56 protein-coding genes, 1 tRNA gene, 1 pseudogene and 1 riboswitch (2 of these 59 only partly in view) are annotated in these 57,671 nt (G+C 28.6%); of the genes and pseudogenes, 42 read left to right on the top strand and 16 right to left on the bottom strand.

What is annotated here, in order from left to right; translation table 11 throughout:
• A pseudogene (locus F1564_RS06960) lies at positions 1-113 on the bottom strand (TraX family protein); it reaches 497 nt to the left of the window's first position.
• A gap of 247 nt (positions 114-360) precedes the next feature.
• Positions 361-618 carry a SemiSWEET family transporter gene (locus tag F1564_RS06955; RefSeq protein WP_018449618.1) on the bottom strand — a complete coding sequence of 86 codons (258 nt, stop codon included), beginning with the start codon at positions 616-618 and terminating at the stop codon, positions 361-363.
• Between the two features lie 230 nt (positions 619-848).
• On the opposite strand from F1564_RS06955, the gene F1564_RS06950 reads away from it, so the two are divergent.
• A tRNA-Thr gene (locus tag F1564_RS06950) sits at positions 849-924 on the top strand.
• 218 nt (positions 925-1,142) lie between these two features.
• Here F1564_RS06950 and F1564_RS06945 read toward each other — a convergent pair.
• Positions 1,143-2,153 (bottom strand): YiiG family protein, encoded by a 1,011-nt coding sequence (locus F1564_RS06945; protein ID WP_018449619.1) that lies wholly within the window; start codon positions 2,151-2,153, stop codon positions 1,143-1,145.
• A 349-nt stretch (positions 2,154-2,502) separates the two neighbouring features.
• Between F1564_RS06945 and F1564_RS06940 the strand changes: the two genes are divergently transcribed.
• A complete protein-coding gene (locus tag F1564_RS06940) occupies positions 2,503-3,003 on the top strand; it encodes a TlpA family protein disulfide reductase (RefSeq protein ID WP_018449620.1) in 501 nt (166 codons plus the stop codon).
• 198 nt (positions 3,004-3,201) lie between these two features.
• Here F1564_RS06940 and F1564_RS06935 read toward each other — a convergent pair whose 3' ends face one another.
• Both F1564_RS06935 and F1564_RS06930 read right to left on the bottom strand, forming a co-directional pair.
• On the bottom strand, positions 3,202-3,534 hold the full coding sequence (locus tag F1564_RS06935) for a hypothetical protein (protein ID WP_018449621.1): 333 nt from the start codon (positions 3,532-3,534) through the stop codon (positions 3,202-3,204).
• 30 nt (positions 3,535-3,564) lie between these two features.
• Positions 3,565-4,170: a lysozyme inhibitor LprI family protein gene (locus F1564_RS06930; protein ID WP_018449622.1), complete on the bottom strand. Its 606-nt coding sequence runs from the start codon at positions 4,168-4,170 to the stop codon at positions 3,565-3,567.
• Positions 4,171-4,621: 451 nt separating this feature from the next.
• Here F1564_RS06930 and F1564_RS06925 point away from each other — a divergent pair, with 451 nt between their 5' ends.
• The 12 genes from F1564_RS06925 (at position 4,622) to secA (ending at position 18,782) form a co-directional block, all read left to right on the top strand.
• Positions 4,622-5,599, top strand: a complete 978-nt coding sequence (locus tag F1564_RS06925) for a tRNA dihydrouridine synthase (protein ID WP_018449623.1) — start codon at positions 4,622-4,624, stop codon at positions 5,597-5,599.
• Positions 5,600-5,879: 280 nt separating this feature from the next.
• The gene (locus F1564_RS06920; protein WP_018449624.1) at positions 5,880-7,211 is read left to right on the top strand and encodes a hypothetical protein; all 1,332 of its coding nucleotides are present in this window, start codon (positions 5,880-5,882) and stop codon (positions 7,209-7,211) included.
• 205 nt (positions 7,212-7,416) lie between these two features.
• A complete protein-coding gene (locus tag F1564_RS06915) occupies positions 7,417-7,902 on the top strand; it encodes a YhcH/YjgK/YiaL family protein (RefSeq protein WP_018449625.1) in 486 nt (161 codons plus the stop codon).
• A gap of 243 nt (positions 7,903-8,145) precedes the next feature.
• Entirely contained in the window at positions 8,146-8,919 is a 774-nt protein-coding gene (locus F1564_RS06910) for a S66 peptidase family protein (RefSeq protein WP_149201926.1), read from the top strand.
• Positions 8,920-9,294: 375 nt separating this feature from the next.
• Complete coding sequence (locus tag F1564_RS06905) at positions 9,295-10,563, top strand: TolC family protein (RefSeq protein ID WP_018449627.1); 1,269 nt, start codon at positions 9,295-9,297, stop codon at positions 10,561-10,563.
• Positions 10,564-10,716: 153 nt separating this feature from the next.
• Positions 10,717-12,045 carry an efflux RND transporter periplasmic adaptor subunit gene (locus F1564_RS06900; protein ID WP_018449628.1) on the top strand — a complete coding sequence of 443 codons (1,329 nt, stop codon included), beginning with the start codon at positions 10,717-10,719 and terminating at the stop codon, positions 12,043-12,045.
• 45 nt (positions 12,046-12,090) lie between these two features.
• Positions 12,091-12,783 (top strand): ABC transporter ATP-binding protein, encoded by a 693-nt coding sequence (locus F1564_RS06895; protein ID WP_018449629.1) that lies wholly within the window; start codon positions 12,091-12,093, stop codon positions 12,781-12,783.
• Positions 12,784-13,998 (top strand): ABC transporter permease, encoded by a 1,215-nt coding sequence (locus F1564_RS06890; RefSeq protein ID WP_018449630.1) that lies wholly within the window; start codon positions 12,784-12,786, stop codon positions 13,996-13,998.
• A gap of 309 nt (positions 13,999-14,307) precedes the next feature.
• On the top strand, positions 14,308-15,378 hold the full coding sequence (gene nspC / locus F1564_RS06885; RefSeq protein ID WP_232053359.1) for a carboxynorspermidine decarboxylase: 1,071 nt from the start codon (positions 14,308-14,310) through the stop codon (positions 15,376-15,378).
• Positions 15,372-15,494 (top strand): hypothetical protein, encoded by a 123-nt coding sequence (locus tag F1564_RS10515; protein WP_269473386.1) that lies wholly within the window; start codon positions 15,372-15,374, stop codon positions 15,492-15,494. Before nspC ends, F1564_RS10515 begins: the two co-directional genes overlap by 7 nt.
• A gap of 136 nt (positions 15,495-15,630) precedes the next feature.
• A complete protein-coding gene (locus F1564_RS06880; protein WP_018449632.1) occupies positions 15,631-16,044 on the top strand; it encodes a hypothetical protein in 414 nt (137 codons plus the stop codon).
• Positions 16,045-16,121: 77 nt separating this feature from the next.
• Complete coding sequence (gene secA, locus F1564_RS06875; protein ID WP_018449633.1) at positions 16,122-18,782, top strand: preprotein translocase subunit SecA; 2,661 nt, start codon at positions 16,122-16,124, stop codon at positions 18,780-18,782.
• A 194-nt stretch (positions 18,783-18,976) separates the two neighbouring features.
• On the opposite strand, the gene F1564_RS06870 is transcribed toward secA, so the two are convergent.
• Together F1564_RS06870 and F1564_RS06865 are read right to left on the bottom strand one after the other, a co-directional pair.
• Positions 18,977-20,281, bottom strand: coding sequence for a thymidine phosphorylase (locus tag F1564_RS06870; protein WP_018449634.1), 1,305 nt, complete (start codon positions 20,279-20,281; stop codon positions 18,977-18,979).
• Positions 20,282-20,433: 152 nt separating this feature from the next.
• Positions 20,434-21,474 (bottom strand): BMP family lipoprotein, encoded by a 1,041-nt coding sequence (locus tag F1564_RS06865; protein ID WP_018449635.1) that lies wholly within the window; start codon positions 21,472-21,474, stop codon positions 20,434-20,436.
• 253 nt (positions 21,475-21,727) lie between these two features.
• Here F1564_RS06865 and F1564_RS06860 point away from each other — a divergent pair, with 253 nt between their 5' ends.
• The 7 genes from F1564_RS06860 to F1564_RS06830 all read left to right on the top strand — a co-directional run bounded on the left by F1564_RS06860 (position 21,728) and on the right by F1564_RS06830 (position 29,077).
• Complete coding sequence (locus tag F1564_RS06860) at positions 21,728-24,013, top strand: peptidase U32 family protein (protein WP_026231167.1); 2,286 nt, start codon at positions 21,728-21,730, stop codon at positions 24,011-24,013.
• A gap of 24 nt (positions 24,014-24,037) precedes the next feature.
• The gene (locus tag F1564_RS06855; RefSeq protein WP_018449637.1) at positions 24,038-25,126 is read left to right on the top strand and encodes an O-antigen ligase family protein; all 1,089 of its coding nucleotides are present in this window, start codon (positions 24,038-24,040) and stop codon (positions 25,124-25,126) included.
• Positions 25,127-25,155: 29 nt separating this feature from the next.
• Complete coding sequence (locus F1564_RS06850; RefSeq protein ID WP_018449638.1) at positions 25,156-25,719, top strand: RNA methyltransferase; 564 nt, start codon at positions 25,156-25,158, stop codon at positions 25,717-25,719.
• 37 nt (positions 25,720-25,756) lie between these two features.
• Positions 25,757-26,188, top strand: coding sequence for a PTS-dependent dihydroxyacetone kinase phosphotransferase subunit DhaM (locus F1564_RS06845; RefSeq protein WP_018449639.1), 432 nt, complete (start codon positions 25,757-25,759; stop codon positions 26,186-26,188).
• An 80-nt stretch (positions 26,189-26,268) separates the two neighbouring features.
• Positions 26,269-26,778 (top strand): ribosome maturation factor RimM, encoded by a 510-nt coding sequence (gene rimM, locus F1564_RS06840; protein WP_018449640.1) that lies wholly within the window; start codon positions 26,269-26,271, stop codon positions 26,776-26,778.
• A gap of 304 nt (positions 26,779-27,082) precedes the next feature.
• Complete coding sequence (trmD, locus tag F1564_RS06835) at positions 27,083-27,838, top strand: tRNA (guanosine(37)-N1)-methyltransferase TrmD (RefSeq protein WP_018449641.1); 756 nt, start codon at positions 27,083-27,085, stop codon at positions 27,836-27,838.
• Positions 27,839-28,033: 195 nt separating this feature from the next.
• Positions 28,034-29,077 (top strand): hypothetical protein, encoded by a 1,044-nt coding sequence (locus tag F1564_RS06830; RefSeq protein WP_018449642.1) that lies wholly within the window; start codon positions 28,034-28,036, stop codon positions 29,075-29,077.
• Between the two features lie 248 nt (positions 29,078-29,325).
• On the opposite strand, the gene F1564_RS06825 is transcribed toward F1564_RS06830, so the two are convergent.
• From F1564_RS06825 to trpS, 4 genes are read right to left on the bottom strand one after another with little or no spacing between them, the layout of a single operon-like run.
• The gene (locus F1564_RS06825) at positions 29,326-30,192 is read right to left on the bottom strand and encodes a DUF4431 domain-containing protein (RefSeq protein ID WP_018449643.1); all 867 of its coding nucleotides are present in this window, start codon (positions 30,190-30,192) and stop codon (positions 29,326-29,328) included.
• A gap of 22 nt (positions 30,193-30,214) precedes the next feature.
• Positions 30,215-30,490: a helix-turn-helix domain-containing protein gene (locus F1564_RS06820; RefSeq protein ID WP_018449644.1), complete on the bottom strand. Its 276-nt coding sequence runs from the start codon at positions 30,488-30,490 to the stop codon at positions 30,215-30,217.
• Positions 30,483-30,842 carry a type II toxin-antitoxin system RelE/ParE family toxin gene (locus F1564_RS06815; protein WP_018449645.1) on the bottom strand — a complete coding sequence of 120 codons (360 nt, stop codon included), beginning with the start codon at positions 30,840-30,842 and terminating at the stop codon, positions 30,483-30,485. Before F1564_RS06815 ends, F1564_RS06820 begins: the two co-directional genes overlap by 8 nt.
• 55 nt (positions 30,843-30,897) lie before the next feature.
• Positions 30,898-31,872 (bottom strand): tryptophan--tRNA ligase, encoded by a 975-nt coding sequence (gene trpS / locus F1564_RS06810; RefSeq protein ID WP_018449646.1) that lies wholly within the window; start codon positions 31,870-31,872, stop codon positions 30,898-30,900.
• Positions 31,873-32,240: 368 nt separating this feature from the next.
• Here trpS and F1564_RS06805 point away from each other — a divergent pair, with 368 nt between their 5' ends.
• Positions 32,241-32,852, top strand: coding sequence for an EndoU domain-containing protein (locus tag F1564_RS06805; protein ID WP_018449647.1), 612 nt, complete (start codon positions 32,241-32,243; stop codon positions 32,850-32,852).
• 27 nt (positions 32,853-32,879) lie between these two features.
• Positions 32,880-33,317, top strand: a complete 438-nt coding sequence (locus tag F1564_RS06800; RefSeq protein WP_018449648.1) for a hypothetical protein — start codon at positions 32,880-32,882, stop codon at positions 33,315-33,317.
• A gap of 382 nt (positions 33,318-33,699) precedes the next feature.
• On the opposite strand, the gene fabV is transcribed toward F1564_RS06800, so the two are convergent.
• Positions 33,700-34,893: an enoyl-ACP reductase FabV gene (gene fabV / locus F1564_RS06795; RefSeq protein WP_018449649.1), complete on the bottom strand. Its 1,194-nt coding sequence runs from the start codon at positions 34,891-34,893 to the stop codon at positions 33,700-33,702.
• A 230-nt stretch (positions 34,894-35,123) separates the two neighbouring features.
• Between fabV and F1564_RS06790 the strand changes: the two genes are divergently transcribed.
• The 9 genes from F1564_RS06790 to F1564_RS06750 all read left to right on the top strand — a co-directional run bounded on the left by F1564_RS06790 (position 35,124) and on the right by F1564_RS06750 (position 47,103).
• The gene (locus tag F1564_RS06790) at positions 35,124-36,659 is read left to right on the top strand and encodes a flotillin family protein (RefSeq protein WP_018449650.1); all 1,536 of its coding nucleotides are present in this window, start codon (positions 35,124-35,126) and stop codon (positions 36,657-36,659) included.
• Positions 36,660-36,879: 220 nt separating this feature from the next.
• On the top strand, positions 36,880-37,644 hold the full coding sequence (locus F1564_RS06785; RefSeq protein ID WP_018449651.1) for an SIMPL domain-containing protein: 765 nt from the start codon (positions 36,880-36,882) through the stop codon (positions 37,642-37,644).
• A gap of 89 nt (positions 37,645-37,733) precedes the next feature.
• Positions 37,734-38,306, top strand: a complete 573-nt coding sequence (gene efp, locus F1564_RS06780; protein WP_018449652.1) for an elongation factor P — start codon at positions 37,734-37,736, stop codon at positions 38,304-38,306.
• 265 nt (positions 38,307-38,571) lie between these two features.
• On the top strand, positions 38,572-39,456 hold the full coding sequence (locus tag F1564_RS06775; RefSeq protein WP_018449653.1) for an endonuclease/exonuclease/phosphatase family protein: 885 nt from the start codon (positions 38,572-38,574) through the stop codon (positions 39,454-39,456).
• A 67-nt stretch (positions 39,457-39,523) separates the two neighbouring features.
• Entirely contained in the window at positions 39,524-40,891 is a 1,368-nt protein-coding gene (locus tag F1564_RS06770; protein ID WP_018449654.1) for an MATE family efflux transporter, read from the top strand.
• Between the two features lie 41 nt (positions 40,892-40,932).
• Positions 40,933-42,612, top strand: coding sequence for a phospholipase D family protein (locus tag F1564_RS06765; protein WP_018449655.1), 1,680 nt, complete (start codon positions 40,933-40,935; stop codon positions 42,610-42,612).
• 79 nt (positions 42,613-42,691) lie between these two features.
• On the top strand, positions 42,692-43,897 hold the full coding sequence (locus F1564_RS06760) for a tetratricopeptide repeat protein (protein ID WP_018449656.1): 1,206 nt from the start codon (positions 42,692-42,694) through the stop codon (positions 43,895-43,897).
• A gap of 132 nt (positions 43,898-44,029) precedes the next feature.
• A riboswitch (SAM riboswitch) is annotated at positions 44,030-44,129 on the top strand.
• A gap of 125 nt (positions 44,130-44,254) precedes the next feature.
• Positions 44,255-45,406, top strand: coding sequence for a methionine adenosyltransferase (gene metK / locus F1564_RS06755; RefSeq protein ID WP_018449657.1), 1,152 nt, complete (start codon positions 44,255-44,257; stop codon positions 45,404-45,406).
• Positions 45,407-45,522: 116 nt separating this feature from the next.
• The gene (locus F1564_RS06750; protein WP_018449658.1) at positions 45,523-47,103 is read left to right on the top strand and encodes a peptide ABC transporter substrate-binding protein; all 1,581 of its coding nucleotides are present in this window, start codon (positions 45,523-45,525) and stop codon (positions 47,101-47,103) included.
• Positions 47,104-47,220: 117 nt separating this feature from the next.
• Here the strand turns inward: F1564_RS06750 and F1564_RS06745 are convergent, their stop codons facing one another.
• From F1564_RS06745 to F1564_RS06730, 4 genes are all read right to left on the bottom strand, one after another.
• Positions 47,221-47,853 (bottom strand): GyrI-like domain-containing protein, encoded by a 633-nt coding sequence (locus tag F1564_RS06745; protein ID WP_018449659.1) that lies wholly within the window; start codon positions 47,851-47,853, stop codon positions 47,221-47,223.
• Between the two features lie 19 nt (positions 47,854-47,872).
• Positions 47,873-48,346: a GyrI-like domain-containing protein gene (locus F1564_RS06740; protein WP_018449660.1), complete on the bottom strand. Its 474-nt coding sequence runs from the start codon at positions 48,344-48,346 to the stop codon at positions 47,873-47,875.
• A 368-nt stretch (positions 48,347-48,714) separates the two neighbouring features.
• A complete protein-coding gene (locus F1564_RS06735; protein ID WP_018449662.1) occupies positions 48,715-49,608 on the bottom strand; it encodes a helix-turn-helix transcriptional regulator in 894 nt (297 codons plus the stop codon).
• Between the two features lie 306 nt (positions 49,609-49,914).
• The gene (locus F1564_RS06730; protein ID WP_018449663.1) at positions 49,915-50,457 is read right to left on the bottom strand and encodes a C40 family peptidase; all 543 of its coding nucleotides are present in this window, start codon (positions 50,455-50,457) and stop codon (positions 49,915-49,917) included.
• Between the two features lie 179 nt (positions 50,458-50,636).
• Here F1564_RS06730 and F1564_RS06725 point away from each other — a divergent pair, with 179 nt between their 5' ends.
• From F1564_RS06725 to F1564_RS06680, 10 genes are all read left to right on the top strand, one after another.
• A complete protein-coding gene (locus F1564_RS06725; protein WP_018449664.1) occupies positions 50,637-50,987 on the top strand; it encodes a hypothetical protein in 351 nt (116 codons plus the stop codon).
• Positions 50,988-51,403: 416 nt separating this feature from the next.
• The gene (mreC, locus tag F1564_RS06720; protein ID WP_018449665.1) at positions 51,404-52,318 is read left to right on the top strand and encodes a rod shape-determining protein MreC; all 915 of its coding nucleotides are present in this window, start codon (positions 51,404-51,406) and stop codon (positions 52,316-52,318) included.
• Between the two features lie 78 nt (positions 52,319-52,396).
• The gene (locus tag F1564_RS06715) at positions 52,397-52,936 is read left to right on the top strand and encodes a hypothetical protein (protein WP_018449666.1); all 540 of its coding nucleotides are present in this window, start codon (positions 52,397-52,399) and stop codon (positions 52,934-52,936) included.
• Positions 52,937-53,096: 160 nt separating this feature from the next.
• Positions 53,097-53,792 carry a DNA repair protein RecO gene (gene recO, locus F1564_RS06710; protein ID WP_018449667.1) on the top strand — a complete coding sequence of 232 codons (696 nt, stop codon included), beginning with the start codon at positions 53,097-53,099 and terminating at the stop codon, positions 53,790-53,792.
• Entirely contained in the window at positions 53,782-54,252 is a 471-nt protein-coding gene (locus tag F1564_RS06705; protein ID WP_018449668.1) for a PTS sugar transporter subunit IIA, read from the top strand. Before recO ends, F1564_RS06705 begins: the two co-directional genes overlap by 11 nt.
• A 123-nt stretch (positions 54,253-54,375) precedes the next feature.
• Positions 54,376-54,864 carry a transcriptional regulator NrdR gene (nrdR, locus tag F1564_RS06700; RefSeq protein ID WP_018449669.1) on the top strand — a complete coding sequence of 163 codons (489 nt, stop codon included), beginning with the start codon at positions 54,376-54,378 and terminating at the stop codon, positions 54,862-54,864.
• Between the two features lie 21 nt (positions 54,865-54,885).
• Complete coding sequence (locus F1564_RS06695; protein WP_018449670.1) at positions 54,886-55,155, top strand: FtsB family cell division protein; 270 nt, start codon at positions 54,886-54,888, stop codon at positions 55,153-55,155.
• A 41-nt stretch (positions 55,156-55,196) separates the two neighbouring features.
• Entirely contained in the window at positions 55,197-55,694 is a 498-nt protein-coding gene (locus tag F1564_RS06690) for a hypothetical protein (RefSeq protein ID WP_232053358.1), read from the top strand.
• Between the two features lie 23 nt (positions 55,695-55,717).
• On the top strand, positions 55,718-57,169 hold the full coding sequence (locus F1564_RS06685; protein WP_018449672.1) for a S1C family serine protease: 1,452 nt from the start codon (positions 55,718-55,720) through the stop codon (positions 57,167-57,169).
• A 48-nt stretch (positions 57,170-57,217) separates the two neighbouring features.
• Positions 57,218-57,671, top strand: partial view of an ABC transporter permease gene (locus tag F1564_RS06680; protein ID WP_018449673.1) — the 5' end (the start) only. It continues 710 nt past the right edge of the window; only the first 454 of its 1,164 coding nucleotides appear in the window; its start codon is at positions 57,218-57,220; its stop codon lies off the right edge, out of view.

The following is a 57,671-nucleotide window of genomic DNA, read 5'->3' as shown; positions in this document are numbered from 1 at the left end:
GTATGCACATACCCTTCACTAAGTGTAAATGCAAATATCGGAAATGCAATCCTTCCAACAACATTTAAAATTTTACTTCCACCAATTATATAATGATAATGATCTAAAAACATTGTTACTATCCCAATTATCTTTAAAATAAATAAACTCAACTCATCTCCTAAAATTCATAATTAAAAACTGTGATGACATATCTAAAAAAACTATAATTTTTCTAATAAATATATCATATTTAATAATATCATTTTTTTAGTTTAATTTCAAGATTTTTTTAGAAAAAAAAAGCAATCCATATTTGTTATATACAAAAGCCAAAGATGGATTACTATTTTTTTAATTACTAAATTTAAATTTTTATATTTAAAATGCTGTTACTGTTGCTAAAAAACCAAAAATTACCCCTGGTAAATTTGCTGCTGATAATGGATAATCTTTTTGTTCTTTTAGAAGTCCATAACTTGTCCATATCGCACAGTTAATAGTAGCTGCTAAAGGTTGTAGAAAAAATGTTTTATGTCCGTGCAAGTTTCCCATAATTTGAGGAACATAAGATACATACATTATTACAGAAAGTAATGTTCCAAGCCACCCTAAAATTTTTAAATTTTTTTCACTCATTTTTTTCCTCCCGTCTTTATACTTCAATTATGCTAATTTAGTATTTCCCAACTGAAAATATAACATCTCAATTTTTTGAATATTTTATTATTATAGCATTTTTTATTCATAAAGTCAAATAAATAATTTTTATTTTTTTTAAATAGCATCTATTATGCCGATTTTATAACTTTTTTAAATTTTTCCTTGACATTAAGTAAGAAATTCGATATAATATTTTTGTTAGTTTTGCCGCTTTAGCTCATCTGGTAGAGCAACTGACTTGTAATCAGTAGGTGGTTGGTTCGAGTCCGACAAGCGGCACCACTTTAAAAATATCACTCATATTATAAGTTTAGAACTATTTTATTTCGGTAAAATAGTTTTTTTTATTTATTTTATAAATTTTTAAATTTTACATCAGTAAAAATTATTTTAACTCTTCTGTTATTTCCTCCTTTACCTTTTATTTTTTCAAAAGAAAAAAAGAAAAATCTGATAAATTCAAATCTTTCTTTTCTAAATTAATTTAAATATTCTTTATATTATTTTTTAGTTTTTTTAGCCAATAATTTATTATGTTCCTTTATTACTTCATTAAAATTTGCAAGTATATTTTCTGGTATTCCATTTTCTGTTTGTGCAAAGAAACTGTCACTTACTGAAGAATGCGAGGCTTTTTCCTTTTTCTCTATTCTTTGAATAAATACGTTTACAGATTGATTAAATTTGTTGGCCTTTTGAACAAATTCGCTGTGATCTCCAGGCATATATCCTTCTTTTTCAAGCTGTTTTGTATTTTTCAAGGATTTTTCAAATTTTATAAGAGCCTTGTCCATTTTTTCTTCAATTTTCTTAAATTGTTTAGCATTTCCCTTTTCAATAAAGTCACTTGCATCTAATTCCTGCCTATGTATTTCCTTTATAATTTTTTCACCTTCAGTAATAAACATAAATTGATTATATGTAATAAACTGTTTTCGTTTATCATAATCTTTTATCATTAATTTTTTTATTTCATCAGATTTTTTTTCAAACATATTTTTATAACTTTTAGTAACTTGATTATATTTATCCAATGTTGCAAGTAATTGTGTGTGCAAAACCTGTGCCTTTTCATAATTATCTTTCAGATATTCTTTATTTTTATAATATGTTCTCATTTCATCTGTAATTGGCATCATTTTTTCAAGTATTGGAATCATCGCAATTGCCTTTTTATCCAGTTCATCTTTTTTTTCCTTATTAGTTTCCAATTCCTTTAGTTTATCAATGAAGTTTTTGTCAATCGCAATATCAGCTGTAATATCCTCATTTTGAATAGTTCTAAATTTTTTATCTGTCCCAGCATCTTCAAAATAGTACAAAAGACCTTTGTCAATATTAAGTATTCTATTATAAAAACGTATGTGCTTACTGTATTTATCCTTATTTCTGTTTAATATAGCTTGCTCTTTAGAAACACCGTTTAATGATTTTTTTTCTACTTTCCCCGATATCATTGATAAAAATACTATCCCTAACATAACTAGTACTATTATCCCTATTTTTTTCATATAATACTTTCAATCCTCCTCTATATTTATAGTAAAATTATTTTAAAACTCAATCTAAAAAGTTATGATTATTTTCCAATTTCTAGCATTTGACTTGATTTCCAGACAATCCATCGTCTAAATTTTTTGAATTTTATTTCAAACTTATTTTATTTCCTTTGTACAATTATAATAATTTTTATACATAATGTCAAATAAAAAAATATATTTTTGAAAAATTTTCAAATATGTGTTATACTAAATTCATCAATTAAAGATGTTAAATATTTATCATTCAAAATTGGTTACATAATTATTAAGTAAAAATTTATGAATTTAACATCAAATTAAAAAAGGAGAATGATTTGAGATGAAAAAAATATTGCTTATTGTTTCTATGTTTATGATATTTATGATTGGTTATGGAAAAGGAAAACCTCTCGATGTAAATATGGAAAATGGATCTAAGATTCCTAGTTTTCAATTAAGGGATTTCAATGGAAAATATACAAATAGTAAAAAAATATTTAATAATGGAAAACCTACATTATTAATTTTTGCAGCCGAATGGTGTCCACATTGTCGTTCAGAATTACCTGACATTCAAAAATTTTATGAAGAAAATAAAGAAAATGTAAATGTAGTAGTTGTCTTTACAAGAAGAAAAACAAATTTATCATCAACTAAAAAATATGTAGAAGAAAGCAAATTTACTTTTCCAGTTTACTTTGATGCCGATGATTCATTAATGACAGGATTCAAAGTAAAAACTGTTCCGTATAACATAAAAATTGAAAATTCAAAAATTCAGGAAATTTTAGGTGGAACAATGCAATATGATGCTATAAAATCTGCATTTTATGTTGAATAGATATACTAATTAAATTTTAGTTTTCACATTTATCAGGATTTAAAGTTTTTATCTTTAAGTCCTTTTTTTTAAAATTCATACAACTTTTGATTCACTTCAAAACTGCATATCGCATTGCCTAACTAATTTTTTATAAAAAAGTGAGCATTTTTGTGCCGCTTCATAAATCTTTTCTGTTCAAAATAAAATTAAGTCGTCCTAGTCTTCATCATCATATTCATAATAGTAATAATAATCTCCATTATCATCATCATAATAATCACTATCATCGTCGCCGTCATAGTAATAATAGTAGTAGTTATCGTCGTCATAGTCATCATAATCATCATAATCTTCGTCATAGCTATCATAGTAATTGTCAACATAATTTGGGGTATAATCATTATTGCTGTCATAATTATTTTGAGAACTGCTTTCTTTTAGGGAATTTTTTACTCCGCTTACAATTTTATCTCTGTATTTTGCCCATCCAGCATTTGCATTTGCTGATATTAGTGCTAACATTGCTAGTATAAAAATTTTGTTTTTCATTTTATTATTTTTCCTTTCTTAAAAAGATTATTAATCCATATTGTCATACATTCTTGCAAATTCAAATAATCTATCTTTTGTAATTTCTTGATAAGTCATTATTTCAATATTTGCAGCCGCTCTTCCACCCATCATAGGATTTCCATCTTCATCATTGTTTGAATTTTCTACTTTTCTTTTTCTTACTTTTAGCCATTGCCTTTGTTCATTTCTAAGTTTTATTTTTTTTCCTTCTGGCAATCTTTCCATAATTAAATTGTAAACTTTAGTAAGTTCATCATCTAATTTTTCGTTAAGAGCTTTATTCGCTTGAGTTTCTTCAACGCTCCATCCATTTTCATCGCTCACTTTATCTCTTCTTGCTTCGTAATTTGCCACCCTGTTTTCCAATTTTTCTTCATAATTTGAAATTTTTTTAGATTTTGAAGGCACTTCATTCTTTTCTTCTTTTTTTATTTCGCTTGTCTTGATAATTGCTAAATTTTGCTGTTCCTGCTGCTTTGTAGTTAATTCAGCATTCTGTTTTTCTAAATTTGCTATTTTCTTTTCCAGTTCAGTATTTTTGTTTTTACAAGAAATGCTTCCAAATAACAGTAGAATAATTCCCAATTTGATAATTAATTTTTTTATTTTCATACTTTTCTCCTTTTAGAATAGATTTTAGTTATTTGTAAAAGGTTAAAAATTCCAATAGACACAGTATTTTTAAATTTTTAGCTTTATTATTTTCCTCTGCTCTTAAACAAGAGATATTACCCTTTGTAATAAATACTGTTCTTAGTTCGTTTGCTTCTGTAATTGTTCATAATAAGTTGAGAAGGTTTTGATTATATTAAAAAATAATTTTATTTTGTTATAAGTATACTATAAATTTTTTCAAAGTCAATAATCAGTATTGTAAAATTAATTTGATTTTTGAAGGATTTGAATATATAATAGAAAGCGAATGAATAATTGTAAAAGTAAAAAGTAATGGAAATGGGATTTTATAAAAAATAAGAATTTTAGACAAAATCAAATTAATTAGATTTTATAGACTTTTACAAATGGATAAATGACTGGAAGAGAATAAAATTTAGGAGAGATTATGAAAATATATACTGCTCCGATGGCGGGCATTACTGATTATTCTTTTAGAAAGATACTTAAAAAATTTGAACCTGATTTTTTATTTACTGAAATGGTGAATGCTAATTTATTGAATCGAGAAGACGGAACTACTGTAAATGAGCTTTTGAAATGTGATGAGAAGGAAAAAACAGGAACTCAAATTTTTGGTGGGGATAGAAATGAGCTGGTTTCTGGAATTTTTAAATTAAAAGATTTTGGATTTAGGAAAATTAATATAAATATGGGGTGTCCACAGCCTAAGATTACGAAAAATGGGGCAGGATCAGCACTTTTGGAAAATTTTGAACTGGTTGAGGAGGTACTCTTGGAAACAAAGGATATTGAGGCTGATATTTCTTTAAAAATCCGTGTTGGATATAGGGAGTTTCAAAATCCTGAGATTTTTTTGAAATTAGCAAATAAATATAATCTTGATTTTATCTGTGTTCACGGACGGACTCAAGAACAGATGTATTCTGGAACTGCAAATTGGGAAATTGTAGAAAGATTAAGCAAGATGCCAAGAAATATAGAGTTTTTTGGAAACGGAGATTTATTTGATCCTTTTGAAATAAAACAGAAAATATCTTTTTGCAATCTCGATGGAATAATACTTTCACGTGGAATAATTGGAAATCCTTGGCTAATCTTACAAACAAGGGAATTTCTAAAATTTGGGAAAATAAATACAATTCAGACTTTTGATGAAACAAAATCAATTGTTTTGGAACATTTGGAAAATATTGAGGAAAATAAGGGTAAAATAAAGGCTGTACTAGAAATAAATAAGTTTTTGCGACCATATTTTAAGAAATTTTGGGAGAAAAATTTGAATAAAAATAGCGAAATTGTTACAGTTGAGGATTTTTATGATGAAAATTTGAAAGGTAAAATTGATAAAATTATTTTGGAAAAAGAGATTCTGGAAAAGATAAAAATGATAAAACAGCTGTAATTTTAAAAATACTGAATTAATTAGACTTGTTCGATAACTATACAAACTCAGAATACAATAAATAAAATATTCTAAAGCAAAGGGTCTTGATGCCTTGTAGAGAGATTATCAAACATATCTATTGAGTTTTATTGACTTTTACAAATATATTCAAACCCATTCAAAATCAAACTATTAAAAGTCATATAAATTTAGGGTTTTAGTAAATATAGTTATAGCTTTGAGTTCAGTTTTAAATCAGTTTTGCTAGAGTTAAAAGTAATTGAAGAAAGGAATAAAAATGGCAAGAAATAATGAAAAAATTTCATTACTGATAAAAAAATTGAAGTCTATAAATGAAAATATTTTTTTTGATTTATTAGTTGATAATCTCAATAATGAGGTGTTGGAAAAGAAATTTGGAAAACCATTTAATAAGAATTCGATTTTTTTTGAAAGGGAAATTGGAATTGTTAAAAAAATTGATGAATCAAATAAAGAATTTTTGAGAAAATTAATAGATATAAATAATTCTTATATTGAGAAGAAATATTTAAATGCAAAGAAAAATCTGAATTTGGTAAAAGAAGACTGCTTAAAAGAGTTTAAGAGAGATAAAATTTTAAGAGTAAATGGAAGAGGCTTGAATCCAGAGCAAATGATAATGTATGTTTTGAGTACAGATAATCTAGTTGAACTTTTGGATTTTTTTAAGGAAGAATATTTTAAATATATTGAGAAATTGGAAGAGAATAAGCGAAAAATACTGGAAAAAGAATTATTTTTGAAAGAAGTTGTGGAAGAATTGGAAAATGAGGATTTAGAGAAGGAATTTCAAGAGTGTTTAGATACGAAATATAAAAATGTTAAAAAGAGAAATTTGGAAAAATTATCGGAAAAATATAATTTGGAATTTAATGAAAAACAGAGAAATTTTAATGTTTCAGCAGAGTTTATTAGTTTTTTTGATGAGAAAATGAAGGAATATTTTTTAATGCGAGAAAATTTTAAAAGGGGATTTGAATTTTTTAATATAAATTCGTATAAGGTTAGTGAGAAAGAAAGAGATTTGGAAGAGATTATTACTGAAATTGAGGGAATTGAGCAGGAAAATAAATTTTTAAATTTTGGTTATGACAAACTCGAGAAAGAAAATAAAAAGTTGAAGGAAGATTTGAGAAAACATAGGAATAAAGAGGCTGAAAAAACAATTGAAAAGCAGAAAAAAGAAATTGAAAAGTTGAATATTCAAATAAAAGAACTTCAAAAAGAAATTGAAAATATGGAACAAGATGAAAATGCCAAAGTAGTAGAAAATGTGAATATAAAAGAATTACCAGAAGGAAAAGCAATAGATTTGACAAATCAGAATGTGAAAGTAGTAGGTGGAAGATGGAGTCAGAAAGTTATTGAAAAGGCTGAAAAATATGCAAAGGAAAAAGGCTTTAAGATAGAATTTATCCATGCCACCTCCGTTTTTAGAAACTCAGATAAATTAAAAAATTCAGATATTATAATTTTCGATACATCATATAATTCTCACTCGGCATACTACAAATTAAAAAGCTATGGATTGAAAATATACAGAATTTCAACTTCAAATTTAGATAGAATTAAAAATCTTTCTAAATAATTTTTTATAATTTTATTGTTTTACAGGAAAATAGTGCCATGTTTATTGGAATTTACAAATACCTGTTCGATAATTATAAGAACTTAGAATTTAATAAAATAAATATTTTAAAGCAAGGTTTTTTTGCTCCCTTGTAAAGATAAAAAATCTTAGGTTATTGAAAATATCTAATGACTAAAAAAATGAAGAAAAAGGAGAAGATAAAATGATTTTTACAAATATAAATGATAAACTGCAAAATAGCAGTCTAACAAAGGATATTCAATTTTGTATTGATTATGCTGTAAAAAATAGAAATAAGATTTTATTGCTTGAAAATGGAAGCTATGATGTTGATTACAATGGAATTAAGATGAATGTAGGGAAATATTTTACGAAAAGGGAAGAAGAAAAATTTTGGGAAAGTCATAAAAAATATTTGGATGTACAAATTATGATTGATGGAAGTGAAAGAGTTGCGATTAATGATATTCGGAATATGAGGGAAAAAAGTTTTGATTCTGAAAGAGATTTGGTTATTTTAGATGGAGATAAGATGTTTGATGTAATTATTGAAAATGGAGATGTGCTTGTATTTTTTCCAAATGATGTTCATAAGCCTGAACTTGATATTTTGGATTTTGGAAATGAAAAAGAATATGAAAATGAAAAGAAAATTGTTACAAAAGTTGTTTTTAAAATTGAACTATAATTTTAGGAAATTGTAAAAGTAAAAGATATAAAGATTGACTACCAGAAGTATTTATAATCACAAGGGGTCAAGATCCCTTTTCAGGGATTAGATAAAATTAAGAAATTAAGCATTAAGAAATACAGTATTTATTTAAAATTGAACTATTAAAAATTATATAAACTTAGGGGTTGAGTAAAATAGTCATAGCTTTTGAGTTCGGTTCTAAATTAGTTTTACTATAATTTAATAAGGAGTGTGAAGATGAATTTTCCAGAACCATTAAAACAAGGAGATAAAGTATTTTTAGTCTGTACTTCTTCGCCTATTTTGGAAGAAGATATTGAGAAATGTAAGGAAGTTGTGAAAAAACTGGGATTTGAACCTGTGCTGGGGGAGAGTCTTTTTGAGAATATTGGCGGATATATGGCGGGAATGCCTGAAATTAGAGTAAAGGATTTGCACAGGGCTTTTTCTGACAATGAAGTTAAGGGAATTTTTTGTGTGAAAGGTGGATTTAGTGCTTCACAGCTTTTGGATAAGTTGGATTATGAATTGATAAGGAATAATCCGAAGGTTTTTGTGGGATATAGTGATGTCACTAATTTGAACATTGTTTTTAATCAGAAGTGTAATTTGGGAACTTTTCATGGTCCAATGGTAAAATCGAATATGTTTGATGATTTTAATGATTTCACAAAAAAATCTTTTTTGGATGTATTGGATAAGAAAAAAGGTGAAAGATGGAAATTTAAAAATCCGATGGATGAGGAAAGTGGAGTGGAAAAGGAAATTTCACTTTTGTATAAAAAGAATTTTGAAAATAAAAAAATAAGTGGTGAAATAATTGGAGGGAATTTATCAATAATTGTTACAACTTTGGGAACTGATTATGAAATTGATACAAAAGGGAAAATACTTTTTATTGAAGAAATTGAGGAGGAAATAAGTAGAATCGACAGAATGATGGTTCCGCTTGGGGCAAAATGTAGTGTGGAAATTATGGAAGATGGGACTGAGATTTATTTTGAAAAATAATTTTTAGAATAGTTGCTATCGTGAAGGATAGCGATTATTTTTTTGTTTTTATGACATAATTCTTTATATTCATTAAAAATAAAGTAAATTATTAAATATATCCAGAGCAATCCTGAATTTTATTTAAAAAATAGAAATTATACTTTAGTTATTGGGAACAAAAGAATTCATAAGAGATTTACTACCTAAATGCAGAATAGTATAAAATAGAGATTAAATAAAGTTATAATTTTGTTAAAAAAAATGATATTCTATGAAACAAATGTTATAATTTGCTTTAGTATTGTATATTGTTTCCTATTTAAATATAGATTTACTTTAAATTATAAATAATTAAAAAAATTTAAATAGGAGGATTTTAAGAAAGGAGATTGAATGATTAAAAGTTTTGAAAGTAAAAAAATAATGGCTTTACCAATGATGATGATATTTGGAATACTTAGTTATGGAACTAATGTGGATGACTTGATTTTGCAGTATGAAAAAAATTCTTATACAACTAAGATTAATGAGAAAAGTATGAAAAAGTTTGATATAAAGGATAAAGCTCTAAAAAATGGAGATTGGAATGAGATTACTGTAAATTCGGACAATAATTATACATTGCATAGCGAAGCGAATGGACTTACTATGGAAAATAATGTGAAATATGGGATTTTTTATTATCGAAATGGATATAATTTTAGAAGTAAAGAAGTTACACAAAATAAAATTGGAATTTCAAAAACTTTGAATGATTATTTTGGATATAGCGATAATAATTATAATAAAAAAACAAATCAAATTTCACGAAATATACAGAAAATTACTAATGAAGCTACTAAAAATTCAGAAATTAGGGATTTAATTGATTTATATAAAAATTATAAAAATAAAGAAAAGGAAATTGAACAGGAAGCACTTACAATGGAAGATACAAAAAAGGATTATGCAATTCAGGCAAAAAAATATGAGGTTGGAACAGCATCAAAATATGATTATGAATTGGCAAAAAATGAATATGAAAATTCTCAATTAAAATATGAAAATCTTGGAAGGGAATTACAGATTTTAGGAGAACAGTTTACGATTTACAATGTAAAATTGCCTGAAAAAGGGAAACTTGATGATTTGAAAAAGATTGAGCTGAAAAAGGATGATTTTTATGGACTTAGATTGTCGGAAGCTGAAACAATTGAATTGAATACGCAGCTAAATGCAGAACAGTTAAAGAAAGAAATGATTGATTACAAGTATCCCAAATTGACAGGAGATATTGGTTATTCACTAAAAGATCATTCGGTTGTTGCAGGGCTTTCTGTTTCAAAATCTTTTAAGAGATATAATGACACAGTGGAGGATTTGAAAAATGAAGCGGATAAGTTAAAATTACAATACGAGCAGAAAAAGAATGAACTGATGTCAAATGTTGGACAGCAGATGATAACCTATACTACTTATCAGACAAATGAATTAACAGCTGAAAATACGATGAATATAAAAAAAAGAGAATATGAAATTTATTCAAAAAAATATGAACTAGGAGTCGATACATATTCAAATTATGTTGAAAAACGGAATAATTATAAAAAGGCTGTAATGGATTACGAAACTGCTAAAAATGAATTGGCGGCATTTACTAAAAAAATAAAATATTATAAGTAATGTTCTTAAATTTTATAAAAAAACTAAAAATTATATTTCAGTTATTTTGTAACCGGGATTCTAGATATTTTATGAAAAAGAATTCATAACAAATTTACTTTTAAATAGGGAGTAGTGTAAAAATAGAAAAAATAAAGAAAAAAAGGTGATTTTATGAAGAAAAATTATATTTTAAAAGATAAAAAGGATAAAAAAAATATTGCAAAAATATTTTCAATTTTTAGTATTTTATTATTTTGTTTAATTAGCTGTGGAAAAAAAGATGAAGGGGCAGAATATGAAGTGACAAGAGTTGGGATGGGAGATATTTCACTCTCAGTTTCAAAGACAGGACAAGTTGTGTCGGATAATGTAGTGTCGGTTTATACGAGTTCTAGCCAAAGGGTAAAAGATGTATTTTTTAAAACGGGTGATAATGTAAAAAAGGGAGATGTAGTTGTTACATTTTATCCAGCAGATAAAAATGAAACTTTAAGAAAAATACAGATGAAAAATTTGGAAATTCAAAAATATGAGCGAAATTTGGCTAGTGCTCAAAGTTCACTTAGAAGAAAAAAAGAAACTAAAAATTTAGAAATTCAGCAAAAGTCACGAGATTTGCATAATGCTGAAGAGCTTTATAAAGTTGGAGGGGAAACGAGGGTTAATGTGGATGATGCGAGAAAAGCATTAAGAACTTCTAGGCTAGAATCTGATACCGTTGACAGTGAAGAAAGAACTAATATAGAAGATGCAAGAACTGCACTAAAGACTGCAAAATTGGAATTGGCGACATTGCAGGAAGATATGACGCTTATAAAAAATGAGATAACAAGTCCAGTAGACGGAGTTATCACAGAAATGACAGCTGATGAAAACTATAAAGTAAATACGGAATCGACTTTGTTCAAGGTATCGGATTCTAAAAATATGAAAGTAGAAGTAAGCCTTTCAGATACGCAAGTAAAAGACATAGAGGTAGGACAAAGAGTGGAAATTACATCAGATGCACTACCTAAGGGGGAAAAAGTAGAAGGATATGTATCGCAAATTGCTGGAGTGGCGAAAAAAAGTGAAAATTTGGATGAAAGTAACACAACCGTCACTATAAAAATGAATGATACAAAAAATTTAAGACCTGGAACTACGATAAACGCCACAATTTTTTATGAAGAAAGAAAAAATGTTGTAAAAATTCCATATAGTGCAGTAATAAACGAGAATGAAAAATATTTTGTATTTACGGTTGGAAAAGATAAAAAAATTACAAAAAGAGAAGTAAAAGTAGGAGTCAGTGATGAAAGCAACTATGAAATAATTTCAGGTTTAAATATGGGAGAAAGCATAATTTCTGTTGTCGATGAAACCTTAAAAGATGGTCAGAAAATAAAAATTGCCGATCCGAAAAAACCTAAAAAAGACAATAAAAAAATAATAAAATCACAAGATGTAGAGAGTGTGCCAGCAGGTGAGGCAGCACCAGGAGGTCCTGGGCCTATGTAAAATTATGTAAAAAAATTTAAAATTTGATAAAGGAATTGTAAATTTATGATAGACGTAAAAGATATTGTAAAGACGTATAAAAATGGAAATTTAGAATTGACCGTATTAAAAGGACTTAATCTATCGGTCAAAAAAGGAGAGTTCGTCGCATTTATGGGACCAAGTGGAAGTGGAAAATCCACACTTATGAACATTTTGGGCTGTCTTGACAGTCTGACTTCGGGAACATATATTTTGGATGGTCAAGATGTTTCTAGAATAAAAGGCGATGCACTAGCAAAAGTGAGAAATGAAAAAATTGGATTCGTGTTTCAGACTTTTAATTTGCTTCCTAAAATGAATGCTGTTGAAAATGTCGCACTTCCAGCACTTTATGCAGGAGTGAAAAAGTCAGAAAGAATAAAAAGAGCAATAGAAGCACTTGAAAGTGTAGGGCTTGGAGATAGGATTCATCATAAGCCAAATGAAATGTCTGGAGGACAAAGGCAAAGAGTTGCAATTGCGAGAGCCATTATTAATAATCCAAATATACTTTTAGCGGATGAACCAACTGGAAATTTAGATTCCAAATCAACTGAAGAAATTTTGGAAATCTTTAGAAAATTAAACGATAAAGGAACAACGATTGTTATGGTAACTCACGAGGAAGATGTCGCCGAACATTGTAAAAGAATTATTAGATTAAAAGACGGCGTAATTGAAAAAGATGAGATTGTTGTAAATCGGAGAGGAGTGTAAATGGATTTTTTAGAATCACTAAAGTTGTCTTTATCCAATTTGCTTAGTTACAAAGTGAGATCATTTTTGACGATGTTAGGTATAATAATTGGGATAGGAGCAGTTATTATGATGTCGTCATTGGGAGCTGGAATGAAGCAAAATATAACAGGGGATTTAAATAAGCTAGGAGTGGGAAATTTTAATATTTCAATTGACACTTCTCCTGGACAGACTTATAAAACTGAGGATCTGATGACAGAAAAGGATATTGAAAACATAAAAAAAATAGAAGAAGTTGAAGCAGTTAGTCCAACTTCTAGTGCCTTTGCCAGAATTGAAATTGATGGAAATACAAAAATGTTTATGGGTACAGGAGTCACAGAAGATTACTTTAAAATATCAAATTTTACTATAGTGAAGGGAAGAAAATTTTTACCCAGTGAATATAAAAAAGACGGAAGATTTATAATAATCGACAGTTCCACAGCAGAACAGTTATATCCAGATGAAAACCCGATAGGAAAGAAAGTAACTCTAAATTTTAAAAAGAACAGATATGAGTTAGTTATTGTTGGAGTGTATAAAGATCCTTATTCTAGTTTAAATTTTGGAGGTGGAGGAGGTGCCCCGTCGAGCGGGCTTATACCAAATCAGTTTTTAGTATTTATTAATGGAGGGGAGCAGAATAAGTTTGAAGAGCTGCAAGTAAAGGCAACTTCTGCAAATTCGTTAAATATTGCAATGGCGGAAGTTAAAGATTTAATGTCAAGAAGAGGAAGCTCTTTTGACAAATATAACGTGAGATCAGAAAGTTCTGGACTAGATCAATTTAATAATATTTTGAATATGGTAACTTTATTTATCAGCGGAGTTGCTGGAATTTCATTATTTGTTGGTGGAATTGGAGTTATGAATATTATGCTTGTCAGTGTTACAGAAAGAATAAGGGAAGTTGGTCTAAGGAAAGCGTTGGGGGCTAGAACAAAGGACATTCTTGTGCAGTTTTTGATTGAAGCGGTAATTTTAACATTTTTTGGAGGTATAATTGGAGTTGCAATTGGATATTCTTTGGCACTTCTAATCGGTATATTTATTAAGACATCTCCAATATTAAGCCCAGGTGTAGTACTTGTATGTATATTTGTTTCTACAATTATTGGACTTGTATTTGGAGTTTATCCAGCTAAAAAGGCAGCGGCATTAGAACCAATGGAGGCGTTAAGGACTGATTAATGCTTGATTACAGTTTAAAATTTAAATAATTATTAAATAAATTTAGTAAAAATAAAAATTGATTATTCTAAAAGTTAATTAGGATAATCTTTTTTTTAATTTTTGAAGAAAATATGATATAATGTATTTGGATTTTTTTAAGTAAATTGATAGTTTTATTTTTTTTACTGTATTAATATTGTTTATACTAAATCCTATTAAAAAAATAGTATTATTTTAAAAGATTATAAAAAATAAAAATTGAGAAATATTGTAATAAAATTTTATAGAATTTAAAAAAAGTTAAAAATATAAAAGGAGATGATAAAAATGCCAAAAAATAAATATATTGATATGGATATAACAAATTTGCCAACGCCAGCATTTATAGTGGATGAGAGATTACTTAGAAAAAATCTTGAAATTCTAAAAAGTGTAATTGACAGGACAGGATGTAAAATATTACTTGCACAAAAGGGATTTTCGATGTTTTACTTTTATCCACTAATTGGGAAATATTTGAATGGAACTACGGCAAGTTCGCTGTTTGAAGCAAGGCTTGGGTATGAGGAAATGGAATTAAAAAATACAGAAAGAAAACTGGAAACCCATATTTTTAATCCGTCTTACAGGGAAGATGAATTTGATGAAATAATGGAAATTACAAATCATATTGTATTTAATTCATTTAATCAATGGAATAAATTTAAAGATAAAGTAAGAGAATTTGAAGAAAAAAATGGTAAAAAAATTAGTTGTGGACTCAGGTTGAATCCAGAATTTTCTGAAGTTGAAACAGAAATTTATAATCCAGCGGGAAGATTTTCTAGATTTGGAGTGACACTTGAAAATTTTAGGGAAGATGAGCTTGAAGGATTAGATGGATTTCATTTTCATGCACTTTGTGAGCAAAATTCGGATGCCTTGGAAAATGTTCTAAAGATTTTTGAAAAAAAATTCGGGAAATATTTGTATGATATGAAATGGTTGAATTTTGGAGGAGGACATCATATTACGAGGGCGGATTACGATATTGAAAAACTTATAAAATGGATAAATTATATTAAAGAAAAGTATGATGTTGAGGTTTATTTGGAGCCTGGTGAAGCTGTTGCACTAAATACAGGATTTTTAGTTTCAGAAGTTTTGGATATTACAAAAAATGAAATGGATATTTTATTGATGGATACTTCGGCTTCTTGTCACATGCCAGATGTAATTGAAATGCCATATCGTCCATTTATTTTTGGTTCAGGAATGCCAGATGAAAAAAAATATACCTATAAATTGGGAGGGCCTACTTGCCTAGCTGGAGATATAATTGGTGATTATTCCTTTGATGAGGCAGTAAAAGTGGGAGATAAGTTGATTTTACTGATATGGCACATTATAGTATGGTAAAGACAAATACTTTTAATGGGATAAATTTACCTGCGATTGTGGTTTATACTGAAAAAGGCGGAGTTAAGGTTATTAGAAGATTTACGTATGAGGATTTTAGAAATAGATTGTCGTAATTTTTAAGTTAGATAATTAAAATTAAATACAAAAAAAATTAAATATAAGTATAATAGACAAAAGATATAATAAATGATATAATAAATAAATTTTGACTAAAATACATAACTTAATTTAGAGGAATAAAAAATAATAATGAAAAAGATGATTATAGACAGAAGAAAAAGTATAATGCTTGTGATGACATGTATTATTTTTATGATGACTTATTCAAGTTTAATAGGGACGCCTAGTTTTAGCCATAAACTAAGTGTTTTTGTAAATGAGAATAATTTAAGCCATGAAGATATTAGGGATCTGATTGTGAAGATTAATCAGTTTAAGAGCAGAGATAATAGGCGATTTGCACAGGAACTGGAAAAGATTGGAAAAAGGAAGGAAAAGGAAAAGAATAATAATAACTTGTTTTTTTTGTTTAGAGGGAATCAGGATATTATTTATTTTGTGAATAAAAATTATCAGAGAGATAATAAAATTTCTGGAGATTCTCAAGATATTTATGCTTTTTTTAGTAAAAAGAGTGAGAATAATTTGAGGGTACGTGAATAGAAACTAAATATTTTATAATAAAATGGATTAAATCTGTGAATAAAAAAATTAATATGCGAAAGGAAAAATTATAAAATATGTTAAAAAAAATAGGAGAAAAAATATTTGGTACATCAGATGACAGAGAAATAAAAAAAATGCAGAAATTAGTAAACAAAATTAACGAAATTGAACCGATTTTTGAAAAATTGACAGATGAGCAGCTGCAGCATAAAACAGTAGAATTTAAAGAAAGATTAGCAAAGGAGTCGCTTGATGACATATTAGTGGAAGCATTTGCGACAGTGAGAGAAACTGCTAAAAGACTATTAGGAATGCGTCATTATGATGTTCAGCTTATTGGTGGAATGATTTTGCATAAGGGAAGCATTGCCGAAATGAAGACAGGGGAAGGGAAAACTCTGATGTCGACACTTTCAATCTATTTGAATGCGTTGACAGGGAAAGGTGTGCACGTTGTAACGGTTAATGATTATCTTGCAAAGCGGGATAGAGATATTATGGCGGGACTTTTTGAATTTTTAGGACTAACTTCGGGAGTTGTTGTTGGGAATATTACTCCAGAACAAAGAAAAAATGCGTATAACTGTGATATTACTTATGGAACTAACAATGAATTTGGATTTGACTATTTGAGAGATAATATGGTTGGAGAACTTGATGAGAAGGTTCAACGTGGGCATAATTATGTTATTGTCGATGAAATAGATTCGATTTTAATTGATGAAGCGAGAACGCCGCTTATTATTTCAGGAGCTGCTGAAGAAACTACAGAATGGTATAATACTTTTGCAGAAGTTGCTAAAAGACTTAAAAGAAGTTACAAAACTGAAGAAATCAAAGATAAGAAAAATACAGTTATCCCTGATGAAGACTGGGAAGATTATGAAGTTGATGAAAAGTCGCATACGGTTACGATTACTGATAAGGGAATTAAAAGTGTTGAAAGAATACTGAAAATTGATAATTTATACTCGCCAGAATATGTTGAACTGACACATTTTTTGACACAGGCATTAAAGGCAAAGGAATTGTTCAAGTTAGATAGGGATTATATTATTAATGATGATAATGAAGTTATTATAGTTGATGAATTTACTGGGCGTCTTATGGAAGGAAGACGTTATTCAGATGGGCTGCATCAGGCTATAGAAGCTAAGGAAAAACTGGAAGTTGCAGGGGAAAATCAAACACTTGCGACAATTACGCTGCAAAATTATTTTAGAATGTATGAAAAACTTTCTGGAATGACGGGGACTGCAAAAACAGAGGAAGATGAATTTAAACAAATTTATAAATTAAAAGTTATTGTAGTGCCTACAAATAAACCTGTAGCGAGAGTCGACCTGCCAGATGTAATTTATATGAATAAAAATGCTAAATATAAAGCGATTGCAAGAAAAATAGAGGAGCTTTATGAAAAAGGACAGCCAGTTCTTGTTGGTACAGCTTCAATACAACATTCTGAAGAAGTATCAGCACTTCTTAAAAAGGCAAAAATTCCGCATGAAATATTAAATGCAAAGCATCACGAAAGAGAAGCAGAAATCATAGCGCAGGCTGGACGTTTTAAAACAGTAACAATTGCAACAAATATGGCAGGACGTGGAACAGATATAAAACTTGGTGGAGATGCAGAATCTTTTGCTACAAAAGTTGCAGTTAAAGGGACACCAGAATATGAAGATGTTTATAAAACTTATGCGAAGGAATGTGAAGAGGATAAAAAACGGGTTATTGAAGCTGGAGGACTGTTCATTTTAGGAACTGAAAGGCACGAAAGCAGACGTATTGACAATCAGTTAAGAGGACGGGCTGGACGTCAAGGAGATCCAGGAACTTCTGAATTTTATTTGTCGCTAGATGATGACTTGATGAGATTGTTTGGTGGAGATAAGCTAAAAGCAATGATGAAAATGTTAAAAATTGATGAAGATGAGGAAATTCGTCATAAACAAATCAGTAAATCTGTAGAAAATGCACAAAAACGTATTGAAAGCAGAAACTTTTCATCGAGAAAAAGTCTTATTGAATATGATGATGTAAATAATGCCCAAAGGGAAGTTGTTTATGAACAAAGAGATGCTATCTTGAAAAATGAGAATCTTAAAGAGTTGATAACAGGAATGATTTCAGATACAGTTGATGATATTGTAAATTCAGCTTATGTTGGTGAAGGTAATGGAGAAAAAGACTTTAATCTGTTGTCAGATAAACTTCAAGAAATATTTGAATATGAAATTTCAGAAAATTTACAGAATGCAGGTGCGGAAGAAATTTCTGACAAAGTTTATGATGACTTAATAAAAGTTTATGATGAAAAGGAAGAAGCTATTGGAAGTGAAGTATTTAGAAGAATTGAAAGATATATTATGCTTGAAGTACTAGATTCTAAATGGCGACAACATTTGAAGGATTTGACAGAATTGCGTGAAGGAATAAGATTACGTTCTTATGGACAAAGAAACCCAATTCACGATTATAAAATCGTAGCTTATGATATTTATAATGAAATGATAGATGCAATAAAACGTGAAACAAGTTCATTTATCCTTAAATTAAGAGTTCGTAGTGAAGAAGATACAAACAATTTAACGCATGAAGAAGTTTCAAATGTAAAATATGAACATAATGAAAATGAAATGATTGGCGACGATGTTTCAAATGATGCGACAAATGAATCACGACGTCCACTTTCACGAAGAGAAAGAAGAGAACGTGAAAGAAGAAATGTGTAAAAATAAAAGTATTTGATTAATATTAAAACTACACTTAATACTAAACCCATTTAAAAAATATAAATTATATTTTATATTATTTGCTAACAAGGGGTCTTGACCCCTTACAAAAAATTCACAATTAATTTGCTATTAAAATGGGAAATAGTGTAAAATCTTTGAAAAAATAAGATAGGAAGTGTAGTTTTTTTATTTTATTCGATAATTTCTAAAACAGCTCTAGGCTTTTCAATTTTTTCTTTAGTTAACTCAAAAGCATCTAAAACCATATCTTTGGATTCATTTATATTTTTGTCGTCATTATAATAAATCTCAGCAATTTTTTCATTTTTTGAAATTTTTTCTCCTACTTTCTTAAAAATATTTATTCCCGCCGAATGATCAATTTCATCTCCTTTTTTAGCACGTCCAGCCCCAATAATCATTGCAGCCTTCCCAATTTTTTCTGTTTTTATTCTTTTTATATATCCTGCATTTTCAGAAAAAATTTCCATTTTATATTTAGCTTTTGGAAGCAAATCGTAATTATTTACAAGTTCCTTATTTCCACCGCTTTCTCCAATAAATTCAGCTAATATTTGTAATGCACTTCCATTTTTTATAACTTTGTCAATTTTTTCATAAGCCTCGCAAAGTTCTGATATTTCCCCTTTTTCCTTTAATGCAAGACCTGCGATTGTATAGACAACTTCTTTCACATCATCAGCACAATTTCCTTTTAGAAATTCTATTGCCTCAATAATTTCATTCCCATTTCCAATTGCATGACCTAATGGCTCATCCATATTGCTAAGCACAACTTTAATCTTTCTGCCTGCTCCCTTTCCGATTTCCATCATTCGTTCTGCTAATTTTTTAGCTTGATCCAAATTTTTCATAAAAGCTCCATCCCCAACTTTTACATCAAGAATTATGATATCTGAGTAAATTGCCAATTTTTTACTCATAATGCTGCTTGCAATTAGAGGAATACTTGGAACAGTTGCTGTAACATCACGTAAAGAGTATAATTTTTTGTCAAGCGGGACAATTTTATTACTGTAGCCCATAAGACCGATTCCAGTTTTATTGGCAATTTTCACGAGCTCTTCTTTTGTTGTTGAAAATTTGAAGCCTTGAATTGATTCAAATTTATCAATTGTTCCGCCAGTATGTCCAAGACCTTTTCCAGAAAGTTTTACATTTCCCATTCCAAGTGCTGATAAAATGGGAGAAAGGATAACTGTAACTTTGTCACCAACTCCGCCAGTGCTGTGCTTATCAACGAGAAATCTATTTATTTCATCAAATTTTATAGTATCTCCAGAATCTCGCATTAACATTGTAAATTTTAATAATTCGTTTTTTGTCATATTGTTAAAATAAACAGCCATAAGAAATGCCGCCATCTGATAGTCAGGTATATTTCCTGATAAATACCCATTTAATAAAAATTCAATTTCCGTTTCTGAAAGTTCGTTATTATCACGTTTTTTTTGAATTATATCCACAGCTCTCATAAAATCATCTCCTATTTAATTCTAAATTTTCTAATAAAGAAAAGGCTGTAAAAGAATGATATTTAATTTTTATATCAATTCCAAAACAGCCGTTGGTAATTTTTTGAATTTAAAGACATTATTAATTTTAATACATACTTATTATTAAACAACTATATTGAAGATTTTACTACAATTTTTCCGTCTTTAATATCCTGTTTGATTTGTTCAAGACGTTTGATGTTTTCTTCACCAATTTTATCTTTTGTAAATCCAAAGTCTGTAGTTCCTACTCCATTCTCCTTGATTCCAAAAGTTTGTACTTTTGCTTCAAATTTTCCTTCAGCAGTAGTCTTTATAACATCAAATACCGCATTGTCAACATATTTCATCATAGAAGTTAAGATTGTTCCAGGATATAGGGAATCTTGATTAGAATCCACACCAATCCCATAAACATTTTTTTCTTTAACTGCTTGGAATACTCCAAGTCCACTTGCTCCAGCTGCGTGATAAATTACATCTGCACCTTGCTGAATTAAAGTTTCTGTTTTTGCTTTAGCTGATGCTTGATCGTTGAAAGAATTGCTTCCTCCGATGTAAACAGGTAAAACTTTAATGCTAGGTTTTACATATCTTGCTCCTTGTGCATATCCAGCATAAAATCTGTTAATTAGTTCAGATTCATTTGCTCCAACAAATCCAATAGTTCCTGTTTTATCCATCATTCCAGCTAATGCACCTACAAGGAATGACCCTTCATGCTCTTTAAACAAGATAGAAGCAACATTTGGAAGTCCAGTTACAGTTTCATCAATTATTGCAAATTTTTGATCTGGGAAGGCTTTGGCTACTGCAACTAGCGAATCTTTCATTGTATAACCAACTGCGATAATTAAGTCAAATTCACCAGTTTCTGCAAATTGTGTCAAAGCATTTTTTGCTTCTGTCGCTGGGTCCTTTGGCTCATATTCTTTAAAAGAAATCCCAAGTTCCTTCTGAGCTTTTTGTAATCCTCTAAAAGTTGCATCATTAAACGATTTGTCACCTTTTCCACCTGTAGAGTAAACTACTGCAACAGATTTTTTAGAATTTGTTGAGTCAGTAAAAGTTTTTCCATCTTTTACCTGCTCTCCAGTAGCTGGCTTATTTCCACAAGCTACAATTAACATTAGTGCAAAAATTACACTAAAAATTGTTAAAATTCTTTTCATTTTCTCCTCCTAAAAATTTTATATTTTTTCCATAATCAATTATACCCTATTTTTCTAAATTTTTAAATAATTTTTTTGAAAAATTTTTTTAGTAGTAAATTGAAAGTGTAAATGTCACTTTTTATGAAATATATAAGAAAAATAAATTGGAAAAAAATAGCAAATTTGCTATAATATAAAAAATGAAAAAATTTGAAAAAATGGAGAGAAATTAAAGTTGAAACAGGAAATAGATTTTGATAAAAAGAAAAAAATGAATATTCTGGCACCAGCAGGAAATTATGAAAAACTGGTTGCGGCGGTGAAGGCTGGGGCTAACGAGGTATTTTTTGGTCTGAAGGGATTTGGGGCTAGAAGGAATAATGAAAATCTGGCTATGCAGGAGGTATTTGACGGGATTGACTATGCTCATTCACGTGGGGTTAAAACGCTTATGACTTTGAATACGATTTTAAAGGACAGCGAAATTAACAGTATGTACAATAATGTCAAAAGAGTTTATGAACATGGAATTGATGCTGTGATTGTACAGGATCTGGGATTTGTGAAGTTTTTAAAGGAAAATTTTCCAAACTTAAAAATTCACGGAAGTACGCAAATGACTGTGGCAAATCATGTAGAAGCCAATAAATTAAAGGAACTGGGTCTAACTCGTGTCTGTCTTGCGAGAGAACTTTCCTTTGAAGAAATAAAAAGTATCCGTGAAAAAACGGATATAGAGCTGGAAATCTTTGTTTCAGGTTCACTTTGCATTTCCTACTCTGGAAATTGCTATATAAGCAGCTTTATTGGGGGGAGAAGTGGAAATCGTGGACTCTGTGCATATTCTTGCCGTAAAAAGTTTACGGATGAAAATGGCAAAAGTGCATATTTTCTAAGCCCAAACGACCAGCTTTTGCAGGAAAAGGAAATCAATATGTTAAAAAGTATTGGAATTGATGCAATAAAAGTCGAAGGACGGAAAAAATCGAGCGAATATGTCTACGAAACCGTAAGTTATTACGATAATATTTTAAAAGGTACTCCACGACCGACAGAAAGCTACAAGCTCTTTAACCGTGGGTATTCAAAGGGATATTTTTATTTAGATGATAAACTTATGAACTTTAAATATTCTTCAAATTTCGGATATTTTCTAGGTGCGAGAATTGGCGAATCAAATAACTTTAAAATTGATGACGAATTAATTTTAGGAGATGGAGTTCAATTTGTAGATAAAAATTTTGAACAGATTGGCGGAGAATATGTAAATAAAATTCGGATTATTGAAGCTGGAGAAAATGGAAAGAAAGAAAATAATGAATTTAGAAAAAAAGATTTTGAAAAGAAAAAGAAAAAAACTGAAGAAAAAACTTCAAAAGCTTATAAATATGATATTATTTCCATTGGTAAATTACCAAAAGGGACAAAGTACATTTATAAAAATTATTCTAAAGAAATTAATGATAGAATTATTCATAATATAAAGATTTCCAAAAGATATGCAACTATTGATGCAAAATTGTTTGCAAAAAAAGGTCAGGAAATTAAACTTACACTGGAAATTGAAAATTTAAAAAATGAGATAATTTCTGTTACGAAAAAAGGGAATATTATTGAACAAGAGGCAAAAAAATTGATTACAAAAGAGCAAATTGCTGAAAAAATTGGGGAACTTGGAGATACAACTTTTGAGCTTGGAAAAATTCAGATTGATTACGACGGGACTTCATTTATTCCGTTTAGTGAACTGAAAAATTTAAAAAGAGAATGTGTTCTGGAACTTTTGGAAAAATTACTGGAATCCTATAAAAGAACAGCTATTGAGCGAAAAAAATATGATTTTGAATTAAATAAAAATTCTAAAAATAAGGAAAATGGAAATACAGAAAACACGAAAAAGCCTATTATTTCAGCACTTGTTACAAATGATGAGCAAGAAAAAGCCTGTCGTGAAATGGGAATAACAAAAATTTATCGAAAACAATTTGATGTTGCCAAAGAAAAGAACTTGTCCAAAACAGATAAAATAAAAATTGGAACAAACTTAGTTTCTAACCTTTATCAGACAATTATGGGAGAAAAATTTGGAGCAAAAAAACAAGCATTAGATTGGAACTTAAACATTTTCAATAATCATACAATTGAAATGTTTTCTAACTTTAAAAATTTAGAAACTATATTTTTATCGCCAGAATTAAGCTATCGACAGTTAAAAAATATAAAATCCGATAAATTAAAAAAAGGTCTTGTAATTTATGGCTATTTAAAAGGAATGTATATTGAGCATAAAATTTTTAATGAGAATTACAAAGAGTTAGAAGGGGAATTTTACGATAAGTATAAAATTGTAAAAAACGAGTTGGATAATATCGAACTTTATTTGGATAAGCCAATGAACTTAATACCCAAATTAGATGAGATTTATGAACTGGATCTGGATGAATTAAGGCTGGATTTTACGTTTGAAGATGATGATGAAGTAAGAAAAATTATAAAAAGTATTAATACAAAAAGTGGAAAATATACTCCTTACGCTTTTGAACAGGGAGTTTTATAAATTATTAAAATTAAAGGAGGAACCTTGGAAATTGAGAAAAGACAGAAATATCTGGAAAAATTATATTTACTTTTAGGTGCATCAATTTTTGTGCATTATGCTTTGGTTATTTTATTTAGTATTTTAATATTAATAAATATTTTTACAACTGGAGAATATAAAAAGATATTTAAAGATAAATCACTTATTACTGTGGGAATCGTTCTTGGATTTTCCCTTATAACATCTGCCTTTTACAAAAATATTTTGGGATTAATGGCAATTCCAATATTTTTGTGCATTATAGTTGGACGTTATTATACATTGATTGTAGATGTAGAATTTAAAAAAAATAATTTGGAATGGATGGCAAAATTTTCTGGAATATCGCTTTTTATCGGAATTGGAGAATTTCTGTTCACGCATAACAGAGTAGGATATTTTGCATATTTTAATCCAAATTATCTTGGAAGCATTATGATGATGTCGGCAATTATAAACTTATATTTTACTTTTGAAAAAAGGTCAAAAATCAATTTTGCCATATTTATTATGAATATTTTAACAATCCTGATAACAGGCTCAAGGTCATCGCTAATTGCAGTGATTCTTGGAGTATTTGTACTTTTTTTCTATTTTTTGAAAAGGCGATATTTTGCAGGATTAATCTTAATGCTTGTGTCATATATTTTTGGAGTAATTTCAGGAGTTTTTCCATTTTTGCGGGAAAGTACGCTAATAGAATATTTTTGGTTAAGAATAGAAATCATTGATATGGCAATTAGAATCTTCAAAAAAACAAACCTTTTATACGGACACGGGAACTTTTTTTACTATAAATTTACGAATTACGTGTATCCACATTCGCATAATGCATTGGTAGAATTGCTTTTGAGCTACGGATTAATTGGAACAATAGCTTTACTTACTGTATTTTTACGATATTTATACGATATTTTGAGAAACGATAGAAATAATGTTTTGAAAATTGCTTTAATTGCTGGAATTGTAGTTCATAATTTTACTGATTTTGCGATTTTTTGGGTACAGACTGTACTTTTATTCATTATGGCTCTGGCTTATAAGGAAAAAAATGAGAAAATATGTGGTTATAGACAAATACGAAATAAATAAAAAATTAAAAATGAGGAAGGAACAAAAAAATGAGAAATAATATATATGTAGGACTTGTTCACTATCCTGTATACAATAAAAATAATGCAGTTGTAGCGACTTCAGTTACAAACTTTGATATACATGATATTTCCAGAACCTGCAGAACTTATGATATAAAAAAATATTTCATAATTACTCCAGTTGATGCCCAGAAGGAGCTGACAGGCAGAATAATCGGCTACTGGACTGAAGGAAACGGAATAGAATTTAACAAAAATCGAAATGAAGCCTTTGAAAATACAAAGCTTGAAGATTCTGTCCAAAGTTCTATAAAAACTATTGAGAAAATTGAAGGAAAAAAGCCAAAAATTATTACAACTTCAGCAAAAATTTTTCCAAATACTGTAGGATATGCTGATTTAGGCAAGGAAATCATTGAAGATGATACTCCATACTTAATTTTATTTGGAACTGGATGGGGACTTACAAGCGAAATTATGGATTTGTCCTACAAAATTTTAGAGCCAATCCGTGGAAAAACCCAATATAATCATTTATGTGTCAGAAGTGCCGTTTCAATAGTTTTAGATAGACTGCTGGGTGAAAATTAAATTAATAAAAAATATATAGAAAATCTAGAAGGAGAGAATGAGCAGAAATATGGAAGCAAAAAATAAAGGATTAGCAGGAATTGTAGTAGTCAGTCATAGTAATACACTTGCAGAAGAAGTTATTAACTTTGTAAAAGTGTTCAAGCAAGAGGATTTTGCCTTGGAAAATGGGGGTGATGCGAAAAAGGAGGTTTATGGAACAAATGTTGAAAATGTAAAGCAGGCTATAATCCGTGCTGACAAGGGGGCAGGAGTGCTTGTCTTTGTAGATATGGGAAGTTCCGTATTTAATGCAGTTAAGGCAATAAAGGAATTGGAAGGGCAAGTTGAAGCTAAAATTGCAGATGCTCCGTTTTTGGAGGGGGTAATTTCAGCAGTTGCGGGTAATTTTGATGGAATTGACCTGAATGATTTGAAAATAATTGCTGAAGATAGCAGAAAATTTACAAAATTAAGAAAGGAAATTTAATTAAAATTAAAAACAAAGCAAGGGGTCTTGACTCCTTGTCAAAATGAAAAAATTAAGAAAGTGAGAAATAATAGTAAATAATGGAAAACTTAGTAAATATAGGAACAATTGTTGGAACACACCATTTACGAGGAAGCGTCAAAATTAACTCAATTTTTGAAAACATTGAACTTATCCAAAATGAGCGTGTTCTCCTTGAAAAAAATGATAAAAAAAGATTGCTTGTTGTAAAAAATGTAAAAAGATTAAACGACAAAAAAGTAATTTTAGATTTTGAAGGAATTGACAATGTTGATAGTGCAAAGGAATTAAATGGCTATAAAGTTAAAATTCGACGTGATTTATTGCCAGAAAAAAATGAGGATAACTTTTATATAAAAGATCTATTTGGACTAGAAGTATTTTTTGAAAATAAGAAAATTGGTGAAATTGTTGATGTAATGGAAACCGCTGCTCATAATATCTTAATTATTGAAGATATTGATACAGAAAAAGAAATTATGGTTCCATTAATTGATGAATTTGTAACAAAAATTGACTTTCCAAATGGAAAAATCGAAGTAGCTCTAATTGATGGAATGCGAGAATAATGAAATCTGATGTAATTTTATTAGAGCTGTCATTAAATAAAAAAATATAATTTTTATTTTTTAAAATTATACTTGAACCTATTTAAAATTAAACTATTAAAAAACATATAAATTTAAGATTTGAATAAAATAGTCATAGCTTTTGAGTTCAGTTTTAAATCGGTTTTATTATAATAAAATAAATATCTTAAAGCAAGGGGAGTGCCTCCTTGTATAGATAAAAAACTTAGATTATCAAACTTCTATTAGAATTCTTATACTTTTGCAAATAGATAAAAATTATTATAAAAAGGGAGTAAAATCAATGAAATTTAGTGTACTCACATTATTTCCAGAATTATTTGAGCAATATTTATCACAAACTATCCTAAAAAGAGCAAGTGATAAAGATATCATAAATTTTAATATCGTAAATATCAGAGATTATGCCAGAAATAAACACAGCCAGATGGATGATATTCCCTTTGGTGGCGGTGCAGGAATGGTTCTAAAGCCAGAAGCCTACTGGAATTTCTTTTACGAAAATTATGAATTTTACAACAACGGAAATTCAAAAAAACCTTACGTAATTTTTTTATCTCCACAGGGAAAACAATTAACTCACAACAAAGTTACTGAACTTTCTGAAAAAGAGGAAATTGTACTTATTTCTGGACGTTATGAAGGACTTGACCAAAGGGTAATTGATAAATTTGTAGATGAAGAAATTTCCATTGGTGATTATGTGCTAAGTAGCGGAGATTTGCCCTCCCTTGTAATCATGGATTCTGTAATCCGTATAAAAGAAGGCGTAATAAAAAAGGAATCTTTTGAAACTGACTCATTTTATAACGGGCTTTTGGGATTCCCGCAGTATACAAGACCTGTGGAAATTGATGGCTATATTGTTCCAGAAGTATTGCGAAGTGGCAATCATGCTAAAATTGATGAATATAGGCAGTTTCATTCAATTGAGAAAACTATGAAAAATAGAATGGATTTGTTTGAGAAAAAGTTGGAGAATATTGATGAGGATTTGGAATTTAAGAAAGTTTATAAAAAATATTTAAAAAATAAATAAAATATATGAAGTTAAAAACACAAATTAAAAAAAATAGTTATACAGAAATTCTTTTATTAATAAAATTAAATGTATAATGTGTCTCAATATATTTTTATTAACTTAATAATTGACAATCAAACTAATTAGGAGTAAAATATATATAAACTTATTCAAAATTTAATTTTGAAAATAATTTATTTCTAGGAGGGCATTATGAAAATGGGAAGTCAATTAAAAAAGGGATTAATTATTTTAGCGGGAATTGCAATGTTAAGTATGAGTCTTGCTGCAAAGGAAATGGTGACATATCCAAAAGATAATAAGGCTACTCAAGCATTAGGATTTGTAAAATTGGAAAATTCATTTGGTATTTCTTCAAGTCCTGAAGGAAATACTGTCTATATTAATTCAGGGGGAAAGCCTCTTGAACGTGTTTTTGGTGCAGTAGAAGACAACGACAATAAATTTTCTGAAATAAAAAATAACAAGGTAATTATTAATGGCGGTGTTTTGGCAACAAATGGATTTTGGGAAAAAGATGGAGTGAAAGCAGTAAGAGGTGGAAGTGTCTATGGTGGTGCTGGACAAAATTCAGTAGTAAGTGATAATGAAATAATAATAAAAGGCGACTCGAAAATTGGTGGTAATGTTTATGGCGGTTACAGCCACAGAGGTTCTGTCATAAATAATAAAATCGTAATAGAGAGTAATTCTGTATTGTTTGGGAAAGAAAGCATATTATTTGGAGGAAGAGGAAGCCGTAATATAAATGTGAAAGACAATAAGCCTGAACCTGTTGATGTAATAACTGGAAATACACTCGATCTGAAAGCCAAAAATATTAAAGTGAAAGACATTAAGAATTTTGAAAAAATTGTATTTGAAGTATCTAACAAAACTAGACAAAATGATAAAATATTGATACTTACAAATAGCGAAGGAGCAGCTCCAGAAAAGCCTGAGATCGTAAAAATTTCTTCAAAAGTTACAGACATATCTGAAACAGAAAAAGACAAAATATTGGCTGAAAAAAATAAAGCAATTAATCTTGATATAAATGTAGTTTTTCAAAATAAGCCTTCAAAAAATATAAAAAATTTAAAAATTACTCTAATTAATGCAGAAAATGGACTTGAATTTAACAAATTGCCTGAAAATATAGAAAAAACTGAAAAAGGTTATAAATATAGTGTAAAATTTGAAAAAGATGCCAAAAATTTGTATGCTATAATTAATGCAAGTCTTATAAAAAATTAGTATACATAGAAGTAGTAAAAAAATTTAAAGTTCAAAAAAAGACACCTGAGCGTGCCTTTTTTATTTATAATACTGTTTTTTATTTAAATAGCAGACTGGTTATGAGTTTTTTTGCAAGGGATCAAGACCTTTTGTTAAATAAAGTTTATAACAAATCCATTGCTCTAATAGAAAATAGTATTAAATTTTTTTCAAATGTAGTTATTTAATTTTTAATAGTCAGTCTTTTTATTTTATATTTTTATGAATTAATTTAATATTTCTATATCTTTAACATCCATTAAAACAGCAGATTGATGATGTATAGTCTGCGAATGAAATAACTCTCCTGTCATTTTAACTTTTTTACCATATGCTTGATTTGATTTTAAATAGTTAATCAGATTTTCATCAAGAACTAAATGTAATTCAGTTACTCCTGTTTCAACTACATTCTCAGAATCATTTGCAACTGAAGGAACTACTTTTATTGGTGAACTTAAAAATAAAAAATATGGATAAATAGTTTTCCCATTTTCATTTGCTGCTCCATCTTCTACAAATATTTTTTTTATGTCAAATATTCCAATTAAAGTCTGGTTATTTGTATAATAATATGTTGATTTATTAGGATTTTCTGTTTTTTGTTTTTTTGATTTCTCAATATTTGCATCAGAAACCATATCACTTTCTAAAATTAGTTTCCATTCATTTCCTATTTTTTTGAAAACTAAATAAGATGGATAGTCTTTCGTTCCTTTTTTAGTTGTAACTTCTTTTACAAATTCTGCTTTATATTGTGTATCTGAAATTTGCTGAATATTAATATTCCCTTTAATCACTTGCCCGTAAATAGGATTCTTTTCAAAAAATTTCTTTTGGTCTTTAATATAGTAATCCTTTGTAACTGTTTGCTGATAATATTCAACTTTATCTGCAAGCATATTTTCCAAAACTGTAAAATCTCCATTACTTGAAGCCTTATTCCATAATTCAACCATTTCTTTTACTTCTTGTTCTGAAGTCCTTACTTTTTTCACAGAATTTTTTTCTGATTTTTTATCATTATTACTTTTATTATTTAAACCGTATGAAAGAGTTGTCAATAATATTGATAATATAATTAATTTTTTCATATATTAATTTCCTTTCATTTTTTTATTCAAATGAAATTACTAATTTTTTACCAAATGCAGCAGCCAATTTTTTTAATGTTTTTAGTGAAGGATTGGCATTTCCGTTTTCTATTTTGCTTATATCTCCTTGCGTTATCCCAGTTAAGTCTGACAATTCCTTTTGTGTGATATTTTTATCTTTTCTTGCTTCAATAATTTCTTTTATAATTTGAAATTCTGCTTCAAGACTTTCGTATTCTTTTCTAAACTCTTCATCTTTTAATTGCTCGTTTAAAAAATCTTTAAAATATTTACTCATATTTGTCACTCCTTTTAAAATATTCAAACCGAAACTTTTTAGCTTTATTTATCTCTAGTTTAGATGTTTTTTGAGATTTTTTTATAAATCCATTGGTTAAAATAATCTTTCTACTTATTACAAAAAAATATAGAATTCTTGCTATATTACTCCCTTGTTGTACCCTTATTTCATAAATTCCATCTCCTAGAGATTTAGAGTACGGTTCTCTGACATTGTTACCTTCTAATTCTAATAACTTTATCATACGAACTAGCCTTGTCTTCATTTTTAAATCTTGTGAAACAATAAATTCTTTTACTGGACAAGTTCCATTTCCTTTTTCAAAAAATTCTACAATAAATTTACTCATATTTTCCCCTCCCTTTTATATTTTATATGATATAACATATATTGTCAAGAATTTTTTAATAATTTTTCTTCAAAAGTCCAACTGCATCTCTAACTTCATCCATCTTGGCAGTAGCAATATTTCTAGCTTTAATTGCACCTTCATGTAAAATTTCATAAACATAATCCATATTATTTTCTAGCTCTTCACGTTTTTTCTGGAATGGTACGAAATAATCCATAAATTTATCAAATAATTCATTTTTGGCATGTCCGTATCCAAAATTTCCTGCTTTAAATTTTTCTTTCAATGCTTCTACTTCTGTTTCTGTTGCAAAAAGAGCATATAATTTTGTGATGTTGTTGTCAGGATCTTTTGGTTCTTCTAAAGGTGTTGAATCTGTTACAATACTCATAATCTGTTTTTTCAATGCTTTTTTTGAACCAAACATATTTATTACATTTCCATAAGATTTACTCATCTTGTCACCATCTGTTCCTGGCACAGTTGCCACATTTTCAACAATTTTTTCTTTTGGTAATTTGAAGATTTCTTTGTTATAAGTTTCATTGAATTTAGTTGCAATATCACGAGTCATTTCCAAATGCTGCTTCTGATCTTTTCCAACAGGCACAATATCTGGAGAATACATTAAAATATCAGCTGCCATAAGTATCGGATAAGTAAACAGTCCCACATTTGGCTTAATTCCTTTTGCAACCTTATCTTTATATGAATGAGCTCTTTCCAATAGCCCCATTGGAGAAATATTTGATAAAATCCAAGATAATTCTGCATGTTCAGGTACGTCTGACTGCAAAAATAATGTTGATTTTTTAGGATTTAGCCCCAAAGCTAAATAATCCAGAATCACGTTTATTGTATTAGATTTTAAATCTTCTCCTTTTGGCGAAGATGTCAGGGCATGATAATTTGCCAAAAAATAAAAGCCTTCATAATCATTTTGCAGTTCTACGAATTGCTTGATTGCTCCAAAATAGTTTCCAATATGTAAAATCCCACTGGGCTGAATACCAGATAAACTTCTCATAAAAACCTCCATAATTTATTTAAGTATTTTTATTTTAAAACTTATCAATTTATTTTTAAAAAGTTAAAATATGTTTTAAAAGTATGTAACTATTATATCACTAAAAAAAATTTTTGTAAAACATTTAGAATAGAGTTCTATTGATTTTAAAATATAACTTTGATATAATATGCTCAAATTAAAATGTTAAGTGTAAAAGTGATAAAAATTGAATAAAAACAGTATTTAAATCATAAGGGGTCAAGCTCCTTGTTAGAGAGTGGAAAAAAATAAGAAATTAAAACATTAAAAAATACTGTACTTGTTGAAAGTTTTAGACTTTTACAAATGACTGTTGAATTAAAATATGAAAAGGAGATGTTTGTAAAATGAATAAAAATAGATTAACAAAAATATTGCTGCTGATTGTTATTGTTCTATTTGGACTTGGAAAAATGTATTTTGAAAGAAATAGTAATAAAACGAGAAATAATTTTTCAAAAGGATTTGTTGCACAAAATAAAGAAAGTAATAAATCTGCTAAATGGGAAAACAAAAAAAATAACAATAAGAAAAATAGCAATGAAAAACAATATCAAAATGATAAAAAATATAAAATTGATTATGAACATGTAATTGGCGGGGATGAAAATTCGCAAGGAAAAGTTACGGGAGGACATTCGCTTTTACGTGGAGATGTCAGAATTGTAAAAAAGATTGGAAGTCCAGCTAAAAATGGAGTATATCGGGCAAGCATTGAAGTAAAGAAAAAAGATGGAACTTGGCAGGCAAAAACTTCTAATGGCGGTGTAAATACGATGTTTCCAGAAAATTGGGACGAAGCCAGAATTATTGATGAAATAAATTCAGCCTGGGAAAATAGAAAAGATTTAAAGGGCAGAGATAGTAATATGTGGCAGGGAATCAGCAAAAGCGGAGTTTTAATTCGTGGTTACAAAAGTCCAAGAATAACAGCCTATCCAGTTTATGAAAATCGTTAAAAGCAAGTTGAGGAAAGGAGAAGTACGATGATTATAAAATTTGGCTATTACGACGATGAAGATTTTGGATTGACTGCATTTCCAGAAGTGAAATTTTCTGAAAGGGAAATAGCAAAAAATAATAAAAAAAGTGGATATTTAGAAAAAAAGAAAGCAGAGTATACAAAATATCTAATAACTGGAATAATGGAAGATTTTCCAGATACGGAAATAATTAATATTCTGTTGCCCCAATTGGAACAAGTTGAAAATGAAAAATTGCAGGAAACTATTTGGGATGGACAGGCTTTTCAACATAAAATTAATAAAAATAGAGTAGAATTTGAGCATACGATTTTTGGGATTTGTGAGGAATATCCGCTGTGGAGCTGTAAGTTTGAAGAGTATAAAAAAGTTTTGGAAAGCTGGAAAAAGTTTTTGGGGATGGAATTCGATTTAAAAAGTGAAATTGTGGTGGAGATTTAATAAAAAATCTTTATTGCAATTTAAAAATTTTATGGTTTAATATATTTACTAAGAGGAAAACCTCGTAGGGTATAAATTGTGATTAAAAAAAATAGCGATGGAAAGACTAGATTTTTCTAGTCTTTTTTGTAATAATTTATGAGTTTCGCTAACTCATAAAATCACAATTTAAGCGGGTAGTCAGATGCTGGAGTTTTTATTAGTGTTGATTGTTTTACTGTACTTTATTTACAGAATAACAAGAAAGTAAACTTTAAAAGAATTTCACCTTTGATTCTTCACTCCTGCGGAGTATAAAAAAAGACTATCAAAAGAATAATTTTTATTCTAAATTAAGATAGTCTAATTTTTTTATTATTTTATTTCCTGATTATCTCTAAAATTAAGGTCTTAATTTTGCCAATTCTTCTAAATCAAGATCAGCATCGTAATCTACGTTGTCAAAGTCAAATCCATTTAATTGCATGAATTCTTCCCTTGCTCCAGCGTAATCACTTATTTCTTTAAAGTTTTCTGGAGTAACTTTATCCCAAAGTGCTTCTACTTCAGCTTGAACATCTTCACGCATTTCCCAGTTATCTGGACGTAATCTCCTTTCTTCGTCAATTACTGGCTCATTTCCATAAACCATTTTAGTTAATAATCTATGTTTTTGTTCAATTGTACCTTCATGAATACCTTTTTCCTTCATTACTTTATAAAGTAATGCTGCGTATAATGGGAAAATAGGGATAACTGCACTTGCTTTTGTCATTAACGCTTTACTTAATGAAACATAAGCCTCTCCGTTATATCTTTTCTTTAAAAAGTCATTCAAAATATCAGAAGTATGTTCCAAATCTCTTTTTGCAGCTCCAATTGTACCTTCCTTATAAATTCCATAAGTCACTTTTGGTCCTAAATACGAGTAAGCTACTGTTTTAAAGCCTTCAGAAAGAACTCCGCCTTTATCAAGCGCTTCAATCCATAATTTCCAGTCTTCTCCACCCATAACTTTTACAGTACTTTTAATTTCTTCTGGAGTTGCAACACCCATTGTTGTATCTTCCATAATTTCTTTTTCAAAGTTAATAGTTGGTCCTGTAATATCTCTTGTTGTAGATTTTAGGGCAGAACGGTAAGTAACTCCATCAATAGGATCAGTTCTGACAGCACTTGCTAAGCTGTAAATTAATAAGTCAATTTTTCCGCCAAATTCTTCCTTGATGAATTTTATTACATCATCTTTCATTTCAAAAGAAAAAGCATCACCAATGAAATTTTTATATTTTAGTCCTTCTTTTTCAGCAGCTTCATCAAATGCAATTGTATTCCACCAGCCAGCAGATCCAGTTCTTTTCCCTTCGATACCTTTTTCAAATGCCACTCCGATAGTTTCAGCTCCAGCACCAAAAGCAAGGGAAATTCTTGTTGCAAGTCCATATCCAGAAGAAGAACCAATAATTAGTACTTTTTTTGGACCTTCATACTTATCTTGCGATTTTACATAATCAATTTGTCTCTTTACAAATTCCTTTGCTCCAATTGGATGATTTGTAAGTGCTAAACCACCTTTTAATCTAGGTTTTATAACCATTTATTTTTTCCTCCTAAAATTATTTATTATATCATTTTTTATTTTTTAAAAACATATACATTTAAAATGATAACATATTTTAAGCCATGTTTTCAAGAAATATTTTAAATTAAACAGAAATAAATAACTTTGATTATCAAAATAGTTTTGGAAGTATTGATTAAAGAAAATTATGTGGTAAAATACTAAAGAAGAGAAAAGAATAGGAAAATTTGAAAGGAAATAGGAAAATGATGGGAGCAGTTATATTTTATGGACTTATTATTGTAATTATTCTTGGGATTATTTTATCATTGTTTGCTTATGTGAGAGTGCCAAATGATAAAATGGCGTTTATTTCAGGATTTAGAAAAAGAATGGTTAGCGGAAGGCTTGCATTTTATGTGAGAGCTTTTGAAAGAGTCGATTATCTTGATTTGGCAGTATTTTCTGTCGATGTGGATACAAAGCAGTTTGTTCCTACCAATGATTTTATTAATATAAAAGCTGATGCGATTGTAAAATTGCAGGTGGGAACGGCACAGGAGATAATGCTTATTGCTAGTAAAAATTTTTTGAATAAAAATCATGAATACATGAGTAATGCGATAAAAGATGTATTGGAAGGAAATTTAAGAGAAATTATCGGACAGATGAATTTGAAAGATATGGTTCAGAATCGAAAAGTTTTTAATCAAAAAGTCGAAGAAAATGTAATTGATGATTTAAGAAAAATGGGACTTGAGCTAAAATCGTTTAATGTACAGTCGTTTACTGATGAAAAGGGAGTTATTGATAACTTAGGAATTGAAAATACGACTAAAATTTCAAAAGATGCAAGTATTGCAAAAGCTAATTCAGAAAAGGAAGTTGCGATTGCAAAAGCACAGGCTTTCAAAGAAGCACAGGATATTGAAATTAAGACTCAGGAAGAAATCGCAGAAAAACAAAATGCACTAAAAATTAAACAAGCGGATTTAAAAATAGAAAGTGATACAAAACAAGCTCTTGCAGATATAACTTACGATATTCAAAAAGAAAAAAATCGTAAAGAATATGAAGAAGTAATAGGAGATGCTAATTTTACGCAGCAAGATCAAGCAATTCGTGCAAATAAAGCAAAACTTGAAAGTGAAATTAAAATTGACCAGCAAATAAAAGCCGATGCAAAATTGTACAATATGACAAAAGACGCTGAAGCAAGATTAGTTGAAGAACAAAGACAAGCAGACGCCGAACTTTATAAACGGCAAAAACAAGCAGAAGGAATAAAGTTACAGGCTTTGGCAGAAGCAGAAGCCAAGAAAATTCAGGCAGAAGCAGAAGCGAATGCAGTAAAAATTAAGATGTTAGCAGAGGCAGAAGGAATAGAAGCCAGAGGTAATGCAGAAGCTCAAGCAAAAGAAAAAATGCTGTTGGCAGAAGCCAGAGGTAAAAAAGAGACATTATTAGCGGAAGCAGAAGGACTTGACAAAAAAGCGGAAGCAATGAAAAAATACGGGGAAGCAGCCGTTGCAGAAATGTACTTTAAAGCGCTTCCTGAAGTTGCAAAAAATGTAGCGGCACCATTAAATAATATTGATAAAATAACAATGTATGGAGATGGAAATACAAGCAAATTGATTTCTGACATTACTCAAAGTATCGGAAGAATCAATGATGGAATTTCTGATGGAGCAGGAATTGATATAAAATCACTGCTTGCAGGATTTTTGGGAGGAAAAGTACTAGATAATATTAAGAAGGATAATATTGAAACAAAAGAGAAAGAGAGTACGAAAGAATAAATTTTTTTACAAAAATTAAATTTATTTATTTTGCCCAATAAATAGAGAGTTTCATAAAGAGAAAATTTTAACATGCGATAATACTAAAAAAGTTTGTATAATAATTGACTTTTTTTATAAAATAATCTATAATTTGATAGAGCTTTTGTGTGTATGAATCATAATTTTAAGATACTCGAATATTATAATAAATTTACAAAGTTCAGTAAAGGAGTAAAAATTGAAAAAGATACAATTTATAATAATTCCTACAATATTATCCTTTGGGCTAATAATATCTTCGGCATTGATTTCAAATGCCATGAATAAGGCAAATAAGGATGGAAATAGAATTACGGTAAAGGGAGTGTCAGAACGTAGAATAAAAGCAGATAAGGCACTTATAAATATTGTGATTTCTGAAAAAAGTGAAAATATTGATGAATTGAAAAGTAGTATTTCAGAAAAGGAAAAATTGGCTACGGATTTGATTAAAAATCTAAAAATTAGTGAAGAAGATTACAGTATTGGAAATTTACGAATTCAGCCAAATTATGCTGAAAATTCATCAAATACAAAACAGCAGATAAATATAAATTCTGCAACAGTTATGCCAAATTCTAAAATTTCAGATTATGATGGAATTGAGACAATTTCAATTGTTACCAAAAATATTGACAAGGCTGAAGATTTTTTTGAAAAATTGTCAGAATTAAAGCTTCAAAGCAATAATATTCAGATAGATAAGCCAGAATATTTTATAACAAATATTGAAAAATATAAAAAAGATATGGTTGTGGATGCTTCACGAAATGCTGAAGTAAGAGCGATTGAAATGCTAAAAGTAAATAATAATGAAATTGGCGGAGTGAAGAATATAAGTCAAGGGCAGTTTGAAGTATTGGAAGATACGGAAGATGTGAAAAAAATAAATGAAAATGAATCTAATCAGATTTATAAAAAAATGAGAGTAGTAGTGACAGCAACATATTTAATAAAATATTAAATACAATAAAATTTATTTTAAAAATAATTTCTTAATCTAAGAAATAAACAAATTATAAATAAAAAGTAAAATTTAGGAGGAAAAAATTAATGAAACCAGCAGCAGAATTAAGACAAGGAAGCACATACAGAAAGGATAACATTCCATATTTAATACTAAAAGCTGAAAGACATCAGTCAACATCAGGAAAAAGACAAAGAGCAGCAGAAGTAAAATTTAAAACAAAAGAATTAATTTCAGGAAAAATTCAGGAAATTACAGTTTTGGCAACTGAACTTATGGATGACATCATTCTTGACAGAAACCAAATGCAATTTTTATATGAAATTGATGGAGAATATAACTTCATGGATCAGGAAACTTTTGAACAAATTGCTTTAAGAACAGAAGATTTAGGAGATGCAGTAAACTTCTTGGAAGAAGAAATGATTATTCAAGTGTTGATGTATGAAGGAACTCCAGTAGGAGTAGAACTTCCAAACACAGTAATTAGAGAAGTAACTTATACTGAACCAGGATTAAAGGGAGATACAATCGGAAGAGCGACAAAACCTGCGACAATTGCAAATGGGTATAGTTTGCAAGTACCTTTATTTGTGGTAATTGGAGACAAAATTAAAATTGACACAAGAACTGGTGAATACATCGAAAGAGCAAATTAATAATAAAAATTTAAAATTGCAAATAATAAATTATAGCTATCGAAGGAACGATAGCTTTTTTTGAAGAAATGATATAAAATTAAATATATATTAATTTATTGCAATAGAATTTAATTATTAGACTTGTTTGAAAACTATATTTATTTAAAATTTAATAAAGCAAATATTTTGGAACAAGGGGTCTTGAACTCTTGCTAAATAAAAAAATTAAATTATCAGACAGGTCTGTTAGATAAATAAAAATAAAAAAATCAAGGGGTTGATTGTGGTGAAAAATAAAATAATTAGAGGATTATTTTTTGTATTTTTAGTTTTTGGAGTATTTTCTTGTTTTAAAAAAGGGAAGATAAATGAAGAAACTGGGATAAATCGAGATGAAAATACAGTTTTAGTTGCTTCATTTAATGCCCTTAGGCTTGGGGAAAAGCAAAAGGATTACAAGGCATTTGCACAGATTTTGGCAAAGTTTGACTTAATTGGGCTGGAAGAGGTTATGAATGAAAAAGGGGTTAAAAAAACACAGGCATATTTGGAAAAATTGACTAAGGAAAAGTGGGATTACATTATTTCGGAAGATTCTGTGGGGAGTGAGAATTATCGGGAGTATTTTGCATTTATTTATAGAAAAAGCAAGTTTTTGGAAGCAAGAGGGATTGGATTTTATAAGGAAAAGGATGAAAATGAGTTTATGAGGGAGCCTTATGGGGCTTATTTTAAAGCTGGGAATTTTGATTTTGTGTACATTATAGCACATTCGGTTTTTGGGGATAAGGAAAAGCAGAGATTATTGGAAGCAGCGAGCTATGTTAATGTTTATGAATATTTTTCTAGATTAACAGATGAAGATGATATAATTATCGCTGGGGATTTTAATACATCGGCAGATAATATGGCTTTTAAAAATATGAATGATAAATATGGTGTTTCATATATTTTGAATCCTGAAGAGAATTTAACAACACTTTCAGACAGTAAATTAGTAAGTTCTTATGACAATTTTTTTATAAATTTGAAAAAAACAAAAGAATTTACTGGAAATTTTGGGGTTTATAACTTTATAAAAAATAATAACTATGCTATAATAAGAAGATATGTATCGGATCATCTGTTAATTTTTTCAGAATATTCTACATTGGAAGATTTGGATTAATAAAGCAATTAAAATAATATTTAATAAAGATATTTACTACGAATAATATAGAAAAGAAAGGGAATGAATGGAAGAAAAAACATTAAATAAAAAAGCAGTTTATAAAAAGGTAGTCAATATTGGATTGCCTGTAGCAATTGAAAATATGATTTATGCACTTATGAATTTTGTTGATATGTTTATGGTGGGGAAAGAGATTGTGGCACTTGGGCTGGGGACAGTTGCTGTTGCAGGATTGGGATTTGCTAATCAGGTATTTATGATTTTTATGACATCACTTTTTGGGATGAACAGCGGCGGTGGAATTTTGGCGGCACAGTATTTTGGAAATAAGGATTATAAGAACTTGAAGAGATGTCTTGGAATAACTGTTATTGTTGGCTTTTTATTTTCGCTTCTATTCCTTTTTGCTGGATTGTTTGTACCAAAACTTGTAATTTCAATATTTACAAATGATAAAAAAGTTATAGAAACAGGGGCTTCATATTTGCAAATAGTAGCTTGGACTTATCCGCTTGTGGGAGTGGGATTTGCGTTTAATATACAGCTTCGTGCAATCGGAAAAACAAAGTATTCGTTTTATTCAAGCGTATTTGGTCTTTTGATAAATGTAACTATAAATTATGTATTGATTTTTGGACATTTTGGATTTTCTGCGATGGGAGTACGTGGTGCTGCGGTTGCAACAGTTATTGCAAGAATTATAAGTACTTCTTATATCATTTATATAATCTACAAGTTAAAATTGCCAATTGCTGGGAAGATAAATGAATTATTTGATTTGTCGATGGAATTTTTTGTAAAAGTTATGAAAATATCGCTTCCTGTATTTATTCACGAAATATTATGGGTACTTGGGGCAAGTATGTATGTAATGATTTTTGGAAGAATGGGAACAAATTTTGCAGCTGCAGTTCAAGTTGTAAAATCAATTAGCAGTCTTGTATTAACGTTGTTATTTGGTCTTTCAAGTGCGACTTCAGCTATAATTGGTAATGAGATTGGAGCTGGAAGAGAAGATAAGGCTTATGATTATTCAATAATATTGTTAAAGGTGGCAGTTCTTTCAGGTATTGTGATTGGAGCGATTGTATTTATTTTCAGTCCATTTATATTGCTTCATGTAAATGAAAAAAGTTATCCATTGGCAAGGGAAATTGTAAAAGCAGAAGTTTTTGTAATTTTCATAAAGGCAATTAGTTTGCAATTATTAGTTGGAATTTTACGTTCGGGAGGAGATACAGTCTGGACAATGTTTACTGATTTGATTCCGCTTTGGTTCGTTGCAATTCCGATTACATATTTTTCTGGACTTTATTCAGGATTGCCAGTTGCAGTTGTGTATTTGCTTTCGTGCAGTGATGAAGTAATAAAGATCGTTCCTTGTATGTTAAGGCTAAAGAGCAAGAAATGGATAAATAATTTGGTAAGTTAAAAAATGAGGGAAATTTAAGATAATAAAGGAGAAATAATATAATGGATTTAGCAGGAAGAAAAAAGTGCTTATTAATTGGTATTTTTTCAATCTTTGCAATGTCGTGTTCTACAATAAAAACTCCGCCACTTGGAGTAGATTATGAAAGTCCGATGCGAGATAGTGATAATGTTGAGTTTCATTATGATTTAACTTATCTTGACAAGGATGGGAATATTCGGTATGATAGAAAAATCTGGGATGCGACTTATAAGATTGTAGACGAGGCAAAGGATTATCTGATTGTGGAGATGTTTTTGTTTAATGACATTTATAATAAGGATAAGGAGCATTTTCCAGAGTTTGCTAAGGAATATACAAGAAGGCTTATTAAAAAGAAGATGGAAAATCCTGATTTAAAGGTGTATGTGCTTTCAGATGAGAATAATAATTTGTATGGGGCTTTTGAGCATCCATTTATTACAGATATGAAAAAAGCGGGAATTGATGTCATAGTGGTGGATATTTTTAAATTAAAAGATACATTTCCTTGGTATTCGCCTATTTGGAGAACTTTGATAGAACCTCATGGAAATCCACAGGGAAAAGGCTGGATTGGGAATTTTTATGGTCCAATGTGGCCTAAATTGACTTTGAGAAATTTGTTGAGGGCTTTAAATGTAAAGGCAGATCATAGAAAGATATTTTTGAATGAAGGAAATGTTGTAATTTCCAGTGCAAATATTCATGATCCTAGTTATTTTCATGAGAATGTGGCAATATCGGCTAATGGTGAAATTGTAAAGGATGTTTTGCAAGGGTTAAAGCACGTGGCTGAGTTTTCAGGTGGGAAGATTGATATTGATGAAAAGCAAGGAAATCAAATAAATAATAGTCAAATTGGAAATTTGGTTGAGAATGAAAAAAATTTAGTGAATAATTCTATAAAAAATAATTTTTTAGAAGATGAAAATGAGAAGAAAGTTAGGGAAATTGAGAAAAAAAAGGAAGATTTTGTGGAAGAAGAAACAAGAAGATTTGCACAAACTGGGAAACTTCCTGAGAAAAGTCAAGAATCTAATGATAAAAAGCAGCAAGATGATTTGAAAGTTGGAGATGTCCTTACAAGATTTGATGATGAAAATAATAAGTATAAGCTCCAATTTGTAACAGAAGCGAAGATTGGAGAGCATTTAGATAAGGATATTGAGAATACGAAAGCTGGGGACGAGATACTTATGGGAATGTACTTTCTAGCAGATAGAGGGGTTGTTGATAGATTAATAAAAGCGTCAAATCGTGGAGTAAAAATTAGGATTATTTTTGATAGAAGCAGGGATGCCTTTGGAATGAGCACTAATGGGCTTCCAAATAAGCCAGTTTCTAAAAAGTTAAAGAAAAAGACTAAAAATAAAATAGAGATAAAATGGTATTTTACCAATAATGAGCAATATCATACAAAGATAACACTAATAAAAAAAACAGATGGAAATGTTATAATACAAACTGGTTCAGCTAATTTAATTAGAAAAAATATACGTGGATATATAATGGATGCTAATTTTAGAATTTTGACAAATGCAGATTCTAAATTGACAAGGGATATTTACACATATTTTGATAGATTATGGGAAAATAAAGATGGACTGTTTACTGTTAATTTTGATGATGAGCCGACTACAAAGGCTAGTACGGATTTTATGTATAAAATATTAGATGCAACGCAATTAGGCTCATTTTAGGCAGAAAAGCTTAATTTATGATTTAATAAAAAAATAAAGTTTAAAAATAGAAGAATTTAAGAGAAAGGAATGAGCAGAAATGAAAAGAAAAATAATGCTTGTAGTTGTAATTTTAGCAATTGGAATGATGTCAGTATCTTGTTTTAATAAGAAAAAAGATAAGAAAAAAAATACTCAAACACAACAACAGCAAAGTGCAAATATTAATACAGATATTTTTAATCTTGGGGGACAAGCGCAAGGAAATCCTAACATAAAAAATTTAAGTCCTGAAGAACAACAAAATTTAATTGACAATCAAATTGATCCTTCAAAAGTGTCAGAAGCATTGACAAAGGCACAAAATGGAGATAAGGAAGCAATTATGTCGCTTGCGCAATTATATTATAATTTGAAAAATATGGATAAAGTAAAACAAATTTTACAATATGGTGTTGATAGAAATTATCCAGAAGCTATGTATAATTTAGCAGTAATTTTAAAACAAGAGGGAAATACAGCTGAAGCTAATAAATTAATTGCAAGACTTCCAAGAGGTGCTGTAACAAGTACTGGAGGTGCTGGAGTAGCTGGAGGACAAAGAGTACGTCAAATAAGAATGCGTCCAGGTGCCGAAGCGTATAATAGAGGAGTTGATTTAATAAAAGCTAAAAGATATAAAGAAGCTAAAATCGAATTTGAGAAAGCCTATAATGCTGGAATAAAAGAAGCTGACATTCGTGTGGCACTTTTAAATAAGGAATTAAAAAATGATTCTGAAGCTGTGAAATGGTTTCAAAAAGCCGCAAATCGTGGTGTAAAGGAAGCAAATTATGAGATCGGAGCTATTTTATACGATGGTGGAAAGCAATCAGAATCACGTCCATATCTTTTGAAGGCGTATAATTCCGGAAACAAGGCTTTAGCAATGCCAATCGCAATGTCATACCATCAACAGAATAATATGTCAGAAGCCTTGAAATGGTACAAGATTGCAGCTAAAAATGGAGATAAAAATGCCGCCGCTACAGTAGAAAGAATTGAAAAAGGTGGAGTTATTGATGAGAAGAAATCAAATGAAAAAAGAGTAAAAACATTCCTAGGAAATAATAACTCTTCTCAAAGTCTTACAGAAAGTACGCTTAATGATGTAAAAAGTAAAAATAAAGCTGAAGAATCTATAAAAACTGAAACTAAGCCAGAAGAAAATCAACCAAAAGCGCAAACAGCAAAACCTTCTGAAAAGTCCTCGGAAATAAATATAGATGAAATTATGAAGAAAAAAGCAGCTGAATATAATAAATAGAATATAATTAAATAAAATGCAATAAAAAATTATTTTTTATATATTGACATTTTAAAGAAAATATTATATACTAATTTTATAATAAAGTTATTTGAAAATCAAATTTAAAATTTTATAAAACAGTTTAATATAAACTTATCAAGAGAGATATTAGGGAACGGCCCGTTTTAAGTATCCAGCAACCTGTAAATACAAGGTGCTAAATCCGGCATAAAAGATGCAAAGATAAGGATAAGAATTTTAATTCTCTTCCTTATAGGAAGAGTTTTTTTTTAGATAATAATATAAATTTTAAGTTTGAAAAATTGAAACTTTTATAAAATTGATAAAATAAAAAAGGAAATTAGGAGGAAATAAATGACTAAAAAAATTTACTTTACATCGGAATTTGTATCACCAGGACATCCAGACAAGATTTGTGATCAGATTTCAGATTCAATATTAGATGCTTGTCTTGCAGATGATGAAACTGCAAGAGTAGCTTGTGAAACATTTGCAACTACTGGGCTTGTAGTTGTTGGAGGAGAAATTACGACTAAGACTTATGTGGATGTACAAAAAATTGTTAGAGATAAGATTTATGAGATTGGATATCGTCCGGGAATGGGATTTGACTCTGACTGTGGAGTGTTAAATACTATTCACTCTCAATCGCCTGATATTTCAATGGGAGTAGATACAGGCGGTGCTGGAGACCAAGGAATTATGTTTGGTGGAGCGGTTAATGAAACTGAAGAATTAATGCCTTTAGCACTTGTATTATCACGTGGAATCATTCAAAAATTAACTAAGATTACAAGGGACGGGACACTCGTATGGGCTAGACCCGATGCAAAAGCCCAAGTTACATTAGCTTACGATGAAAATGGGAAATTATTAAATGTTGATACAGTAGTTTTGTCTGTACAACATAATGAAGATGTTACAAATGCACAAATTGAAAAGGACTTGAAAGAACTTGTGATAAAACCTGTATTGGAAAAATATAACTTGAATATTGAAAATGTTAGAAAATTTCATATTAATCCAACTGGAAGATTTGTAATTGGAGGGCCTCATGGAGATTCTGGCCTTACAGGAAGAAAAATTATAATTGATACTTATGGTGGATACTTTAGACATGGTGGAGGAGCATTTTCTGGAAAAGATCCGTCGAAAGTTGACAGATCGGCAGCTTATGCAGCGAGATGGATTGCCAAAAATGTAGTTGCGGCAGGATTTGCCCAAAAATGTGAAGTTCAGCTGTCTTATGCGATTGGTGTCGTAGAACCAGTATCAATTCGTGTAGAAACATTTGGAACTGGAACAGTTGAAGAAATAAGAATTGAAGAAGCTGTTGCAAAATTATTTGATTTAACACCAAACGGAATCCAAAAATCATTGAATTTAAGAAAGCCATCATTTAGATATCAAGATTTAGCAGCTTTTGGTCATATTGGAAGAACTGATATTGATTTACCTTGGGAAAAGTTAGATAAAGTTGAAGAACTAAAGAAAGAATTATTATAATTAATTTTGGAAAATATAAATGAGAGGAGAGAAAGGGATATTTATACTGGATAAATTGATTTCTAAAATGTTGTTAAAAGATATCTGAAGAATCGAGTATAAGATATTCGGCAGGAATGAAAAAAAATATATTTTTTACGTTGATAATATTTGTATTTTTATTAGCGGGGTGTTCTAAGAACAGCAAGGATAATAAAGAAACAGTAGTCTTTAATCTTGGAAGTGATTACAATACTTTGGATCCGCATTTATTTACAGAGATGATAGCAGTTCAAGTTGATTCAAGCATATATGAAGGATTATTGAGATTGGATGAAAAAGGGAATTATACGGGAGGAGTTGCCAAGAGCTTTAAGGAAAATGGTAATAAATTGATATTCAAATTGAGAGACAATGCAAAATGGAGCAATGGTCAAAAGATAGTAGCGAATGATTTTGTCTTTGCATTTAAAAGAGTTTTAAATCCTAAGGTCGCAGCTCAATTTTCTGAGATGCTGTTTCCTATAAAAAATGCGGAAAAGTATTATAACGGAAAAGTTGGGGCAGACGCTTTGGGAGTTAAGGCAATTGATGATGAGACACTGGAAATAGAACTAGAGTATCCTACAGCTTATTTCAAATATATTTTAACTTTGCCAATTTCAGTACCTCTAAATCAAAAGTTTTATGAATCTAGAGAAAATAAATATGCAGTAAAGCTGGATGACTTCTTGTTTAATGGACCATATAAAATAACAAAATTACAGGAAGAAGAGATTTTGTTAGAAAAAAATGAGGATTATTGGAATGCTAAAAATATAAAAATTCCAAAAATAAAATATGTTATTTCAAAAGACTTTAGAGTAGTTGATGATTTAATTAAAAATAAAGAAATTGATATGTCAAGAGTTGAGCCTTATAGTCTGTCAAAATATAAGAAAAATAAGGTTTTAGATACATATTTTAATGGAAGAGTCTGGTATCTTGATTTTAATTTAAGCAATAAATATTTGAAAAATTCTAAATTGAGAAAAGCTATTTCGATAGTCATTGATAGAAAGAAATATGTAAATGAAATTAAGAAAGATGGATCAATTGTTGCAAAATCAATTATAAGTAACGAAATTTCAGGATATAGTAAAAAATATAGGGAAAGTTATCCAGATAAAGATTATTTTAAAGATAATGATATTAAAACAGCTAAAAAATTGTATTTAGAAGCATTAAAAGAACTTGGAGTTAATAGATTAAGATTAAGATTGTTATCAGGAAACTCAGATCCAGAAGTAAAGGAAATACAGTTCATTCAAGAGGAATTGAGAACAAAATTAGGACTGGAGACAGATATTTCAACTGTACCATTTAAAGAAAGATTATCAAAAACTAGATCTGGAGATTATGATACAGTATTGAATACATGGTCGCCAAAATACGATGATGCCTTATCTTATTTAGATAGATGGAAAAAAGATGATAACTTAAATATGAATGTCTGGTCTAAAGCTAAATACAATGCATTAGTAACAGAAATCTCAAAAATACCGTCTTCTAAAGAAAGAGATAAAAAAATAAATGAAGCTGAGAGAATACTGATTGATGAGAATGTAATTTCGCCACTATATTTTTCAGTAGAAAATCATTACAGAAATCCAAAGATAAAAGATGTTGTGAGAAGAAGTGTTACTGGAATTGCAGATTTCACTTATGCACATTTTTAAAAATAATTTTTATATATTTTAAGGAAGAATAAAAAAACAGGATGGTAATTTTATCATCCTGTGCTATAATTATATTTTAAGTTTATGTAAAACTTTAGAATTTCTTTTAATTTTTCCTTATTTTTTAATAGGTTGTCGTATTACTGTCTTCATTTTATTCATATCTGCTTTTCTTGGGTCACTTAAATAAATTTCATGATGATGTCTTTTATCTGTTAAATCAATACTGTACCCACTTTCTTGTACAAATTCATTCATTCTTTGAATAGTTTTGGGTTCATCATTGTAGCTTCCTATATGCATGCATTGTACGCAAAGCCCTTCATTATAGCTGAAAAATTCAACTTTTGAAAAATCCTTTTTCTTTTTTTCAGTAGCACACTTTATAGCCCATTCCACATCTTCCTTTTTAATAAAATCAGGCACTCTAATTAAAGAAATCCAGTTAAATAATTCCTTGTTTAACAAATAATTTTTATTCTCTACATTTTCCTGCCACCAAAGTCCTTCTAGTGGCGGAACAACATATTCAAAAAATCCTTCAATTTTGTATTCTGTTTTATAGCTCATCTTAAGAGTGTAGGCAACTCCATATAGCATTTCAACTGCTTTCTGATACTCGCCATCTTTTTCGTTTGGATTTCCTTTCCCTCGCACTGCTATAAAATTCATTCTAGGAATTTCTATAATTTCAGGATTTCCCGACGGTTTATAAAATTTTTTAAACTCCTTTTTAAAATCAAATGCCATAATTATCATCTCCTAGTTATTATTTTATGCTAATATAAATGTGAATTTCTGTATTTTCATAATCATTACCTGCTATATATTCTTCAAAATCATAGGTATAATTTCTTATATTAGATTTTTCCTTCCCAAATTCTTCCCAAAATTTATACCAAAATTCTCCAACAGCCTTTACAGGATCACCAAAAATCACAAATTTTGCATATTTTCCTTGTGGAATTTCTAGCCTTGTCATATCTTCAGGAATTTCATCAATTTTATTTTTCACTTCACAGCCTGTAAGACAGTCGTACTCAAAGTCATTTTCATTACTGTAGTTATAATAGACACCGATAGCATTATCATTTATTCTGTCCTTTATATTTTGGACACCTTTTTTAGAATACAGTTTTTCCCATAAATTTGAAATTTTTTCAGACATTGTTTCGTCATCTTTCACTCGTGCTTTAAATCCAACAAGAGTTTTTTCTTTAATTTCTACTATTTCATATTTCATAATTATACCACCTTTTCTCTCAATTTTTATTAAATCAATTATAGCAGTCATAATATGACAAGAGTATGTCATATTAAAAAATAAAATTTTGATTTATAAAAATTAAGTAAATTTTTCAAAATAAAAAATACGACAATAAGATATTGCCATATTTATTAATTTTTATAATTTATCTCATCAGTTCTGAATCATAACCAAAACCAAGATATTTGAAAATAGCATTATTTATGGTGTAATCTTGAATTACTCCCCATGTATCCGGATATTTTTTTACATATACTTTGATATTGTTTTCCATTTCTCTCATTTCTAATATTTTAGAAGATTATGACATTTTATTCTTGAAAAAAACTTTGAAAAATATTTTCTTATTTATAATTCTTCTTCATTTTTTCAATTTTTTCAAACAAAATTTTCTTTATTCTCTCTGGCTCCTTTATCTTCAAATGTTCTCCAAAGGATAGAAGATAACCATAAACCCATTCATTTTCAGGATATTCCATTACAATTTCAAAATTTCCATTTTCCATTTTGTTTATATTCTCTTCAGAAAATTCATCGTAGACACGGTATGCTTGTGATTTGTCTATTTCGACTATAATTTTTACATTCTTTATCTTATCTTTTTTATCATTAATCTTAAAATTTTCTACGGATTTTTCAAAATGTTTGTCTGTTAAGATTAGATTTTTGATTCTTGTTATTTTAAATTGACGAATATCGCTTTTTTTGTGGCAATAGGCAAATAAGTACCATGCTCTTTCTTTAAACCATAAATTTAAAGGGTCTGCTATTCTTTCAGAATGTTCACCTTTTGTGTTAAAATAATTAAATTTTACGGTTTGTTTAGTTAATATTGCCTCCTTAATTTTTTCAAATAGAGTGTTATCATCGCAATTATATCTGGAAAAGTCTATTTTTATCCAATTGTCTGACTTTTTGTTAAAAATAGCGTTTAATTTTGAAAGAGTTTTATTATTATTTGGATAATTAGTAGCATTTAAACTTTGCAGGGCATAAAGTATTTCATTTTGCTCGTTTTGTGAAAGTAGCGATTTATTTATGACGTAGTTATCCATTAGCTTTATTCCGCCAGATTTTCCCCTTTGAAAATATACTGGAATACCAGCAGAAGAGAGAATGTCAATATCTCTATAGATTGTTCTGACGGATACTTCAAAATGTTCAGCAAGTTCTTTAGCAGTAATAGTCTTTTTTTCAAGCAACAGATATAAAATTTCAAATAATCTATTAATCTTCATAATATTTTAAGCTCCTTAACTAATGTGGTATTAAATTCTATTAAAAAACAAAAATTGTATTTTATTTTTTGATGACAAGTAGACTCGTTCCTTTCCCTTGCCAAAAAGTTTATAATAAATTTATTATTTAGATGAGAGAATAACATGGAAAAATAGAAAAAAAGGAGCAATATCTCCTCAACTGAGATAAAACTCCTTGTTCCAAAGTTTTTATATTTTTTAATCAATTTATGATTTTAATATCTCTTGTTTATACAAGAATTTATGTAAAGAATATATTTATTTATAAGAAATTAATTGTAGTAATTAACTACTAAATGGATTAATTGCCCATCTAAATGTCTTGTTGTAAAAATTACTGTCTAAACTAGAAACTGTTACTCTTCTACTTCCAGAAGAAGCATGAATAAACTGTCTATTACCCATATAGATACCTACGTGAGAAATACGACCTTTTCCAGTTGTTTCAAAAAATACCAAATCGCCTTTCGTCATATTCATTGATGAAATTCTTGGTTTAAATGTCGCTTGTGAGCTTGAAACTCTAGGCAAGCTTACATTAGCAGCTTTTTTGAATACATAACCAACGAAGCCTGAACAATCAAAAGTGTTTGGACCAGTTGCTCCCCAAACATATGGTGAACCTAATTTTGTTTGTGCAAACGAGATAATTTGATCTCTTATAGCTGTAGAAGCAGCTCCACTACTTGTCACCTCTTGTCTTGGTTTTGATACAACAGTTAAATCTATAGTTTTGTTACTATAGTGATTTTTGATTGTGCTTTCTAAATCTGCAAATGATACAGCAGATATAATTAAAGCTCCAGCTAGCATCAATATTTTTTTCATTATAACCTCCAATCTACCTTTGAACTTTGGTAAATATATTATAGCAATAATTACTTTTATTTCAATTTTATTTAACTTAATTTTTAATTAATTGAATTTTTCCTTGAAGTTTTTAACATATATTGGTATAATATAAATAAAGATATTAAAGAAATTTTTAGAAAGGAATAATTTATAATATGAAAAAGTTTATTTTAATTGGAATTGCAGCTATTTCAATAATGGCTTCTGCTGATGTGAATACGAAAAAAATACTTGAAGAATATAGAAAATCAGCTCTTCAAGAACAATCAAGAAAAGAAATTAAGGAAAGATCTAAAAAAGAATCTATCAGAAAAAATAATGTAGATTCTACTGGAGTTTCTGAAATGCCTGCTGAGGATGGGAATTCAGCAGATGCTGATGTTGTAGAAAGCGGAACACAGGCTACAGCAGATGTGATTGAAAAAGTGAATTTTTATTTAAGAAATAATCCTGAAAAACTTCAAAAACTTGAAAAACACTACAGAGCTGTTGTTGGTCAAGAATAAATTTTCTAAAAAGGGTACTTAATAATAATGAGTACCTTTTTTTGTTCAAAAAAATAAATTAATAGGTAATACTATTATTTCCCATTTAAATAGCGGGATGGTTATGAATTTCTCTACAAGGAGTCAAGTTCCCTTGTCAGCAATTAATATAAAATATTATCTTTAATTTTTTTAGACAGGATTCAGTATTAAAATAAATATTTTTAGATTAAAAAAAATAATTATAAAAATACTTGATATAATATATGTTATATGATATTATAATAATATCGCTTTAAAATTGAATTTATATACTTTTATTGTTGAAAAATTTCTTGTTATAATTTAATTTTGAGGCAATTTGATTAGTTACAATAATCATACGTTATATTTGGAAACTTTATTTAGAATAAAAAAATGAGAGGATTAAAATAATAATGAAATTAGATGATTTTTCTGAAAAAAAAAGCACAGGTAGAACAGTTTTGATCTTAATAATTATAATAATAATATTATTTGCATTTAAAAATAGAATTACAAGTTCGTTTACATTTTTAGATGGAGTGACTCAGGCGGTGAATTTTAGGTTAGTAAAAGTAAAAAGTATGTTGTACACTCAAGTTTTGAAATTGAAATCGAGAGTTAATGATATTGGTTATATCGGAGAATATGTTGAAAATAACAAAAATAGAGATTTTGAATTACAAAAAAATAAAGTTCAAAATATGGAGTTTGCATATTTGAAGGAAGAAAATGAGAAATTGCGGCAAATGCTGGAAATGCGTCAAAAAAATCCGTCTGAGTTTATAGCGGCAGACGTAGCACTTGTGGAAAACGGAAATTCATCGGAAAAAATGTATATAAATAAGGGAGCTGCCCAAGGCATAAAAATAAATTTACCAGTAATGTTTAACGGATACCTTATTGGGAAAATTTCTAAAGTAAGTGATGAATATTCGGAAGTAACGTTATTGACAAGTAAAACTTCAAAATTAAGTGTTGTACTAAATGGAACCGATCAGCAAATTTTACGTGGAAATGGGAATGGAACTTTCTCTATTCTAAATTATAACGAGGGAAAAGTTGAAAAAAATACAGTATTTAACATAGAAACTTCAGGAGTAAGTGATATTTTGCCAAGAGGAATAAAAATAGGAAGTTTTAAAATAAAAAATTTAAATGATTTTAATAAGGTTAAAGAATTAAAATTTAATCCAAATTTTAACATATTTGATGTTCAAAGTGTATTAGTTTACAAATGGAGTGTTAATGATGTGATTAATAATCAGATACAAAATCAGGTAAAGGCTGAAGAGGAACAACAAAATAAAGAGAATTCACAAATAAATTAAAGAAAGTTGTATTAAGATATACAAAATAGTATTAATATATAGATTATTTTAAAAATAAATAAAGAGGTGAGTTTAATTATGTTAAGACAATTAACAGCAACAAAAAAAGTTATATTATTATTTTTATTGGTATCGGTATTTTCATTTTCTAAGGATTTTTGGGAAAAAAGAAGCTTTACGGTAAATGTTACTGAAGATGCGACAATTAATGGGAGAAAAAGAAGTAAAAGCTATGTGATGGCATATAATTCGGGGACAATGAAGCTGACAATTACAGCACCAAGTATAAATAAAGGAGAAATTTATACTTTTAGCGGAAGTAAAAAAACAATTTATTATCCAAAATTAAAACAAACTGTTACTCAAAAAGTTGAAAAAAGTGAAGCAAGCATATTGTCTGTGTTTAATAAGTTAACAGGTATAACTTCTAAAAAAACACAAACTAAAAATGGAGATACATTTACATTTTCAAATAATTGGTTAACTTCAATAAAAAGCAGTGGAAATACTGTAAACTTTAGTGACTACAAATCTTCAAACGGATATTATTTTCCAACAAAAATTTCTGTAAAAGATGGAAGTTCACAAATAATTTATAGATTATCGAATTTTAGATAATTTAGTGTTTATAGAAATTAAGGTATAACGATAAACTTGTTCATAACTATATATTAAAAATGATAGTAAACTAGATAAAGGGGGATACCCCCTTTTCTAAACAAAAAATATTTAAGAGATGGACATATTTAAAAAACTAAAAATAAGAAAAATGTGAAATATGAAAATAATAAAAACAAACTGTATTGTTTTGAAAAAAAAAGAAATGAAAGAGGCGGATTTATTAGTTACACTTTTTAGCAAAAATTATGGGAAAATTATGGCAACTGCTTATGGAATCCGAAAATCTAAAAAAAGAAATACTGTTTCTTTAAATCCACTGAATGAAATTGAAATTACACTTTTTCAAAAAAATAATTACTATATTATAAAAGATATAGAAATTATAAAAAATTTCAAAAATATTTTGAAAAATATTGAAAAATTGGAAATATCATTGTATATACTTGATAGTATAGATAAAATTTATTATATGACTGAGGAAAATGGCAATTTTTTTGATAAATTGGTAGAAATATTAAATTTTATTGATGCTCTTCCATATATAAAAAAAGGGTATAAATATTATGTTGTGTTATCATTTTTAAGAAGAATAATGCTAGAAAATGGAATTTATGATATAAATGAGATTAGTCTGATATTAAAAAAGGATAGGAAAGAAAACATACAAAAATATAAAGAAATTTTGAAAATTTCAAAAAATAGTTCATGTATAACTGAAACTCAGGAAAAAATGGAAAATTATACAGGATTTTTAAAAAAAATAGTTATAATTTTTGAAAATTTTGTAAATAGAAATTTACAAACTGAAATAAAAATAAAGAAATTTATTATGGAGGAATTTTATGGAAACTAAAAATATCGCTGATTATATTAAAGTAAATACGATAGATCTAAATTTAGAATCAAAAAATAAAAATGCGGTAATTAAAGAGCTGTATAATAATTTAAAAAAGACAAATTTAATAAAAGATGAAGAACAGGGATTAAGTGATATTTTTTCAAGAGAAGAAATGGGATCAACTGGGATCGGAAGAAAAATTGCATTGCCACATGCTAAAACAAGTGCAGTAGATGAGCTGATAGCGACTTTTGGAATTTCAAAAAATGGGATAGCTTACGATTCATTAGATGACGAGAATGTGAATATTTTTTTTATGTTTCTATGTCCAAAAAATAAAACACAGGAGTATTTAAAAGTGTTGGCAAGAATATCAAGATTAATAAGAGAAGACAGATTTGTAGATAATCTGTTGAAGGCTGAATCAAATGAAGAAATTATTGAAATTATTCGGAATGAAGAAACAAGCAGATAATTAGAAATGAGAATAGAATAAAAATAATAAATCAGTAATTATTTTGTGAATGGTTAGTTGATAGTGAGTTTTGCTAATTGAAATAAAGAAGTGAAGAGATTCAAAAAGATAGGGGTAAAAGTTATGAGATGTCCATTTTGCGGTTATGAAAACACAAAAGTTATAGACAGTCGTTCCTATTTTGAAGGAAACTCAATTAAACGACGACGTGAGTGTGAAAAATGTGGTAAAAGATTTACAACTCATGAAAAAGTTGCTGAGCTGTCATTAATTGTAATAAAAAAAAGCGGAGAAAAGCAACCTTATTCAAGGGAAAAAGTTTATAATGGAATTGTTAGGGCATTTGAAAATCGTAATATTAATACTGAAAAAATTGAAGAAACAATAGATAAGATTGAACGTGAGATATTAACAGGATATTCAGGTGAAATAAAATCTAGTGAACTGGGAGAGAAGATACTTTCGTACTTAATAGACTTGGATGAAATTGCTTATGTCAGATTTGCTTCTGTCTATAAAAAATTTGATAGTTTGGATAGTTTTGTAAAAGAAATAGAAAAAATAAGAAAAGATAGAAAATTAAATACAGAACAAGGAATAAAAGAGAAATAAAAAATAAAAACGGGAGGAATAATGAAAAAGTTACGCTTCATAGGAAATATTATATTTTTTAGTTTGGTAGTTTATTTTGTTGGTCAAAGTGTAAACGTATTTTTGGGAAAAAGGACTATGCAAACTAGTTTAGCTAATACAGATGCAGAGATAAAAGAACTTACAAATAAAAAAAATAAGTTGCTAGATCAGGAAAAAAATTCAGATGAAGATGAAAAGACTGAAAAATTTGCAAGAAATAATTTAAATTTAAAAAAAGAAGGAGAAGAAACTTATAAAATTACAGAATAAGTTATTTTTTATTGTTAAACTTTAATTTTTTAAGTTATAGAATGATGAACAATTTTATTAATATAGAAAATTTTAAAAATAAACTTGATAATTATAAAATAGAAGATGAGAAAAATAAGTATATTTTTAGAGCAAACTCTAAATATATGATTTCGTCATCTATTTTTTTTATAATAATTGCTGCTATTGCTGGATATTCACTTTATCAGGGAATTAGCGGGATTGAAAAATTTACACCCTTAAAGATTACACTTATCGTGATTCTTTTTGGATATGTTGCTGGGGCTACATTTCTTTTGTTTAATTTTAAGATTGTAATTGAAAATAATGAAATATTTTTGAAAAAAATACAAATTAGCATGGAAAATATTGAAAGTGCAAGTGTAAAAATGATAAGGATAAATTCAAGTAAAGTGGATAAATTTTTGGAAATAATAACAAAAGATAAGAAAAAAATACAAATTAGATTGAATATAAATAATGAATTATTATTTTTAAAATTAATACAAAATCAAATTGGAGAAAAAATGAATATTTAAAGTATTCAAGAAAGGTTTGAAATATGGATATAAAAAAAATAATTTTTATAATAAACTTGCTTTTGTGTGGATTTATTTTTGCCGATGATAGTTCAGTAAAAAAGGCACTCGTTAAAGTTTATGCCGCACATCAGATGTTTAATTATGCTTCGCCATGGCAGAATGGGCAGGATTTTAATTCAACAGCAACAGGGTTTATTATAGACGGGAATAGAATTATTACAAATGCTCATGCAGTATTGAATGAAAAATTTTTGCAAGTCAGAAAAGAAGGAGATTCTAGAAAATACAAGGCAAATGTTAAATTTGTTTCGGAAGAATATGATTTGGCGTTGATTGATGTAGAAGATAAGGCATTTTTTAATGGAACGACTACATTGAAATTAGGAATATTGCCAAGGATTGAAGATAGTCTTACAGTTTATGGGTATCCGCTTGGCGGGGATAAACTTAGTACGACTAGAGGAATTGTTTCGAGAATGGAGCATAATACATATACTTTGACAAATCAGAAATTTTTGATTGGGCAGACGGATGCTGCGATTAATAGTGGAAATAGCGGAGGACCAGTTTTAAATAATGGGAAAGTTGTGGGAGTCGCTTTTGCTGGACTTACACAAGCTGATAACATTGGATATTTTATTCCTGTTAATATACTTAATAACTTTTTGGATGATATAAGAGATGGAAATTATGACGGACCTCCAAAACTAGGAATACAGTGGGCAAAATTGGAAAGTACATCGCAACGTAAAATGTTGGGATTAAAAAATGATTCAAAGGGTATCATTATAAAAAAAGTTTTTCAAAATTCACCATTTAATGGAGTTTTAAAAAGAAATGACGTATTGCTAAAATTAGATGGGAAAGATATCGAATCAGATGGGACAGTAGAATTTCGTAAAAATGAAAAGACAGATTTTAACTTTGTAAATCAAGAAAAAAAATATGGGCAAAGTTTAAGCTATGAAATTATAAGAGATAAAAAAATTGAAAAGGGTCAAATTACGTTGAAAAAGACAGATATAAAATATAGCGTTGTAAAAAGTGCAAAGTTGCAGGAAGCTCCCTCATATTATATTTATGGAGGACTGGTTTTTGAACCGCTTACAACAAATTATATCACATCAGTTTCACAAGAGCATCCAACAGATACTTTGCCTGCGATTTATGATAGAGAGGAATTATTTGAAAATTATGATGGACTTGTTATATTAGTAAGAGTTCTTCCATTTGATGTAAACTTAGGATATTCAGATTTAGAAAATAGAATTATTACAAAAGTTAATGGAGAAAAGTATAAGGACTTTAATGATTTTGTAAAAAAAGTTAGAAATACGAATAGTGAATTTATTATTTTTGAGGATGAAGAAAAAAATGAAATTGTGTTAGATGTGGCTGAAGTGAAAACTCAAAGAGAAGCATTAATGGAAAATTATAATATTTCACGTGAAATGTCAAATGACATAAAATAAAAATTTTAAGTTGAAAAATTTAAAGCAGAGGAGAATAAGAAAGTAACTATGGTAGAATTTTTTATTGCGTTTAGGCATATTATTGAAAGAAAATTTCAAAGTATATTTTCAGTACTTGGAGTAGCTATTGCAGTAACAGTTTTTATTGTTTCATTAACTGTTTCAAATGGACTGGGAAAAAATATGGTAAACTCATTATTGACGATGAGTCCGCATATTCTTGTAAAAAATAAAAAATCAAAATTTTTTGAAAATTATGATGGAACTGTAGAAAATGTAAAAAAAATTAAAGGAATAAAAGCTGTTATTCCGCAAATGAACAGCCAGTCGATATTAAAAGGCAATGGTCTAGCAAAAGGTGTATTAGTCGATGGAATTAGTCCTGAGAATGTAAAAGACGGACTTAACTTGAAAATAGTAGATGGAAATAACAATATTTCAGAGCTTAATTCAGTTTTAGTTGGTGAACAGCTGGCTACTGAAATGAATCTAAAAGTTGGAA

It is taken from the genome of Leptotrichia shahii, assembly GCF_008327825.1.
Lineage (GTDB): Bacteria > Fusobacteriota > Fusobacteriia > Fusobacteriales > Leptotrichiaceae > Leptotrichia > Leptotrichia shahii.
This window is presented reverse-complemented; position numbering and strand designations above follow the sequence as displayed.

Excerpts from the sequence above, each read along its gene's own strand:
- F1564_RS06910 (WP_149201926.1), top strand. The coding sequence starts at position 8,146 with ATGAATTTTCCAGAACCATTAAAACAAGGAGATAAAGTATTTTTAGTC.
- recO (WP_018449667.1), top strand. The coding sequence starts at position 53,097 with ATGAAAATAATAAAAACAAACTGTATTGTTTTGAAAAAAAAAGAAATG.
- metK (WP_018449657.1), top strand. The coding sequence starts at position 44,255 with ATGACTAAAAAAATTTACTTTACATCGGAATTTGTATCACCAGGACAT.
- F1564_RS06765 (WP_018449655.1), top strand. The coding sequence starts at position 40,933 with ATGGATTTAGCAGGAAGAAAAAAGTGCTTATTAATTGGTATTTTTTCA.
- F1564_RS06790 (WP_018449650.1), top strand. The coding sequence starts at position 35,124 with ATGATGGGAGCAGTTATATTTTATGGACTTATTATTGTAATTATTCTT.
- F1564_RS06860 (WP_026231167.1), top strand. The coding sequence starts at position 21,728 with ATGAATATTCTGGCACCAGCAGGAAATTATGAAAAACTGGTTGCGGCG.
- F1564_RS06935 (WP_018449621.1), bottom strand. The coding sequence starts at position 3,534 with ATGAAAAACAAAATTTTTATACTAGCAATGTTAGCACTAATATCAGCA.
- F1564_RS06820 (WP_018449644.1), bottom strand. The coding sequence starts at position 30,490 with ATGAGTAAATATTTTAAAGATTTTTTAAACGAGCAATTAAAAGATGAA.
- F1564_RS06870 (WP_018449634.1), bottom strand. The coding sequence starts at position 20,281 with ATGAGAGCTGTGGATATAATTCAAAAAAAACGTGATAATAACGAACTT.
- fabV (WP_018449649.1), bottom strand. The coding sequence starts at position 34,893 with ATGGTTATAAAACCTAGATTAAAAGGTGGTTTAGCACTTACAAATCAT.
- F1564_RS06920 (WP_018449624.1), top strand. The coding sequence starts at position 5,880 with ATGGCAAGAAATAATGAAAAAATTTCATTACTGATAAAAAAATTGAAG.
- F1564_RS06900 (WP_018449628.1), top strand. The coding sequence starts at position 10,717 with ATGAAGAAAAATTATATTTTAAAAGATAAAAAGGATAAAAAAAATATT.
- F1564_RS06930 (WP_018449622.1), bottom strand. The coding sequence starts at position 4,170 with ATGAAAATAAAAAAATTAATTATCAAATTGGGAATTATTCTACTGTTA.
- F1564_RS06905 (WP_018449627.1), top strand. The coding sequence starts at position 9,295 with ATGATTAAAAGTTTTGAAAGTAAAAAAATAATGGCTTTACCAATGATG.
- F1564_RS06945 (WP_018449619.1), bottom strand. The coding sequence starts at position 2,153 with ATGAAAAAAATAGGGATAATAGTACTAGTTATGTTAGGGATAGTATTT.
- F1564_RS06865 (WP_018449635.1), bottom strand. The coding sequence starts at position 21,474 with ATGAAAAGAATTTTAACAATTTTTAGTGTAATTTTTGCACTAATGTTA.
- F1564_RS06750 (WP_018449658.1), top strand. The coding sequence starts at position 45,523 with ATGAAAAAAAATATATTTTTTACGTTGATAATATTTGTATTTTTATTA.
- trmD (WP_018449641.1), top strand. The coding sequence starts at position 27,083 with ATGAAATTTAGTGTACTCACATTATTTCCAGAATTATTTGAGCAATAT.
- nrdR (WP_018449669.1), top strand. The coding sequence starts at position 54,376 with ATGAGATGTCCATTTTGCGGTTATGAAAACACAAAAGTTATAGACAGT.
- secA (WP_018449633.1), top strand. The coding sequence starts at position 16,122 with ATGTTAAAAAAAATAGGAGAAAAAATATTTGGTACATCAGATGACAGA.
- F1564_RS06845 (WP_018449639.1), top strand. The coding sequence starts at position 25,757 with ATGAGCAGAAATATGGAAGCAAAAAATAAAGGATTAGCAGGAATTGTA.
- F1564_RS06890 (WP_018449630.1), top strand. The coding sequence starts at position 12,784 with ATGGATTTTTTAGAATCACTAAAGTTGTCTTTATCCAATTTGCTTAGT.
- F1564_RS06685 (WP_018449672.1), top strand. The coding sequence starts at position 55,718 with ATGGATATAAAAAAAATAATTTTTATAATAAACTTGCTTTTGTGTGGA.
- mreC (WP_018449665.1), top strand. The coding sequence starts at position 51,404 with ATGAAATTAGATGATTTTTCTGAAAAAAAAAGCACAGGTAGAACAGTT.
- F1564_RS06915 (WP_018449625.1), top strand. The coding sequence starts at position 7,417 with ATGATTTTTACAAATATAAATGATAAACTGCAAAATAGCAGTCTAACA.
- F1564_RS10515 (WP_269473386.1), top strand. The coding sequence starts at position 15,372 with ATGGTAAAGACAAATACTTTTAATGGGATAAATTTACCTGCGATTGTG.
- F1564_RS06925 (WP_018449623.1), top strand. The coding sequence starts at position 4,622 with ATGAAAATATATACTGCTCCGATGGCGGGCATTACTGATTATTCTTTT.
- rimM (WP_018449640.1), top strand. The coding sequence starts at position 26,269 with ATGGAAAACTTAGTAAATATAGGAACAATTGTTGGAACACACCATTTA.
- F1564_RS06830 (WP_018449642.1), top strand. The coding sequence starts at position 28,034 with ATGAAAATGGGAAGTCAATTAAAAAAGGGATTAATTATTTTAGCGGGA.
- F1564_RS06805 (WP_018449647.1), top strand. The coding sequence starts at position 32,241 with ATGAATAAAAATAGATTAACAAAAATATTGCTGCTGATTGTTATTGTT.
- F1564_RS06760 (WP_018449656.1), top strand. The coding sequence starts at position 42,692 with ATGAAAAGAAAAATAATGCTTGTAGTTGTAATTTTAGCAATTGGAATG.
- F1564_RS06715 (WP_018449666.1), top strand. The coding sequence starts at position 52,397 with ATGTTAAGACAATTAACAGCAACAAAAAAAGTTATATTATTATTTTTA.
- F1564_RS06740 (WP_018449660.1), bottom strand. The coding sequence starts at position 48,346 with ATGAAATATGAAATAGTAGAAATTAAAGAAAAAACTCTTGTTGGATTT.
- F1564_RS06815 (WP_018449645.1), bottom strand. The coding sequence starts at position 30,842 with ATGAGTAAATTTATTGTAGAATTTTTTGAAAAAGGAAATGGAACTTGT.
- F1564_RS06770 (WP_018449654.1), top strand. The coding sequence starts at position 39,524 with ATGGAAGAAAAAACATTAAATAAAAAAGCAGTTTATAAAAAGGTAGTC.
- F1564_RS06695 (WP_018449670.1), top strand. The coding sequence starts at position 54,886 with ATGAAAAAGTTACGCTTCATAGGAAATATTATATTTTTTAGTTTGGTA.
- F1564_RS06705 (WP_018449668.1), top strand. The coding sequence starts at position 53,782 with ATGGAAACTAAAAATATCGCTGATTATATTAAAGTAAATACGATAGAT.
- efp (WP_018449652.1), top strand. The coding sequence starts at position 37,734 with ATGAAACCAGCAGCAGAATTAAGACAAGGAAGCACATACAGAAAGGAT.
- F1564_RS06825 (WP_018449643.1), bottom strand. The coding sequence starts at position 30,192 with ATGAAAAAATTAATTATATTATCAATATTATTGACAACTCTTTCATAC.
- F1564_RS06730 (WP_018449663.1), bottom strand. The coding sequence starts at position 50,457 with ATGAAAAAAATATTGATGCTAGCTGGAGCTTTAATTATATCTGCTGTA.
- F1564_RS06745 (WP_018449659.1), bottom strand. The coding sequence starts at position 47,853 with ATGGCATTTGATTTTAAAAAGGAGTTTAAAAAATTTTATAAACCGTCG.
- F1564_RS06895 (WP_018449629.1), top strand. The coding sequence starts at position 12,091 with ATGATAGACGTAAAAGATATTGTAAAGACGTATAAAAATGGAAATTTA.
- F1564_RS06955 (WP_018449618.1), bottom strand. The coding sequence starts at position 618 with ATGAGTGAAAAAAATTTAAAAATTTTAGGGTGGCTTGGAACATTACTT.
- F1564_RS06880 (WP_018449632.1), top strand. The coding sequence starts at position 15,631 with ATGAAAAAGATGATTATAGACAGAAGAAAAAGTATAATGCTTGTGATG.
- F1564_RS06725 (WP_018449664.1), top strand. The coding sequence starts at position 50,637 with ATGAAAAAGTTTATTTTAATTGGAATTGCAGCTATTTCAATAATGGCT.
- nspC (WP_232053359.1), top strand. The coding sequence starts at position 14,308 with ATGCCAAAAAATAAATATATTGATATGGATATAACAAATTTGCCAACG.
- F1564_RS06735 (WP_018449662.1), bottom strand. The coding sequence starts at position 49,608 with ATGAAGATTAATAGATTATTTGAAATTTTATATCTGTTGCTTGAAAAA.
- F1564_RS06690 (WP_232053358.1), top strand. The coding sequence starts at position 55,197 with ATGATGAACAATTTTATTAATATAGAAAATTTTAAAAATAAACTTGAT.
- F1564_RS06800 (WP_018449648.1), top strand. The coding sequence starts at position 32,880 with ATGATTATAAAATTTGGCTATTACGACGATGAAGATTTTGGATTGACT.
- F1564_RS06940 (WP_018449620.1), top strand. The coding sequence starts at position 2,503 with ATGAAAAAAATATTGCTTATTGTTTCTATGTTTATGATATTTATGATT.
- F1564_RS06850 (WP_018449638.1), top strand. The coding sequence starts at position 25,156 with ATGAGAAATAATATATATGTAGGACTTGTTCACTATCCTGTATACAAT.
- trpS (WP_018449646.1), bottom strand. The coding sequence starts at position 31,872 with ATGAGAAGTTTATCTGGTATTCAGCCCAGTGGGATTTTACATATTGGA.